51 protein-coding genes (1 of these 51 only partly in view) are annotated in these 56,013 nt (G+C 72.0%); 27 read left to right on the top strand and 24 right to left on the bottom strand.

The annotated features are described in order from the left end of the window. Nucleotides 1-107, top strand: the 3' portion of a protein-coding gene (locus ACWEVP_RS37115) for a thioesterase II family protein (RefSeq protein WP_452067241.1). Its footprint begins 655 nt before the window's first position; 107 of the gene's 762 nt are visible here — the last part of the coding sequence; its start codon lies off the left edge, out of view; the stop codon is at nt 105-107. On the opposite strand, the gene ACWEVP_RS37110 is transcribed toward ACWEVP_RS37115, so the two are convergent. Both ACWEVP_RS37110 and ACWEVP_RS37105 read right to left on the bottom strand, forming a co-directional pair. Beyond that, nucleotides 98-1,114, bottom strand: a complete 1,017-nt coding sequence (locus ACWEVP_RS37110) for a glycoside hydrolase family 19 protein (protein ID WP_452067385.1) — start codon at nt 1,112-1,114, stop codon at nt 98-100. The two genes, ACWEVP_RS37115 and ACWEVP_RS37110, sit on opposite strands and share 10 nt — an antisense overlap. Before the next feature lie 277 nt (nt 1,115-1,391). Continuing rightward, nucleotides 1,392-1,568: a zf-HC2 domain-containing protein gene (locus tag ACWEVP_RS37105; RefSeq protein WP_452067240.1), complete on the bottom strand. Its 177-nt coding sequence runs from the start codon at nt 1,566-1,568 to the stop codon at nt 1,392-1,394. Between the two features lie 318 nt (nt 1,569-1,886). Here ACWEVP_RS37105 and ACWEVP_RS37100 point away from each other — a divergent pair, with 318 nt between their 5' ends. Next, nucleotides 1,887-2,135: a hypothetical protein gene (locus ACWEVP_RS37100; RefSeq protein WP_452067239.1), complete on the top strand. Its 249-nt coding sequence runs from the start codon at nt 1,887-1,889 to the stop codon at nt 2,133-2,135. Between the two features lie 6 nt (nt 2,136-2,141). Here ACWEVP_RS37100 and ACWEVP_RS37095 read toward each other — a convergent pair whose 3' ends face one another. Next, nucleotides 2,142-3,092, bottom strand: coding sequence for an Lrp/AsnC family transcriptional regulator (locus ACWEVP_RS37095; protein WP_452067238.1), 951 nt, complete (start codon nt 3,090-3,092; stop codon nt 2,142-2,144). Nucleotides 3,093-3,202: 110 nt separating this feature from the next. Here ACWEVP_RS37095 and ACWEVP_RS37090 point away from each other — a divergent pair, with 110 nt between their 5' ends. Then, the gene (locus ACWEVP_RS37090; RefSeq protein ID WP_452067237.1) at nt 3,203-4,507 is read left to right on the top strand and encodes an MFS transporter; all 1,305 of its coding nucleotides are present in this window, start codon (nt 3,203-3,205) and stop codon (nt 4,505-4,507) included. Here the strand turns inward: ACWEVP_RS37090 and ACWEVP_RS37085 are convergent. From ACWEVP_RS37085 to ACWEVP_RS37075, 3 genes are read right to left on the bottom strand one after another with little or no spacing between them, the layout of a single operon-like run. Next, nucleotides 4,485-4,892 carry a hypothetical protein gene (locus ACWEVP_RS37085; RefSeq protein WP_452067236.1) on the bottom strand — a complete coding sequence of 136 codons (408 nt, stop codon included), beginning with the start codon at nt 4,890-4,892 and terminating at the stop codon, nt 4,485-4,487. The two genes, ACWEVP_RS37090 and ACWEVP_RS37085, sit on opposite strands and share 23 nt — an antisense overlap. Further along, nucleotides 4,892-5,761 (bottom strand): oxidoreductase, encoded by an 870-nt coding sequence (locus ACWEVP_RS37080; protein ID WP_452067235.1) that lies wholly within the window; start codon nt 5,759-5,761, stop codon nt 4,892-4,894. The genes ACWEVP_RS37085 and ACWEVP_RS37080 overlap by 1 nt, the downstream gene beginning before the upstream one ends. Before the next feature lie 46 nt (nt 5,762-5,807). Beyond that, nucleotides 5,808-6,983 carry a glycoside hydrolase family 3 N-terminal domain-containing protein gene (locus ACWEVP_RS37075; protein ID WP_452067234.1) on the bottom strand — a complete coding sequence of 392 codons (1,176 nt, stop codon included), beginning with the start codon at nt 6,981-6,983 and terminating at the stop codon, nt 5,808-5,810. Between the two features lie 149 nt (nt 6,984-7,132). On the opposite strand from ACWEVP_RS37075, the gene ACWEVP_RS37070 reads away from it, so the two are divergent. Genes ACWEVP_RS37070 through ACWEVP_RS37050 form a run of 5 tightly spaced genes read left to right on the top strand, consistent with a single transcriptional unit; the run spans nt 7,133 to nt 12,052 of the window. Next, nucleotides 7,133-7,711: a response regulator transcription factor gene (locus ACWEVP_RS37070; RefSeq protein WP_452067233.1), complete on the top strand. Its 579-nt coding sequence runs from the start codon at nt 7,133-7,135 to the stop codon at nt 7,709-7,711. Nucleotides 7,712-7,720: 9 nt separating this feature from the next. Beyond that, nucleotides 7,721-8,977, top strand: a complete 1,257-nt coding sequence (locus ACWEVP_RS37065) for an ABC transporter substrate-binding protein (protein ID WP_452067232.1) — start codon at nt 7,721-7,723, stop codon at nt 8,975-8,977. Between the two features lie 5 nt (nt 8,978-8,982). Further along, complete coding sequence (locus ACWEVP_RS37060) at nt 8,983-9,879, top strand: carbohydrate ABC transporter permease (RefSeq protein WP_452067231.1); 897 nt, start codon at nt 8,983-8,985, stop codon at nt 9,877-9,879. After that, nucleotides 9,876-10,691: a carbohydrate ABC transporter permease gene (locus ACWEVP_RS37055; RefSeq protein ID WP_452067230.1), complete on the top strand. Its 816-nt coding sequence runs from the start codon at nt 9,876-9,878 to the stop codon at nt 10,689-10,691. Before ACWEVP_RS37060 ends, ACWEVP_RS37055 begins: the two co-directional genes overlap by 4 nt. Continuing rightward, nucleotides 10,688-12,052 (top strand): GH1 family beta-glucosidase, encoded by a 1,365-nt coding sequence (locus ACWEVP_RS37050; RefSeq protein WP_452067229.1) that lies wholly within the window; start codon nt 10,688-10,690, stop codon nt 12,050-12,052. The genes ACWEVP_RS37055 and ACWEVP_RS37050 overlap by 4 nt, the downstream gene beginning before the upstream one ends. Nucleotides 12,053-12,069: 17 nt before the next feature. Here ACWEVP_RS37050 and ACWEVP_RS37045 read toward each other — a convergent pair whose 3' ends face one another. Both ACWEVP_RS37045 and ACWEVP_RS37040 read right to left on the bottom strand, forming a co-directional pair. Then, nucleotides 12,070-15,690, bottom strand: coding sequence for a BTAD domain-containing putative transcriptional regulator (locus tag ACWEVP_RS37045; protein WP_452067228.1), 3,621 nt, complete (start codon nt 15,688-15,690; stop codon nt 12,070-12,072). Nucleotides 15,691-15,983: 293 nt separating this feature from the next. Beyond that, complete coding sequence (locus tag ACWEVP_RS37040) at nt 15,984-19,184, bottom strand: BTAD domain-containing putative transcriptional regulator (RefSeq protein ID WP_452067227.1); 3,201 nt, start codon at nt 19,182-19,184, stop codon at nt 15,984-15,986. A 227-nt stretch (nt 19,185-19,411) separates the two neighbouring features. Between ACWEVP_RS37040 and ACWEVP_RS37035 the strand changes: the two genes are divergently transcribed. The 4 genes from ACWEVP_RS37035 to ACWEVP_RS37020 are packed head-to-tail and all read left to right on the top strand — an operon-like array spanning nt 19,412 to nt 21,950. Continuing rightward, on the top strand, nt 19,412-19,669 hold the full coding sequence (locus ACWEVP_RS37035; RefSeq protein WP_452067226.1) for a WXG100 family type VII secretion target: 258 nt from the start codon (nt 19,412-19,414) through the stop codon (nt 19,667-19,669). Next, nucleotides 19,666-19,938, top strand: coding sequence for a WXG100 family type VII secretion target (locus ACWEVP_RS37030; protein ID WP_452067225.1), 273 nt, complete (start codon nt 19,666-19,668; stop codon nt 19,936-19,938). Before ACWEVP_RS37035 ends, ACWEVP_RS37030 begins: the two co-directional genes overlap by 4 nt. 35 nt (nt 19,939-19,973) lie before the next feature. Then, entirely contained in the window at nt 19,974-20,576 is a 603-nt protein-coding gene (locus ACWEVP_RS37025) for a helix-turn-helix transcriptional regulator (RefSeq protein WP_372663443.1), read from the top strand. 48 nt (nt 20,577-20,624) lie between these two features. Continuing rightward, nucleotides 20,625-21,950 carry an amidase gene (locus ACWEVP_RS37020; protein ID WP_452067224.1) on the top strand — a complete coding sequence of 442 codons (1,326 nt, stop codon included), beginning with the start codon at nt 20,625-20,627 and terminating at the stop codon, nt 21,948-21,950. Between the two features lie 51 nt (nt 21,951-22,001). Here the strand turns inward: ACWEVP_RS37020 and ACWEVP_RS37015 are convergent, their stop codons facing one another. The 4 genes from ACWEVP_RS37015 to ACWEVP_RS37000 form a co-directional block, all read right to left on the bottom strand. Next, a complete protein-coding gene (locus tag ACWEVP_RS37015) occupies nt 22,002-23,165 on the bottom strand; it encodes a cell division protein DivIVA (protein WP_452067223.1) in 1,164 nt (387 codons plus the stop codon). Nucleotides 23,166-23,270: 105 nt separating this feature from the next. Then, nucleotides 23,271-25,265 carry an SDR family oxidoreductase gene (locus tag ACWEVP_RS37010; protein ID WP_452067222.1) on the bottom strand — a complete coding sequence of 665 codons (1,995 nt, stop codon included), beginning with the start codon at nt 25,263-25,265 and terminating at the stop codon, nt 23,271-23,273. A gap of 101 nt (nt 25,266-25,366) precedes the next feature. Beyond that, the gene (locus ACWEVP_RS37005; RefSeq protein ID WP_452067384.1) at nt 25,367-26,041 is read right to left on the bottom strand and encodes a class F sortase; all 675 of its coding nucleotides are present in this window, start codon (nt 26,039-26,041) and stop codon (nt 25,367-25,369) included. Nucleotides 26,042-26,433: 392 nt separating this feature from the next. Next, nucleotides 26,434-27,897, bottom strand: coding sequence for a hypothetical protein (locus tag ACWEVP_RS37000; protein WP_452067221.1), 1,464 nt, complete (start codon nt 27,895-27,897; stop codon nt 26,434-26,436). A gap of 319 nt (nt 27,898-28,216) precedes the next feature. Here ACWEVP_RS37000 and ACWEVP_RS36995 point away from each other — a divergent pair, with 319 nt between their 5' ends. From ACWEVP_RS36995 to ACWEVP_RS36975, 5 genes are all read left to right on the top strand, one after another. Continuing rightward, a complete protein-coding gene (locus tag ACWEVP_RS36995; RefSeq protein WP_452067220.1) occupies nt 28,217-29,050 on the top strand; it encodes a Bax inhibitor-1/YccA family protein in 834 nt (277 codons plus the stop codon). 155 nt (nt 29,051-29,205) lie between these two features. After that, on the top strand, nt 29,206-29,961 hold the full coding sequence (locus tag ACWEVP_RS36990) for an LppU/SCO3897 family protein (RefSeq protein ID WP_452067219.1): 756 nt from the start codon (nt 29,206-29,208) through the stop codon (nt 29,959-29,961). 134 nt (nt 29,962-30,095) lie between these two features. Next, entirely contained in the window at nt 30,096-31,364 is a 1,269-nt protein-coding gene (locus tag ACWEVP_RS36985; protein ID WP_452067218.1) for a YeeE/YedE family protein, read from the top strand. A 67-nt stretch (nt 31,365-31,431) separates the two neighbouring features. Continuing rightward, entirely contained in the window at nt 31,432-32,964 is a 1,533-nt protein-coding gene (locus tag ACWEVP_RS36980; protein ID WP_452067217.1) for a DHA2 family efflux MFS transporter permease subunit, read from the top strand. A 4-nt stretch (nt 32,965-32,968) separates the two neighbouring features. Then, on the top strand, nt 32,969-33,928 hold the full coding sequence (locus ACWEVP_RS36975) for a GIY-YIG nuclease family protein (RefSeq protein ID WP_452067216.1): 960 nt from the start codon (nt 32,969-32,971) through the stop codon (nt 33,926-33,928). Between the two features lie 60 nt (nt 33,929-33,988). Here ACWEVP_RS36975 and ACWEVP_RS36970 read toward each other — a convergent pair whose 3' ends face one another. Further along, nucleotides 33,989-35,209 carry an acetyl-CoA C-acetyltransferase gene (locus ACWEVP_RS36970; RefSeq protein WP_452067215.1) on the bottom strand — a complete coding sequence of 407 codons (1,221 nt, stop codon included), beginning with the start codon at nt 35,207-35,209 and terminating at the stop codon, nt 33,989-33,991. Nucleotides 35,210-35,325: 116 nt separating this feature from the next. On the opposite strand from ACWEVP_RS36970, the gene ACWEVP_RS36965 reads away from it, so the two are divergent. The 6 genes from ACWEVP_RS36965 to ACWEVP_RS36940 all read left to right on the top strand — a co-directional run bounded on the left by ACWEVP_RS36965 (nt 35,326) and on the right by ACWEVP_RS36940 (nt 42,074). Next, nucleotides 35,326-36,261: a pentapeptide repeat-containing protein gene (locus ACWEVP_RS36965; protein WP_452067214.1), complete on the top strand. Its 936-nt coding sequence runs from the start codon at nt 35,326-35,328 to the stop codon at nt 36,259-36,261. A gap of 333 nt (nt 36,262-36,594) precedes the next feature. Continuing rightward, nucleotides 36,595-37,965: a cystathionine beta-synthase gene (locus tag ACWEVP_RS36960; RefSeq protein ID WP_452067213.1), complete on the top strand. Its 1,371-nt coding sequence runs from the start codon at nt 36,595-36,597 to the stop codon at nt 37,963-37,965. Nucleotides 37,966-38,093: 128 nt separating this feature from the next. Further along, complete coding sequence (locus tag ACWEVP_RS36955) at nt 38,094-39,605, top strand: hypothetical protein (protein ID WP_452067212.1); 1,512 nt, start codon at nt 38,094-38,096, stop codon at nt 39,603-39,605. A gap of 357 nt (nt 39,606-39,962) precedes the next feature. Continuing rightward, the gene (locus ACWEVP_RS36950) at nt 39,963-40,406 is read left to right on the top strand and encodes a hypothetical protein (protein WP_452067211.1); all 444 of its coding nucleotides are present in this window, start codon (nt 39,963-39,965) and stop codon (nt 40,404-40,406) included. Nucleotides 40,407-40,447: 41 nt separating this feature from the next. After that, nucleotides 40,448-40,882, top strand: coding sequence for a hypothetical protein (locus tag ACWEVP_RS36945; protein WP_452067210.1), 435 nt, complete (start codon nt 40,448-40,450; stop codon nt 40,880-40,882). 34 nt (nt 40,883-40,916) lie between these two features. Next, nucleotides 40,917-42,074 (top strand): cystathionine gamma-synthase, encoded by a 1,158-nt coding sequence (locus ACWEVP_RS36940; protein ID WP_452067209.1) that lies wholly within the window; start codon nt 40,917-40,919, stop codon nt 42,072-42,074. Nucleotides 42,075-42,077: 3 nt separating this feature from the next. On the opposite strand, the gene ACWEVP_RS36935 is transcribed toward ACWEVP_RS36940, so the two are convergent. Further along, nucleotides 42,078-42,554 (bottom strand): TIGR03618 family F420-dependent PPOX class oxidoreductase, encoded by a 477-nt coding sequence (locus ACWEVP_RS36935; protein WP_452067208.1) that lies wholly within the window; start codon nt 42,552-42,554, stop codon nt 42,078-42,080. A gap of 81 nt (nt 42,555-42,635) precedes the next feature. Continuing rightward, nucleotides 42,636-42,899, bottom strand: a complete 264-nt coding sequence (locus tag ACWEVP_RS36930; protein ID WP_364453480.1) for a hypothetical protein — start codon at nt 42,897-42,899, stop codon at nt 42,636-42,638. 95 nt (nt 42,900-42,994) lie between these two features. On the opposite strand from ACWEVP_RS36930, the gene ilvA reads away from it, so the two are divergent. After that, a complete protein-coding gene (ilvA, locus tag ACWEVP_RS36925) occupies nt 42,995-44,197 on the top strand; it encodes a threonine ammonia-lyase (RefSeq protein ID WP_452067207.1) in 1,203 nt (400 codons plus the stop codon). Here the strand turns inward: ilvA and ACWEVP_RS36920 are convergent. From ACWEVP_RS36920 to hppD, 6 genes are all read right to left on the bottom strand, one after another. Continuing rightward, nucleotides 44,182-45,027 (bottom strand): ferredoxin, encoded by an 846-nt coding sequence (locus ACWEVP_RS36920; RefSeq protein WP_452067206.1) that lies wholly within the window; start codon nt 45,025-45,027, stop codon nt 44,182-44,184. The genes ilvA and ACWEVP_RS36920 overlap by 16 nt on opposite strands. A 20-nt stretch (nt 45,028-45,047) precedes the next feature. Then, nucleotides 45,048-45,887 carry an immunity 49 family protein gene (locus ACWEVP_RS36915; protein ID WP_452067205.1) on the bottom strand — a complete coding sequence of 280 codons (840 nt, stop codon included), beginning with the start codon at nt 45,885-45,887 and terminating at the stop codon, nt 45,048-45,050. Between the two features lie 5 nt (nt 45,888-45,892). Next, nucleotides 45,893-49,777: a hypothetical protein gene (locus ACWEVP_RS36910; protein WP_452067204.1), complete on the bottom strand. Its 3,885-nt coding sequence runs from the start codon at nt 49,775-49,777 to the stop codon at nt 45,893-45,895. Then, nucleotides 49,777-50,085: a type VII secretion target gene (locus ACWEVP_RS36905; RefSeq protein WP_436393472.1), complete on the bottom strand. Its 309-nt coding sequence runs from the start codon at nt 50,083-50,085 to the stop codon at nt 49,777-49,779. Before ACWEVP_RS36905 ends, ACWEVP_RS36910 begins: the two co-directional genes overlap by 1 nt. A gap of 10 nt (nt 50,086-50,095) precedes the next feature. After that, a complete protein-coding gene (locus tag ACWEVP_RS36900; RefSeq protein WP_452067203.1) occupies nt 50,096-50,653 on the bottom strand; it encodes a YbaB/EbfC family nucleoid-associated protein in 558 nt (185 codons plus the stop codon). Nucleotides 50,654-50,776: 123 nt separating this feature from the next. Then, nucleotides 50,777-51,976 (bottom strand): 4-hydroxyphenylpyruvate dioxygenase, encoded by a 1,200-nt coding sequence (gene hppD, locus ACWEVP_RS36895; protein ID WP_452067202.1) that lies wholly within the window; start codon nt 51,974-51,976, stop codon nt 50,777-50,779. A 109-nt stretch (nt 51,977-52,085) separates the two neighbouring features. Between hppD and ACWEVP_RS36890 the strand changes: the two genes are divergently transcribed. Then, nucleotides 52,086-52,559, top strand: a complete 474-nt coding sequence (locus ACWEVP_RS36890; protein ID WP_160696256.1) for an Lrp/AsnC family transcriptional regulator — start codon at nt 52,086-52,088, stop codon at nt 52,557-52,559. 3 nt (nt 52,560-52,562) lie between these two features. Here ACWEVP_RS36890 and ACWEVP_RS36885 read toward each other — a convergent pair whose 3' ends face one another. From ACWEVP_RS36885 to ACWEVP_RS36875, 3 genes are all read right to left on the bottom strand, one after another. Continuing rightward, nucleotides 52,563-53,366: an MBL fold metallo-hydrolase gene (locus tag ACWEVP_RS36885; protein WP_452067201.1), complete on the bottom strand. Its 804-nt coding sequence runs from the start codon at nt 53,364-53,366 to the stop codon at nt 52,563-52,565. Nucleotides 53,367-53,415: 49 nt separating this feature from the next. After that, complete coding sequence (greA, locus tag ACWEVP_RS36880) at nt 53,416-53,919, bottom strand: transcription elongation factor GreA (RefSeq protein WP_286002088.1); 504 nt, start codon at nt 53,917-53,919, stop codon at nt 53,416-53,418. A gap of 195 nt (nt 53,920-54,114) precedes the next feature. Continuing rightward, entirely contained in the window at nt 54,115-54,558 is a 444-nt protein-coding gene (locus ACWEVP_RS36875; protein WP_452067200.1) for a DUF4307 domain-containing protein, read from the bottom strand. A 136-nt stretch (nt 54,559-54,694) separates the two neighbouring features. Between ACWEVP_RS36875 and mca the strand changes: the two genes are divergently transcribed. Both mca and ACWEVP_RS36865 read left to right on the top strand, forming a co-directional pair. Then, nucleotides 54,695-55,597 (top strand): mycothiol conjugate amidase Mca, encoded by a 903-nt coding sequence (gene mca / locus ACWEVP_RS36870; protein ID WP_452067199.1) that lies wholly within the window; start codon nt 54,695-54,697, stop codon nt 55,595-55,597. Beyond that, nucleotides 55,594-55,920, top strand: coding sequence for a hypothetical protein (locus ACWEVP_RS36865; protein ID WP_452067198.1), 327 nt, complete (start codon nt 55,594-55,596; stop codon nt 55,918-55,920). The genes mca and ACWEVP_RS36865 overlap by 4 nt, the downstream gene beginning before the upstream one ends. Nucleotides 55,921-56,013: the final 93 nt, after the last annotated feature.

Below are 56,013 nucleotides of genomic sequence, written 5' to 3'. Positions count from 1 at the left end.
AAGGTGGGCACTTCTACCTGAACGACCAGCTCACGGCGGTGAGCGGCCTGCTCCGCGAGCGGCTCACCCGGTGGACGGGCGAGCCGCTCGCGTCGGGTCAGCAGTAGAGGTTCGCGCCCGGGTCGACGCCCAGGACGGACGTGATCTGGCGGTACTTGTCGACGCGGCTCTGGACCTGGGCGGGGTTGCCGCCGTTGCACTCGATCGAGCCGTTGATGCTGCGGATGGTCTCGCCGAAGCCGGCGCCGTTCACCATGGCGTTGTGCGGGGTCATGGTGCCCGGGCCGCTCTGGGTGTTCCAGTACCAGAGGCCGGTCTTCCACGCGACGGCCGCGTTCTGCTCGACCTGCCAGGGGTTGCCGAGCAGGTCGATGCCCAGTGCGTCACCCGCCGCCTTGTAGTTGAAGTTCCAGCTCAGCTGGATCGGCCCGCGGCCGTAGTAGGCGGACTGGCCGGCGGGGCAGCCGTAGGGCTGGTTCCAGTCGCAGTAGTGCGGGTAGTTCGCCGTGTTCTGCTCGACGATGTAGACGAGGCCGCCGGTTTCGTGGTCGACGTTCGCGAGGAACGCGGCGGCTTCCTGCTTCTTCACCGTGTCGCTGCCGGTGTTCGCGAAGCCGGGGTAGGCCGACAGTGCCGCGGTGAGGCCGCTGTAGGTGTAGAAGGAGTTGCGGCCGGGGAAGATCTGGTTGAACTGGGCTTCGCTGACGACGAACGCGCCGGGGTTGCCCGGGTCCGTGCCGCCGCCGCAGCTGTAGGGCTCCCAATACCAGGTGCTGATGACGGGGTCGTAGCCCGGGTTGGCGTTCTTGGCGCGGTAGTAGCCGCCGTTGGTGTAGCGCACGATCGCGCCGACGTCGTACCACTGCCCGGCGACCCAGTTCGGGTAGCTGCAGGTGGTCCCGCCGCCGCCGTCGCAGCTGTAGGGCTCCCAGTACCAGGTGCTGATGATCGGGTCGTAGCCCGGGTTGGCGTTCTTGGCGCGGTAGTAGCCGCCGTTGGTGTAGCGCACGACGGCGCCCACGTCGTACCACTGGCCGGCGACCCAGTTGGGCGCGGTGCAGGCGGCGGCCGCGGCCTGCGGGGCCTGGCCGGTGGCGGCGGGCACGCCGAGCACGAGCCCGGCGGCGGCGGCGAATGCGGAGAGGATCGCGGCAAGACGTCTTCTCAAGACTGGCTCACTCCTTCGGCCACGACGGAGTCCGGGCGCGGGGGCGCCCGGTGTCGGAGGGGGTGTGCTCATCCGGCCGAGACGAGGGTGACACCGGTCACTAGAACAGATTGGTCTAGTCCAGTCAAGGATTCTGGCGGGTCGGGCAACGGGTGTGCGCGAACGACTCCGGAGTTGAACCGCGCGTGGCCGCCCGTGCCGGCCGGACCGGGCGTGATCAGTCCTATGTGGACTCGAGGCGGCCCAGGTGGTCGAGCATCGAGCGGACGGCTTCGAACTCCCGGACCTCCTGGCGGCAGTCCGGGCACGCGGCGAGGTGCCGCTCGACCCGCGCCGCGTCGGCGGCCTCGAGCAACCCCAGGCTGTACGCCCCGAGGTCGGTCCGGTCGTACCGGGCCATGGATCGCGTCTCCGTTTCCGCGTCCCGCAAGGGAACGCCCGCACTACCGGACGTCTCCAGAGTCCTGGCCCGTACGCGGCACCGGCGACCTTCCGCCGTTTTCCACCCGATCGGCCGACAACTTGCGGCGGCTAACAGCCCATGTGAGTGACGGTGGTCCGTCACGGTACTCACCGGTCCGGACACGGAAAGCTTTTGTGCCCCGAATTTCCGCGAATCCGCGTCATGGCCCGGCGGCGGGCCCGTCGGTTCTGCGTCGGACCGGAATTTTCCGGCTTCGACCTGGGCGAAGGCGATCCGAAACGAGGAGAGCGAGCGATGACCGTACGGAGCCACCGGGCGGACGACGTCGTGGACGAGGTCGGGGTGTGGCTGGCCGGGGAGTTCGGGGGGCGGCTTCCCGCCGGGGAGATCGACCGCGTCGTCAAGCTGACGCGGCTCGACCTCGAAGGCAGCATCGCGTCGGAGGAGCTCGGGGAGATGCTCCACCGGCTGGGGCGGGCCCGTTTGCAGCGGATCCTGGAGGTGGCCCCGGCCACCCGGGTGCGGATCCCGCAGGCGCGCTGACCGGCGTCAGCGGGACGCGGCGGCCTTGAGGGTGCGGAGCACCGGCGCCGTCTCCAGCGTGTGGACGGCGTCGAGCGCACCCAGCCGGCGCGTCAGGTAGTGGTGCAGCCCGGCCGCGTCCGGGCAGAGCGCGTGCGCGACCAGGTTGGCCGGCCCGGTCGTCGCCGCGACGAGGGCCAGTTCCGGGTGCGTGGCCAGCTCCCGGGCGACGGCGTCGAGGTGCGCGGGCGCGACCGACATCCAGAGCAGCGCGTGGGTCGTCGCGCCCAGCGCGGCGGTGTCGACCTCCAGGTCGAAGAACACCGTGCCACCCGCTTGGAGGTCGGCCAGCCGGCGCGCGACGGTCGCCGCGGACCAGCCGGTGGCCGCCGCCAGCTCGGCCAGGCTCGCCCGGCCGTCGCGCTGCAGCGCCGCCATCAGCGCGGCGTCGTCCCCGGTCAGCGGCTTGCCCTCGCCCGATACGGCTGGGGTCAGCGCGGCGGCCTGCGCGGGGTCGAGGGCGTTCGCGCGCCCGAGCCACGCGGTCGGGCCGCCGAAGTAGCGGTGCAGCAGCTGGTGCGCCGACACCGCGGTGATGCTGGCGGAGCGCGGGACGTCCCGCAGCAGCAGCGAATGGTCGCTCGCGGCCGGCGTGTGCACGTTCACGCAGATCTCCGTGCCGCCCGAGACGAGCTTGACCCACGCCGTGTCGGCGCGCCGGGCCAGCGCGAGCGCGACGTCGCGCGCGGTGTTCGGCGTCGCGGTCAGCCGGACCATCCACTCGGCCTGCCCGGCGCGTTGCGGGTCCGGCAGCCCGACGACGCGAAGCGACGCTTCGGCGCGTAGCCGGCGATAGCGGCGTGCCACTGTCTGCGTCGAGACGCCGAGGACTTCACCGATCTTCGTGAACGGCGCCCGGCCGTCGAGGTGCAGCGCGTGGATCAGCGCGCGGTCGACGTCGTCCAGAGCCGTGGTCATATCCCTCATCAAAGCGCACCGAGTGGAACAAATCAGCAGGCTTGCCCCGGTAAGTGGAAGCGCGGACGACGTCGAGGCGATGGTCGGTGGCGAACGAAAGGGGGCACCTCTTGCCGACCACCACCCGCTACCGGCACCGCTGGGCCGCACTGGCCGTGCTGCTCACGGCCGAAGCCATGAACCTCCTCGACGCGACGATCGTCCAGGTCGCCGGCCCGGTGATCCACGCCGAGCTGCCGGGCCCGGCCGCTGACATCCCGTGGTTCTCCGCGGCCTACACGCTGCCGTTCGCGGTCTTCCTGATCACCGGCGGCCGGCTCGGGGACGTCTTCGGCCGGGCGAAGACGTTCAAGGCCGGCGTGACGGGCTTCGTGCTCGCGTCGCTGGTCTGCGCGGCCGCGCCGGCCGCCGGTCTCCTCATCATGGCCAGAGCGGTGCAAGGCGCGGCCGCGGCGCTCGTCATCCCGCAGACCATCGGGCTCGTCCGCGCACTGTTCGAGGGCGACGAGCGCGCGAAGGCACTCGGGACCATCGGTCCGGTGATGGGCCTGTCCGCGGTCACCGGGCCGCTGCTCGGCGGGCTGCTGACGCACGCCGTGTCGTGGCGCGCCGCCTTCCTGGTCAACGTCCCGCTCGGCCTGGCGGTCCTGCTCGCCGCACGGTTCCTGCGCGAGGACAAGGCCGTGACGCGCCCGAAGCTCGACGTCGCCGGGACGCTGCTCGTCGTCATCGGGACCGGACTCGTCGGGTACGCGCTGATCAGCCCGGGCGCGGCGAACTGGTGGCTGCTCGCCGCCGGCGTCGCCGTGCTCGCCGGGTTCGGGTTCCACCAGCGCCGCACGTCCGCGCCGCTGGTCGAGCCGAGCCTGTTCGCCAACCGCGGGTTCCCGTCGGCGCTGGCCGGGTCGCTGCTGTTCTTCGCGACGATGACCGGGCTGATGCAGGTCGTGCCGATGCAGCTCCAGCTCGGCGAAGGTGCCGACGTCCGCACTGCGGGTCTGACGCTGTTGCCGCTCTCGGCCGGGCTCGCGGTGGCGTCGTGGTTCGCGGGCAGCCGGCTGGTGCCGAGGTTCGGCGCGCGCGTGATGTTCGCCGGACTGGCCCTGCTGCTGACCGGGATCCTCGGCGCCACGGGCGGTGTTCCCGGCGCGCTCGCGGTCTGCGGTCTGGGCATGGGGACGTTCACGGTCCCGTTCTTCAGCGCCGCGCTGGACCGCGTCCGGCCGCACGAGACGGGTTCGGCCGCCGGGCTGCTCAATGCCGTGCAACAGCTCGGCGGGACCCTCGGGGTCGCGCTGCTGGGCGGGCTCTACCTCGGCAGCGGCACGGCGGCCACGGCGTACGGCGTCGCTGCCGTGCTGACCGTGGCCGCCGCCATCGCGGTGATCCCGCTCAGTAGTCGTCGCGGCCGGTGAACTGCTGCTCCAGCAGCTCCGCCGCGCCCGCCACCAGTTCGAGGGGGTCGATGAACTCGTTGATGTCGAGGTTGATCAGCGGCAGCGAGTGGCGCAGCACGAGGTGGTCACCCATCACCGCGAGCCCGCCCACGACGGTCGAGTTGCCGACCTCGGTCAGCACGTCGAGGAGGTCGACCTCGTCGTGGCGGGCGAACGGCGTCGCGATCTGGACCCAGTCCTCGCGCTGGTCGAGGATCTCGCGGGCGATCACCATGATCTGGGCGCGCTGCTCGGTGTCGGGCTCGTCGCCGAAGATCAGCCGGATGCGGATCTCGTCCGGCTCGTCGCGAACGACCCGGTACGCCTGCCTGATGTACGCGACCAGGTCGCCCCACTCGGCCATCAGGCGGCCCCGATCCGGTCGAGGTCGGCCAGCACGTCCGCGGGCAGCTCGAGCGAAGCCGCGGCGAGGTTCTCGCGCAGGTGCTCGAGCGACGACGTCCCGGGGATGAGCAGCATCGACGGCGACCGCTGCAGCAGCCACGCGAGCGCGACCTGCATCGGCGTCGCGCCGACCTTGGCGGCGCAGTCGTCGAGGATGCCCGACTGCAGCGGGCTGAAGCCGCCGAGCGGGAAGTACGGCACGAACGCGATGCCCTCGGCGGCGCACTTGTCGACGAGGTCGTCGTTCTCGCGGTGCGCCAGGTTGTACTGGTTCTGCACGCAGACGACCGGCGCGATCGCCTTGGCCTCGTCGAGCTGCTCCGCGGTGACGTGGCTGACGCCGAGGTGCTTGATCAGCCCCTGCTGCCGCAGCTCGGCGAGCACGCCGAAGGGCTCGGCGAGCGACATCCGCACCGGGTAGCCGCCGGTGTCGTCGCCCAGGCGCAGGTTCACCACGTCGATGGCCTCGACGCCGAGGTTCCGGAGGTTGTCGTGCACGGCCTGCGTCAGCTCGCCGGCCGACAACGCGGGCGGCCACGCCTTGTCGGGCGTCCGCCGCGCGCCGACCTTCGTCACGATCGTCAGCGGCTCCGGGTACGGGTGGAGCGCCTCCTTGATCACCGCGTTCACGGTGTGCGGCCCGTAGTAGTCGCTGGTGTCGATGTGGTTGACGCCGCTTTCGACGGCTTCGCGCAGCACGGCGACCGCGGTGTCGTGGTCGCGCGGCGGTCCCCAGACACCGGGGCCGGCCAGCTGCATCGCCCCGTACCCCATCCGGGTCACCGGGACTTCGCCGCCGAGGCTGAAAGTGCCGCCCAGGTTTGCCATTCCGCTCCTCAGGTAGGTGGCGTTCCGCCGAGGAGTCTAGGGATGATCAGCCGCACGCGCCCTTGCCGCGCAGCACCCGCGTCACCGACTCCTGCACGCGCTCCTTCGGCAGCTCCCCGGTCTGCACGGCCTTGACCAGCCGGTCCAGCACCTCGTTGACCCGGCCGCCGGACGACCACAGCGCCTCGTCAGCCCCGGCCTGCAGTGCCTTCAGCACGGCGTCGGGCAGCGGGTACTGCGCCGTGATCGCCTTCATCGCGCCGAGGTCGTCGGTCACGACGAGGCCGGTGAAGCCGAACTCGGTCCGCAGCAGCCGGTAGGCCGCCGGCGAGATCGACGCCGGGACGCCGCCGGTCAGGTCGGGCACGTCGAGGTGGCCGACCATGACCGCGACCGGACCGTAGTCCGCGATGCCGCGGTAGGGCACCAGGTCGACGGCCCGCAGCTGCGCGAGCGGCGGTGTCACGACCGTGCCCTTGTGCGAGTCGCCCGAGCCGTGGCCGTGGCCGGGGAAGTGCTTGAGCACCGGCTGGACGCCGCCGTCGCGCAGACCGGCCGCGAACGCCGCGGCGTAGGTCTTCACGCGGTTCGGGTCGGGGCTGAAGGACCGGTCGCCGATGACGTCGTCGTCCGGGGCGTCCGTGACGTCGGTGTCCGGCGCGAAGTCGACCGTCACGCCGCGGGCGCGCAGCTGGCGGCCGCGGTCGGCGGCCAGCGCGCGGACCTCGGCGGGGGACTTCGTCGCGGCCAGCTGCCGGGCGGACGGGATGTCGCCGTCGAGGTCGTCGATGCGCTGGACGCGGCCGCCCTCTTCGTCGACCGACACCGCCACCGGCAGCTGGGCCGCGCCCTGGACGGCGTCCAGGGAACGATCTTTCAACAACGCTGTTGCGTTACCGCCGATGAAGATCCCGCCCACCTGGTTGTCGCGCACCAGCGACACCGCGGCACCCGGGTTGTCGCCGGACACGCCCACGACGACCAGCTGCGCGACCTGGCGGCGGACGTCGAGGCCGTTCACCAGCGCCGCGCAGTCCCCGGGCCGGGCCAGTCTCGACGTCGGGGCCGGGGTGGCGGTCCGTGAAGCCGATGACGACGACGGCGGCGGCGGGACCGGCGATCGCGGGATGGCGAGCCCGGCGACGGGCTCCGATCCGCAGCCGGTGACCAGGGAACTCAAGCACAACGCCACCCCCACGGCGGCCAAACTTCGGCGGTTCATCGGTCCCTTCAGACGTCTGCGTGCCCCACGACCGTAGTCGACGGCCCGGCTTCACGATGTGAAGAAGCGGGTGAGGAAGGTTAGAGAATTCGTGAAGGCGGCCTCAGCAGACTGGCACCGCAAGGACACGGACAGTGGGGAGGGGTTCGATGGACCAGGTGCGGGTGGCGGCGTGGGCGTCGGATCCGATCGCGCTCACGGGGCTGATCAACCACCTGAAGTCACGGCCGGAGCTGCTGGTCGTCTCGCGCGCCCGCCGCGCCGAGGCGTCGGTGCTCGTGTTCGCCGTCGGGCAGGTCGACCGCGAGGTGATCAACGCGCTGCGGGGCGCCTCCGCCGAGTCGCCGGCCGCGATCGTGCTGGTCGCCGGGCACGTCGACCCCGGGCACCTGGGCCTGCTGGCCGAGTGCCACGTCTCCGTCGTGCTGCCGCGGACCGCGCTCGACCGGCTCACCTCGAGCGTGCTCGCCGCCGCGCGGGGCCGGACGGCGCCGCTGCGCGACCAGGTCGAGGCCCTGGCCCACGAAGGTGCCGGGGCGGCGCTGACGCCGCGCGAGGTGGATGTGCTTCGCCTGATGGCCGAAGGCTGGGACACTGCGGAGATCGCGGGCAAGCTCTGCTACTCCGAGCGGACCGTGAAGAACGTCATCTACGCCATGACCAACCGGCTCAACCTGCGCAACCGGCCGCACGCGGTCGCCTACGCCGTGCGGGCCGGTGTGATCTGAGGAAGGCCGTTGCGCACGATCGTCCGCCGGACCGCCGTCGCGGTCGCCGCGTTGATCCCGCTCGCCGCCTGCAGCCCGAGTGACGCGGGCGGCCCGACGAAGCTCACCATCGCCACCTTCGGCGAGTTCGGCTACGCGCCCCTGATCGCCGAGTACCAGAAGCTGCACCCGGACATCACGGTCCAGAACCGCGTCACCGACTTCGACACCCACCACAAGGGCCTCGCGACGCAGCTCGCGACCGGCCGTGGCGCGGCCGACGTCGTCGCGATCGAAGAGCAGTACATCCCGCAGTACCGCAAGGCGAAGGACAAGTTCACCGACCTCGCCTCCTTCGGCGCGCGGGACCTGGAAAAGCAGTGGGCGCCGTGGAAGTGGGCGCAGGGCACCGACGGCGCGTTCGTCCTCGGCCTCGGCACCGACATGGGCAGCCTCGCCCTCTGCTACCGGCGGGACCTCTTCCAGGCCGCGGGCCTGCCGACCGACCGCGACGAAGTCGCCAAGCTGATGCCGGACTGGGACGCCTACGCGGCCGCCGCCCAGCGGTTCACCGAGAAGACGCCGGGCGTGAAGTTCGCCGACTCCGCCGGGACCGTCTACACGGCGATGCTCAACCAGTCGCCCGAGAACTACTTCTCCGCCGCCGACGACTCCTTCATCGGCGACCGGAACCCCAGTGTCCGCGCCGCTTTCTACCTCTCCGGCGGCATCGCCGCGAAGGGGCAGACGGCGGCCGCGACGACGTTCACGCAGGCCTGGAACGTGGCGATCAAGCAGGGTTCGTTCGCGACCGTCGCCTGCCCGGCGTGGATGCTCAGCCAGATCAAGGAGGCCGGCGGCGACGCGAACAAGGGCAAGTGGGACGTCACGACCGTGCCGGGCAAGAGCGGCAACCAGGGCGGGTCGTTCCTCACCGTGCCGAAGCAGAGCGCGCACCCGAAGGAGGCGTACGAACTCGCGAAGTGGCTGACCGCGCCGGAGCAGCAGAAGAAGCTCTTCCTCTCCGACGGGATCCTGCCCAGCGAGCCGTCGGTGTACACGGACCCGCAGGTCGTCGCGCACACCGACCCGTACTTCGGGGACGCGCCGACCGGGCGGATCTTCGCCGCGTCGGCCGATCAGCTGCGGCCCAACTACCGCGGTCTGCGTGACGCCGACGTCCGGCCCGAGTTCGGCCGTGCGCTCGGGCGGATCGAAGACAAGACCGACGGCGTCGACCAAGCCTGGGCCGAAGCCGTCCAGCAGGCGCTGGCCGCGCTGAAGTAGCGCGCGTGCTCGCTCGTTTCGACCGCAAGGCGACGCCGCTGCTGCTCGTCGCGCCCTTCTTCGCGCTGTTCCTCGTCTTCGGCGCGTTTCCGCTGCTCTACACGGCGTGGGTGTCGCTGCACGACTGGAACCTCCTGGAGGGCGACCAGGGCTACCGCGGCCTGGCGAACTACGGCGAGCTGCTGACCGACCCGAACTTCTACAACGCGCTGGCCAACACCGTCGGCATCTTCCTGCTCGCCGCCGTCCCGGAGTTCCTGCTGGCCCTGGGCATCGCGGCGCTGCTCGACCGGCCGCTGCGCGGTGCGACCTGGTGGCGCACCGGGATCCTGCTGCCGAACGTCGTGTCCGTGGTGGCCATCGGGCTCGTGTTCGGGCAGCTGTTCAGCCGCGACTACGGCGTCGTCAACGAAGTGCTCGGCTGGTTCGGCGTCGCGCCGGTCAACTGGCAGGCGACGAGGTGGACCTCGCACCTCGCGGTGGCGTCGATGGTGCTTTGGCGCTGGACCGGCTACAACGCGCTGATCTACCTGGCCGCGATGCAGGCGGTCCCCGGCGACCTCTACGAGGCCGCGGCGCTCGACGGCGCTTCGCGGTGGCGGACGTTCTGGTCGATCACGGTGCCGGGCATCCGGCCAGCGATCGCCTTCACCGCGATCGCCGGCACGGTCAGCGGCCTGCAGCTGTTCGCCGAGCCACAGCTGTTCGACGCCGGCGGGTCGGGCGGTACCGGCGGCAACGACCGCCAGTTCCAGACGCTGGCGATGTACCTGTACGAGAAGGGCTTCACGCACTTCGACGCCGGTTACGCGGCCGCGCTGACGTGGGTGCTGTTCGGGGTCTGCGCCGGGTTCGCGCTGGTCAACTACCGGCTGGTGCGCCGGTTCGTGAGGTCGGCGTGAGGCGCCCCGGCGGCTGGGTCTACGTCGTGCTGGTCGGCGTGCTGGGCGCGTCGATCTTCCCGCTGTACTGGTCGTTCGTGGTGTCCACAAGGGACAACGCGGCGATCGGCGAGACGTCCCCGCTGCTGGTGCCCGGTGGCCACCTCTTCGAGAACGTCCGCCGCGTGTTCGACACCGTCGACTTCTGGCTGGCGCTGGGCAACTCGCTGATCGTCGCGAGCACCGTCATGGTGTCCAACGTCGTACTCGCGAGTCTCGCCGGGTTCGCCTTCGCGCGGCTGCGGTTCCCCGGCCGCGACACGCTGTTCCTGCTGGTCGTCGGCTCGGCGATGGTGCCGGCGCAGCTCGGCGTCATCCCGCTGTACCTGGTGGTCGGCGAGCTCGGCTGGTACGGGCGGCTCGAGGCGGTGATCGTGCCGGGGCTGCTCGGCGCGTTCAGCGTGTTCTGGATGCGGCAGGCGTGCGAGAACGCGATCGACCCCGAACTGGTCGACGCGGCGACCGTCGACGGCTGCTCGATCCTGCGCACGTACTGGCACGTGGCCGTCCCGTCGCTGCGCCCGGCGGCCGCGGTGCTGGGCATGCTCACGTTCCTGGCGACCTGGAACGACTACTTCTGGCCGCTGGTCGTCCTCGACCCGAACGAGACACCGACCGTGCAGGTCGCGCTTTCCCAGCTCGCCAGTGGGTACTACACCGACTACGCGCTCATGCTGACGGGTGCGACCGTGGGTGTCCTGCCCGTGGTCGCGCTGTTCCTGCTGCTGGGCCGGCACATCGTCCGGGGGATTCTGAAAGGGGCGCCGGTATGACCTTCCCGACGGGCTTCCTGTGGGGCGCGGCGACCGCGTCCTACCAGGTCGAAGGGGCGGTGACCGCGGACGGGCGCGGACCGTCCGTCTGGGACACCTTTTCGGCTCGCCCGGGCGCGGTCGCCGGCGGCGCGTCCGGCGACGTGGCCTGCGACCACTACCACCGCTTTCCCGAGGACATCGGGCTGCTGGCGGACCTCGGCCTGAACGCGTACCGGTTTTCGGTGGCGTGGCCGCGGGTGATGCCGGACGGGCGGACGCCGTCGCCGGCCGGGCTCGCCTTCTACGACCGGCTGGTGGACGAGCTGCTCGGCCGGAACGTCACACCGGTCCTCACGCTGTACCACTGGGACCTGCCGCAGGCGCTGGAGGACGCCGGTGGCTGGCCCGCGCGCGACACGGCGTACCGGTTCGCGGACTACGCCTCGTACGTGCACGACGCGCTGGGGGACCGCGTCAACCAGTGGACGACGATCAACGAGCCGTTCTGCGCGGCGTTCCTGGGATACGGCAGCGGGGTGCACGCGCCGGGCGTCCAGGACTACGACACGGCACTGGTCGCGGCGCACCACCTCCTGCTGGCGCACGGGCTGGCGACGCGGGCGTTGCGGTCGCGGGCGCGGCCGGGGCACGAGTTCTCGCTGGCGTTGAACTTCGCGCCGGCGCTGGCGGACGGGACGTCGCCGGCGCACGCCGAAGCGGCGCGGAAGTTCGACGGGATCCACAACCGGTTCTTCCTGGACCCGGTGCTGGGCCGGGGCTACCCGCCGGACGTCATGGCCGACGTCGAGCACCACGGCGGCCGGTTCGCGGCATCGGTGCGCGACGGCGACCCGGACACGATCGCCGCGCCGATCGACTGGCTGGGCGTGAACTACTACGCGCCGGCGCGGGTGACCCCGATCGACGACCCGCTGGCGCACGGCAACTGTCCGCTGCCGGCGTTGCGCGGGCTGGACGTGCTCCCGGCCCGGCCGCCGTTGACGGCCTTCGGCTGGGAGCAGGCACCGGAGGTGTTCACCGAACTGCTGGGGTGGCTTTCGGCGCGGTCCGGGTTGCCGTTGGTGGTGGCGGAGAACGGAGCGTCCTTTGTGGACCAGGTGGTCGGCGGCCGCGTGTTCGACGCGGCGCGGGTGAACTACTTCATGGAGCACCTGGGCGCGGTTCATTCCGCCATCAAGGCCGGCGCGGACGTGCGCGGGTACTTCGCGTGGTCACTGCTGGACAACTTCGAGTGGGCGATGGGGTATTCGCAGCGGTTCGGGCTGGTGCACGTGGACTTCGAGACACAGGTCCGGACGGTGAAGGACTCGGGCCGCTTCCTGGGCCGGGTCGCCAAGGCCAACGCGCTCCCGGAGTAGCCGCGCTCGAGCCCGGGCTACGGCCGCTGCCGGAAGGCGTCGGCGACCCCCGAGCGGGACGGGGTCTCCAGCTTGCCCAGCAGCCGGGCCACGTGCGCCTGCACCGTCCGCCGCGGCAACGACAGCTCCGCCGCGATGTCCGGGTTGGACTTGCCGTCCGCGACCAGGCTCGCGATTCGGACCTCGATCGGCGTCAGCGACTCCCACCCGTGGCCCGGCCGGATCGGCGAGAACAGCGCTCCGCGGCGCACGCCCAGCCGGCGCAACCGCGTCTCCGCCCGGCGCAGGTCCCAGCGGGCGCCCAACGCCGTGTACAGCTCGGCCGCCTCCTCGAACGCCGCGTGCGCCGCGTCCAGCCGGCCCGCCCGGGCCAGCAGCACCGCCGCGTCCTCCAGGACCGTCGCCAGCTCCGGGCGGCGGCCGACCGCGCGGAAGTGCTCCGCCGTCGCCAGGACCGCCGCCGGGTCGTCCTCGATCAGCCCCCGGCACCACGACGCCGCCGCGTGGGCGCGCGCCGGGCGCCGCTCCTTCGCCGCCTCCTCCTCGCACACCGCCAGCGCGCGGCGTGCCCGGTCGGCTTCGTCCTGCTCCATCGCCAGCCGCACGTACGCCGGGAGCCATTGGTGGCGCAGCATCATCTGCGCGTACGTCGGGTTCAGGATCGGTTCGAGGATCGCCAGCGCGCGGACCCGGTCGCCGCGCTGCTCGGCGGCGAGGGCGTCCGCCACCAGCAGGAAGTCGAAGCTCTCGCGTTCGGCGCCGGTCGCCGGCGCGTACTCCTCCGCCGCGTCGAGGTGGGCCGCGGCCTGGGCGCGGTCGTCGCGGCGGCCCGCGATCAGCGCCGCGACGCCGTGCAGCAGCAGCGCCGCGGGGCCGGGCTCGCGCAGGCCGTAGAACGTGATCGCCGGGCCGTCCTCGGTGACCGTGTCCAGCTCGACCAGCGCCTCGTCCCAGCGACCCTCCCAGTACCGGTGCACCGCCACGGAAACCTGCAGCCCCACCGGCATCGCGTGCCGCGCCGCGACATCGCCCGCCGCGCGCAGGGCCGCGTCCGCCTCGGCGAGCCGGTCGAGGTTCTGCAGCGTGAAGACGCGGTTGTCGAGCAGGTCGAGGTGCAGGTCGGCCAGCTCGTGCTCGTCGCCGACGGCCTCGATCGCCGCGTCGACGTGCGCCAGCGCCGAATCGTGGTCGCGGCGCACGGAATCCACCAGCCACAGCGACTGCAGCGCGTGCGCCGTCAGGTACCGGTCACCGTCGGCGAACGACTTCGTCTCGTACGCCGCCTTTTCCGCCGCGTCCAAATCGGACAGATCGCCGCGCCGGAAGTTCGCCAGCAGCTGCCGGTGCTTGACCCGCCACAGCTCCGGCACGGCCGGGTCGTCGACCGACGCGGCGAGCGTCGCGACCGCGCCTTCGGTGTCGCCGCGGCGGTGCCGCAGCGCCGCGAGGACGTGCCGCATCTCCTCGGTCGCGTCCGGCTCGGTGGCGACGTCGAGTGCTTGCTGGGCCAGGGTTTCCGGGTTGCGCTCCAGCCGGAACAGCACCTTGACCAGCGCCACGAGCAGGACCTCGCGCCGGTCCCCGGCGCCCGCGGCCAGCGCGCGTTCCAGCAGCTCGACGGCGATCAGCGGCGCGCGGTTGGACACCGCCGCGTGGTGGGCGGCGAGCCAGTCCAGCACCCATTCGTCCACTGTGGCCGGTGCGGCGACCAGCTGCTCGGCGACGCGCTTGACCGGCGCGCCGATGCCGGCGAGCGCCTCCGCGGCCTGCCGGTGCAGCGCGGCCCGCGTCCCGGCCAGCAGCCGGTCGTAAAGCGCCTGGCGCAGCAGGGGATGCCGGAACGCGAGCTGCGTCCCCGTGTCGATCAGGACGTTCGCGGCGACGGCCTCTTCGAGCGGCTCCAGCAGGTCCGACGGCCGCGTGCCGAGCACCGCGGCGATGTCCCCGACGGCGAACTCCATGCCCAGCAACGCGCCCCAGCGCAGGACTTCCTGGGTCCGCGCGGGGAGGAAGTCGAGCCGCCGGTCGACCGCGGCGACCAGCGAACTGGGCGTCTCGAACTCGGCCGGGTCGTCGACGTCGGCCGCCCCGCCGGTCACCTCGACCGCACCGGCGCGCAGCAGGACGTCGACCATCTCCTTGACGTACAACGGGTTTCCGGCGCCACGAGCGGCCAGCTCGCGCAGCCCGGGCCCGGGCGCCGCCCCGAGCTGGTCCTCGATCAGCCGTCCGACGTCGTCGCCGCTCAGCGGCGCCAGGTCGAGCACGACGCCGTCGCGCGCCTGGACGCCACGCCGCAGCTGGGCGAGCTCGGCGCGGTCCGGCGCGGGCCGGGTCGCGGCCACCAGCAGCAGCGGCAGCTGCCGTGTTGCCGCGCACAGGCGGTGCCAGACCAGCACGGACGCCTCGTCGGCCCACTGCAGGTCGTCGACGACCAGCACCTGCGGCGAGTCCGCGCACAGTTCGTCGACCAGGGCCAGCAGCCGGTCGACCGCGCCGAGCACGGGGTCGGCGGGCCCCCAGCTGCGGCGCACCGGGTCGCCCGAGAGCTCTTTCGCCAGGCGCGCGCGCCGCGGGTCGGCCGAATGCGCGTCGATCGCGAGGCATTCCAGCATCACCTGCAGTGGGAAGCGGGTGCTCAGCTCGTCGGCGGCGGCCCAGAGCCGCTGGAAGCCGGGGCCGTCCGGCAGGGTGCTGGTGAGCAGCTCCGACTTGCCGATCCCGGCCTCGCCCTCGATCCAGACGGCCCGGCCGCGCCCGGCCCGGACGTCGGCGACGAGCTCGGCGAGCCGGGCCGTTTCCGCCTCCCGGCCGAAGAGCCGGTGCCCGGTGACCTCGACCGGCGCCGCGGGCGCGTCCAAGGTCGGGTCCTGGGCGAGGATCCGCTGGTGGAGCCGCTGCAGTGCCGGTCCGGGCTCGACGCCGAGCTCGGCGACGAGGGTGGCGCGGGCGTCGCGGAAGACGTCGAGCGCGTCGGCGTGCCGTCCGCTGCGGTAGAGGGCGAGCATGAGCGATTCGCGCAGCGACTCCCGCAGCGGGTGCTCGCCGGCCAGCACGGCCAGTTCGGGTGCGAGGTCGAGGTGGCCGCCGAGGGCGAGCAGGGCCCGGGCGCGCCGCTCGAGGGTGTCGAGGCGCAGTTCGGCGAGGTATTCGCGGTGCCGCTCGGCGAACCCGCCGGGCACGCCGGAGAGCGCTTCCCCTTGCCAGAGCGCGAGCGCGGCGTCGAGCTCGGTGACGGCCGCCCGCGGATCGCCGCGGTCCAGGTGCTGCTGGGCCTGGTCGCGGTGGCGTTCGAAGACGGCGGCGTCGAGCGCGTCTTCGCCGAGCAGCAGCGAGTACCCGGCCGGGTCCGAGACGAGGACGCTGGCCGCCGACCAGCGCGACCGGTCGGGTTCGAGCGCGCGCCGCAGCCCGGAGACGTAGGTGTGGACGCTGCCCTCGACGCTCGCGGGCGCGGAGTCGCCCCAGACGCCGGCGATCAGCTCGGCGCGCGGGACGGGCCGTCCGGCGTTGACCGCGAGCACGGCGAAGATCGCGCGCTGACGAGCGGGGCCCAGGCCGATCTCGGCCGCCCCGCGCCAGGCACGCAGCGGGCCCAGCAAGCCCACCCGCAGCCCGGTCTCCGCTTCCCCTGGCATGTCGTGCGTCCCCTCTGGGACTTCGCGTCCCAGACCCCATCCCCCAGGGACAACTACTCCGGCGAGCTTACTGACGTGGCAACCCCCGATCGGGTTGCCCGGGGCGGGGCGGGGTCGGTTTTGCGAGGGCCGGGTATCGATCACCCGGCCGGTATGCGGCGCCGGCGGCAAGACCTTTGCGACCGCGCCGCGCTTGCCTGCGGGCGGGTCGGTTTCGCGAGGGCCGGGTATCGATCACCCCACCGGCCTGCCGGGCGCCGCACCGTTGCGGGCGAGTCGCTGCCCGGCCGGGCTCACTCGCCGGCGACCGCGCGGGTCCGCGCCGCGCCCGCCCGCCGGATCCCGAACGGCTGCATCCGGCTCTCCGCGCGCCGCACGTCCCACACCGCGCCCATCCCCGTGTACGCCGTCAGCGCCGTCCGGAACGCGGTCCGGGCCTCGGCGAGCGAGCCGGACTCCGCCAGCAGGATCGCCGCGTCCTCGGTCGCCTTCGCCTGTTTCAGCAGCCGGCCGGCCGCGCGGTAGTGCGCGGCCGCCGTCAGCACCGGTTCCGGATCGCCCGCGACGAGCCCGCGGCAGTGCGCGGCCGCCGCCGCGTGGGCGGGCGGGACCTCGCCGTCGGCCGACAGCAGGCGCACCGCTTCCTGCGCGCGATCGGGCATCCCCAGCAGGAGCGCGAGCCGGACCACGTCCGGCAGCCACTGGTGGCGCGCGGCCGGCGGGTAGTTCTCCTCCAGCAGCGGCAGCAGCGCCGCCAGTGCCGCCTCGGGTCTGCCGTCCTGCTCGGCCAGCAGCGCACGCGCCGCAAGCAGGAAGTCGCCGCCGTCGGGCTCGAGCCCCGGCGGCCACTGCCGGCGGCCCGCCGCGTCGAGGTGCGTCCTGGCCACGGCCGGCTCGCCGCGGTGCCCGGCGATCAGCGCGCCGACGCCGTGCACCAGCAGCGCCGAACCCGGGCTGCGCAGGACGTACGACGCCGTTTCCGCGCCGTCGCGGATCACCGCGTCCAGCTCGCCGAGGGCCTCGGGCCAGCGGCCCAGCCAGTAGTAGTGGACCGCGCCCGCCAGGTGCATCTCGCCCGGCACCGCGCGGGTCGCGGCGATCCGGCGGGCGGCCTGCAGGGGTTCGGCGGCTTCGTCGAGGCTGTCGAGCGTCGGCACCGACAGCGCCGCGTCGTCCAGCGGGTGCAGCCCGGCCGGGGCCAGGACCGTCTCTTCGCCGAGCCGTTCCAGCGTGGCCAGCAGCGACTCGTGCCGCCCGCGCCACATCTCCGGGACGTCGGCGTCGTCGAGGGTCCGCTTCAGCTCGGCCGTCGCCTCGGCGAAGTCGCCGCGGCGGTAGTAGACGTAGGCGAGGATCCAGCGCATTTCCGCCGCGCGCCTGCTGTCGGACGTCCGCGCGACGACCGAACGCGCTTCGGCCTCGGGTTCCCGGCCGAGCCAGAACAGCAGCCGCGCGAGTGTCGCGGTCAGCGTCTCCCGCGCGTCCGGCGGCAGCGCGCCCTGCGTGACGGCGTGGCGCAGCAGGTCCACGGCGACGCGCGGGGTTTCGGTGGCGACCGCGCCGATGTTGTCCAGCAGCCACGTCGTCACCCACGGGTCGACCTGCGCGGGCGCGGCGGCGAGCTGCTCGGCGACGCGGGCGGCGGGAGCGCGCGCGGCCGCGAACGCCTCGGCCAGCTGCCGGTGCAGCGCGACGCGCATCGCCGCCGGCGTCTTTTCGTAGAGCACGCGCCGCAGCAAGGGGTGCCGGAACGCCAGCCGGTCGCCCGACTCGACGAGCACGCCCGAGGTGATCGCCTCGTCGACCGCGCCGACCAGCGCGGTCGGCGGCCGTTCGGTGGCGACGGCGATGTCCGACAGCGAGAACTCCCGGCCCAGCAGCGCGGCCCAGCGCAGCGTGTCCCGCGTGCCGCTGGAGAGGAAGCTCAGGTACAGCGTGATCCGCGACCCCAGCGGTGCCGGGATGGTCTGGCAGGAGTTGCCGTCCAGGTGCGCGTGGACGCCGTCGAGCACGATCATCGACTGCGCCAGCAGCGTCTCGACGATTTCCTTGGTGTAGCGCGGGTTTCCCGACCCGTAGGACACCAGCGTCCGCAGGCCGGGCCCGGGTGGCGCGCCGACCAGCTCGGTGGCCAGTTCGTGGGTCTCGGCCTCGGCCAGCGGCGGCAGCGTGACCACGGATGTGACATCGTTGTCGAGTTCGGCTCGCAGCTCGTCGAGCGCGGCCGGTCGCGGCACCGGCCGGCACGCGCCCACCAGCAGCAACGGCAGTTCCCGCGTCTCCCGGCTCAGGTACCGCCAGACGCGCAGGGTGGTGTCGTCGGCCCAGTGCAGGTCGTCGACCACGAGCACCAGCGGGGCCTCCGCGCACAGCTCGCGGACCAGCCCGAGCAGGCCGTCGACGGGGTCTTCGTCCGACCGCTCGGCGAGCCGGGCGGCCAGGCCCGCGCGGCGTTCGTCGGTCGCTCGCGGGTGCACGCCCAGCGCGTCGAGCAGCGGCCGCAGCGCGAACCGCTGGTCCAGCGCGTCCGCCGCGGCGAACGCGGGCCTGAGGTCGTGGGCCACGGCGAGCAGTTCGGCCAGCAGCGCCGTCCGGCCGCTGCCCGGTTCGCCTTCCAGCCACAGCGAATGGCCGATGCCCGCGGCGACGTCAGCGACGGCTTCGCGCAGCCGGGCCAGCTCCGCCTCCCGGCCGACGAAGACGTCGGCGCGCTCGGGCATCGCCGTGACCGGCGACCGCGGCACGCGCACCGGCGGCGGCGGTTTCGGCGCCGGCTTGTCCCGCAGCTCGTCGTGGAGCCGCCGCAACGCGGGCCCCGGCTCGGTGCCCGAGGATTCGACGAGCCGGTCGCGGACGTCGGTGTAGACCGCGATCGCCTCGGTCCGCCGGTCGGAGCGGGCCAGCGCGCGCATGAGCAGGCCGCGCAGCGTCTCGCGGAACGGGTGCTCGCGGGTCAGCGCGGTCAGTTCGGCGATGAGCTCGGCGTGCCCGCCCGACTCCAGGACGATCTCGGCGCGGCGCTCGATCGTCGCGAGCCGCACCTCGGCCAGCCGCGCGCGCTGGGCGGCGGCGAACGGCCCGGGCAGGCCGGAGAGCGGGACGCCGTGCCAGAGGTCGAGGGCCTCGTCGAGGATTTCGCGCGCTCCGCGCAGGTCGCCGGCCGACTGCTTGCGCTGGGCCGCCTCGCGCAGGGCTTCGAAGCGGTGGACGTCGATCGCGGCGGCGTCCAGGCGCAGCGAGTAGCCGGACCCGATCGACGCGAGCAGCTGCGGGCCTTCGCCCTTGGCACGGTCGGGCTCGAGCGCGCGGCGCAGCCCGGAGACGTAGGTGTAGATGGAGCCCTGCGCGCTCTGCGGCGGCGCCTCGCCCCAGACGGCGTCGATCAGCTCCTCGCGCGAGACCGTGCGGTTCGGGTTCATCGCCAGTACCGCGAGAACCGTCCTACGGTGCGCGGAGCCGAGGTCGAGCTCCGTTTCCCCTTGCCAGGCTTTCACCGGGCCGAGCATTCGGAGTCTCGGTGCGGAGCCGTCCGCAGCCGACATCGGTCTCCCTTCGTGCGCTGACGAACCGTCACGCGCCGGATGCCTGACGTGAGCATACGCGGCCGCCGTGAACCGGCAGGCAAGGATGGCGGACATTCGGGCAACGGCGCACGGGCGGGGTTCCGCCGGGCCGCGGCGTGCGCGACGCTCGGGGGCGCCGAGACCTCGAGGAGCCCGAAATGGCCACAGCCGAGCCGACGGAGGACATGAAGCGGGCGGCCGCCCGCTTCGCCTGCGCGGTCGACGCGGCCGGCGCCCACCTCCGTGACGTCGCCAGCGAGATGGCGCTGGTGCAGGCGTCCTGGCGCGGGGACGCCTCCGTGCGGTTCGGCCAGGCGATGAGCGACTGGGAGCAGGAGTTCGACGTGATCCTCTCGAGGCTGGCGCGGCTGCTCGAAACGACCGGCGGCCGGGTCCCGCGGCAGCGGCGGCCATGAGCAGGCACGAGCTCGACGTCCGCTTCGCCGATCTGGTGCTCGACCGGATGGGCACGATCACCGGTGAGCTGGGCGACCTGCTCGCCGAGCTGGAGTCCACTGTGGAGCCGGAGCTGGCCGGCTGGACCGGCGAGGCGCGCGAGGAGTACCTGCGCGCGAAGCGCGAGTGGGCGCGGGCGGCCGAGCGGATGCCGGGGTGCCTGGAGCGGGCGCGGGAGGCGTTCGGCGAGCTGGCGGGCTCCGTCTTCACGCGCGTGAAGACGGAATAGGGACGGCGTGAAGACGGGCCGTCCACACTGCGACCATGAAGCCCGTCGAAGTGACCGTCCTCGCCTCGGACCCGATCACGCACGCCGGCGCGGTGAGCCTCCTGGAAAGCCATCCGGACGTCCGGATCACCGATCTGGTGCCCGACGTGCTGCTGGTGATGGAGGAGCACGTCACCGAGGCCGTGCTGGGCGAGATCCGGGCGGCGAAGGCGTCGCACGTCGTGCTGGTGGTCGAGCACTTCCGCGAGAGCGACCTGATGTCGGTGCTGGAGAGCGGCGTGGTGGCGATCCTGCCGCGCCGCGAGACGGGCGGCGCCGAGCTGGTGACGGCGGTGCTCGCCGCGGGCGACGGCACGGCGAACCTGCCGCCGCGGCTGCAGGGGGCACTGCTTTCGCAGGTCCAGCGGATGCGCAAGGACGTGCTGGAGCCGAACGGGCTCACGCTGTCCGGGCTCGCGGCGCGCGAGTGCGACGTGCTGCGGCTGGTCGCCGAGGGCTTCGGGACCGAGGAGATCGCGGCGAAGCTGTGCTACTCGGAGCGGACCGTGAAGAACGTTCTCTACGGCTTGATGACGCGGTGCGGCCTCAACAATCGCGCGCACGCCGTCGCCTACGCGCTGCGGGCCGGCGCTATCTGAGACGTTTTCTTTGCCACTGTCACCTTTTCGTGGGCTAGGGTCGCGATCATGGTGTCGACCGCCGCTGAAATCGCGGCTTCCGTGCGGGCCGGGCAGCTCGACCCGGTCCAGGTGACCAAGGAGGCCCTCGACCGGATCGCGGCGGCGGACGGCGTGGTCGGCGCCTTCCGGCGGGTGCGCTCGGCCGAGGCGCTCGAGGAAGCCGCGGCGCTGGCCGCGCGGCCCGATCTGGCCTCGTTGCCGCTGGCCGGGGTGCCGGTCGCGGTCAAGGACGTCACGGAGATCGCGGGCGAGTACGCGTCGCACGGTTCGCTGGCGGGGCCGTCCACGCCCTTCGAGGCGGACGGCGTGATCGCGGCCCGCCTGCGGGCGGCGGGCGCGGTGCTCGTCGGGCTGACGCGGGTGCCGGAGCTGTGCGTCTGGCCGATGAGCGACACCCCGGACGGCATCGCCCGCAACCCGTGGGACCCGACGTACGCCTCGGGCGGTTCGTCCGGCGGCAGCGCGGCGGCGGTGGCGGCGGGCCTGGTCCCGCTGGCCCACGGCACGGACGGCATGGGCTCGGTCCGCCTCCCGGCGGCGATGTGCGGGCTGGTGGGGTTGAAGCCGGGCGCGGGCGAGCTGTCGGAGGGCGGCTGGTTCGGCATGTCGGTGCACGGCCCGCTGGCGACGACCGTCGAGGACGCGGCGCTGTTGTATTCGGTGCTGGCCGGCGACCCTTCGCTGGCGTCGGTGCCTTCGCCGTCCGCCGTGCGCATCGGGCTGTCGACGACGGTGCCGCTGCTGCGCACCCCGGTGCCGCGCGAGCTGGTGGCGGCGGTTTCGCGGGCGGCGGGCCTGCTGGCGTCGGCGGGGCACGCGGTGACGCCGTCCGCGCCCCGCTACCCGGCGACGATGGTCCTGGGCATGACGGCCCGCTGGCTGGCGGGCCCGGCCGCGCAGGCGAAGGACTTCGACTTCGGCCGGTTCCAGCGCCGGACGCGCATGCACGTCCAGGCCGGCCGGCTCCTGTCCCGGGCCGGGTTGATCCGCTCGCGCACGCGGGACCGGTGGGTCGCGCGGGCCGAGGAGTACTTCGCTTCGCACGACGTCCTGATGACGCCCACGTTGTCGCACTGGCCGGTCAAGGCGGGCCGCTGGCACGAGAAGCGGTGGTTGACGAACGTGCTGCCGTCGACGCGCCTGGCGGGGTTCACGGGGCAGTGGAACTTCGCGGGCTACCCGGCGATCACGGTCCCGGTGGGGCGGTCGGTGAAGTCGGGGCTGCCGACCTCGGTCCAGCTGGTGGGGCGGCCGGGGGAGGAGTCCTTGCTGCTGGGCCTGGCGGCCCAGCTGGAGGCGGCGAACCCGTGGCCGCGGACGGCCCGCTCCTGACACACCGAAGGCCGCCTCGAAGCACTCGAGGCGGCCTTCGGTGTCGAAGACTCAGGAACCCGGCTTGCTCGCCGCCGGGGACAGCGGCTTGGCGCCGTTGCCGTTCCCGTTCGCCGGCTTGGTCGCCGGACCGTTCGAGTTGGCCGGCTTCGGCGCCGGCTTGGGGGCCTGGGCCGCGGGCTTCGCCGCCGCCGACTTCGGCGCCGACACCGGGATCGACGGCTGGACCACCGGCACCACCGGGGCCGACGGCGTCGTCGCGGAGTCCGGGGACTCCGAGTCGCCGCCCACCAGCTTCGACGCCTGCGGGATCACCGCCTCCTCCGGCAGCGTCGCCAGCTGTGTCTCGCTGCGGTTGAGGATGTCCTCCGCCATCGCCAGGCTCTTGCGCGCCTGCTCGCGGATCTCCGCCAGGCGCTCGACCTTGCGGTTCGCCGCCGTCGTGCGCTGGGCCGCCTGGGTGGTCGCCTCGTCGAGCCGGCGCCGGGCCTCCGCCGTGGCCTCGTCCAGCCGCCGCTTGGCTTCGGCCGTCGCCTCCGCGAGCCGGCGCTCGGCCTGGTTCTTGCTCGCCGTGCGCTGGTCCGCGACGTGCTTCTCCAGCGCCGCCTTCTGGGCCGCCTGGGACGCCTCGAACTCGCGCTCGAGCTTCCGCCGCTTCCGCTCCGCCTCGTTGTCCAGCAGCTCGCGCCGCTGGGCCGCCTCGACGGTCAGCCGCTGCACCTCGGCGCGGGTCTCGGCGAGCGCGTTCTCGTGCTCCGAGTGCAGCAGGTCGGCCTGCTTGTCCAGCTCCGCGACCAGCTTCGTGTACCGCTCACGCAGCTTCGTCGACGCTTCGGTCGAGCCCGCCCACGTCTTCTCCGCGGCGGCCTCGGCGCGCTTGATGATCTCGTCCGCGCGGGCCTGCGCGAGCGTGACCGTCCGCTGCATCCGCTCGTCGAGGTCCTCGAGGCGCTCCGGCGGCTTCTTCAGCTCCTCGATGCGCGCTTCGAGCGCCGCTACCTGCGACCGGACCGTTTCGGCCTCGCGGGTCGCCGCGGCGGCCTGCGCCACGGCGGCGTCGCGCTCGCTGAGCACGCGGCGCAGCTGGGCTTCGACGTGGTCCAGGTACTGCCGGACCTCGTTGCGGTCGAAGCCGTGCCAAGCCTGTGTGTACTCGCGGCGAAGGGGGAGAAGGCCGTTGAGGGCGGTTGCGGCGGGGTCGCGCTCAGGAACCATGGGCCCGACCGTACCCGGGGACCGTCCGCTTCCGCCGTCCGGCTTAACGAATCACCAACACGTGTCGCCGTGTCGCCGGAACGGCCCCACCCACGAAACGCTCAGTTACCAGTGGAAGCCCCGCGAAAGCCGGGCCAGCGCCATCGCCGCGCGCGAGAGGTGTTTCTCGCCACGCCCGATCTTCAGCTCGCCCGAACCGCCCGCCGCGGTCGAATCCGGGAAGATCCGGAAACCCTGGTACGCGACGGCGTCGGTGAGGCCCGGCGTGAGCGTGTAGGCCAGCCCGATCGCCTGCCCCGCCGGGGTGCCGATGTGTTTGGGCCGCTCGACCAGCGCCTTCATCACCATGTCCGCGGCCTGCTCCGGCGACTTCGTCGGGAACGCGTCGTAGATCTTGGTCGGGCGGATCATGGGCGTGCGCACCAGCGGCATGTGGATCGTGGTGAACGTGATCCCGTCGCCGTGCGTCTCGGTCGCCGCGATCCGCGAGAAGTAGTCCAGCGCCGCCTTCGACGCCGCGTACGCCGAGAAGCGCGGCGCGATGCCCTGGACGCCGATCGACGACACGTTCACGATGTGCCCGAACTTGCGCTCCGACATGTGCGGCAGCACCGCGAGGATCAGCCGGACCGCGCCGAAGTAGTTGATGGCCATCGCGCGCTCGTAGTCGTGCATCCGGTCGTACGACAGCTTGATCGAGCGGCGGATCGACCGGCCGGCGTTGTTGACCAGCATGTCGATCCGGCCGTGCTCGGCCAGCATCGCGTCGACGGCCTTGTGCACCGAGTCCTCGTCGGTCAGGTCGGCCGGGTACACCGACGCCGTGCCGCCGGCGGCGACGATCTCGTCGCGGACCTCTTCCAGCTCGTGCTGGCGGCGCGCTACGAGCAGCGGGACCCCGCCCGCCGCGGCGACCTTCAGCGCCGTCGCGCGCCCGATGCCCGACGACGCGCCGGTGATGATCACGCGGCGGCCGTCCAGCTCGCCGCGCGGGCCGTGCTTGCGCGCGCGGAACGGGTCGAGGTGCTCGCGCCAGAAGCGCCACAGCGTCGGCGCGTACTCCTCCAGCCGCGGCACCTCCACGCTGCCGGCGAGCGCCTTGCGCGTCTCGGCCGAGGAGAACACCGACGGGAACGCCATCGTCTCCAGCAGCACCGGCGGGATGCCGAAGCGCTCCATCACGGCGTCGCGGGCGATGGTGACGCCGGGGATGTGCTCGGTCAGCTTGACCAGCCCGACGATCCGCTTGGAAAGCCCTTCCCCGAGCTGCGCCGTGATCGTCGGCGCGCCCGCGGCCTTCGCGAAGGCGTTGTAGACCGAGACGACCGGCTGCGGCTCGGGGTTGACCAGGTGGAACGCGTGGCCGTCGAGCCCGGGCTTGACGACCAGCTCCAGCAGGGCCTTGGCGACGTAGTCGACCGGCACGATGTTGGTGTCGCCGAGGTCCGGGCCGACGATCGGCAGCACGTCGGGCAGCCCGGCCAGCCGGTTGATCGCCGGGAAGAGGTAGTACGGGCCGTCGATCTTGTCCATTTCGCCGGTCTCGGAGTGCCCGACGACGACGGCGGGCCGGTACACCCGCCACGGCACCTGGTCCTGCTCGCGGACGATCTTCTCGGCCTCGAACTTGGTCCGGTGGTACGGCGTGACGAGCCGCTGCCCGGCGTCGAACATCTCCTCGGTGAAGACGCCTTCGTGGTCGCCCGCGACGGCCACCGAGGAGACGTGGTGCAGGCAGCCGGCGCGCAGGTCGGCGGCGAGGTCGACGACCGCGCGCGTACCGTCCACATTGGCCTTGACGCTCGCTTCGTCGTCGGCGGTGAGGTCGTAGAGCGCGGCCAGGTGGACGACGTGGTCGACGCCGCCGCGCAGCTTTTCGCGGTCCGCTTCGGACACGCCGAGCAGCGGCTCGCCGAGGTCGCCGGTGACGAGCGTGACGCGGTCGGAGTGCGGCCACTGGTCGACCAGTGCGGCCAGCTTGGCCTTGCTCGACGCGCGGACCACCAGCGCGACGCGGTCGTCGTCGGGACGGGAGAGCAGCAGCCGGGTGAACTGGCGCCCGATCAGTCCGGTCGCCCCGGTCACCAAGAACGTCGCCATCGTCTTCACACCTCTCACCGCGCTCGCCTGACCCTGGGCATTCTGCTGCATGGCGACGCCACTGACCACCGTGCCGAAACGTGATGTTACCCACGAGTAACTTATTCGGGGTCCGCGACGACGACGCGGTTCTCCTCGTAGCCGTCCGAGCCGCCGACCCAGCGGCCACCGCACGTCACCAGCACGACGCGGTGCGGGCCGGACTGGCCGAAGAGGTCGTCGGCGCGGGCGGGCAGGTCGTCCTTGTGCACGGTGACCAGCTGCGAGATCCGGTAGCGCCAGGTCTTTCCCGCACTGTCCACAATGGTCACTTCGCCGCCGATCCGCGCGGACCACAGCTCGGCGAACGGGCCGGTGGCGCCCCGCCAGTTGACGTGCCCGGCGAAGACGCTCGCTCCACCGGCGGCGTCCAGTTCGGCGCCCCACCAGGTCGCCTGGCGCAGGTCGGCGGGGATCGGGAGCTCCCCGCCGGGGCCGAGGTCCTTGCGGACGAGGGACGCCGTGCCGCCGGCGGGGAGCCGGACGGTGCCGGGCCGCTGAGGCGGTGGCGGTGGTGGGGCGGAGGTCCGCGCGGCCGCGGGGGCGGCACTGGTGGTCGCCGGCGCGGGCGGCGGCGGTGCGGGTGTGGCGGGGGCCGGACGGGCCGCCGGAGCGGCGGCACCGGCGGCGGGCAGCGCGGTCCCGGCCACGACGGCTACGGGTGGCGAGGTGACCACGGTGCCACCGAATTGGACGGCGAGGACGGTGGCCACGCCGAGCGCGAAGCCGGCGAGCAGCCGCCCGCGCTTGGGTTTCCGGGGCGCCCATTCGCCGCCGGGATCCGCCTCGCCCCAGCCGGCCCAGGTGTCGTCCGTGGTCCAGCCGGCGGCCGCCGCGGGTTGGCCGGCGGTCCTGTCGGTTGTGCGGCCTGCGTGGTCGCTCGCCGGCCAAGCCGGGCCGGCTCCGGCGTGGCCGCTGTTGCCGGTCGTGCCCGGGGCCGGTTCGGCCCTGCGGCCGGCTGGGCCTGAGGTCGCTCCGGCCCGGTCGCCGGTCGGCCCGGCCGGGCTCGGCTCGAACCAGCCGCCCGTGCCGCTCGCCCGCCGGCCGGTGCTCGGAGCTCCGCCGGGCCGGTAGAGCGTCCCGTCGTCTTCCGGCGACCAGCCCTCTCCCTTGGTGCGTGCCATCTCGCCTACCTGCGCGAGGCCCGCCGCGCGGCGAAGGCGGCCAGCCCGGCGCCCACCAGCACCAGCACCCCGAGCCCCGTCAGCCCCGCCGCCGAGTAGCTCGTCTCGACCGCGCCCCGCGCCTGGACGACCGGCGCGTCACCCGCCGGGATCGCGCGCGGCACCTCGTTCGGCTTGTTCACCACCGTCAACGCCAGCGTCTCGCCCGGCTTCACCGTTCCGCACGCCGACGGCGGGTTCTTCGGGTCGTACGCGTTCGTGTAGCCCGGCGGTGGCCCGGCCTCCACGACGCAGATCTCCTGCGGCGCTCGCAGACCGTCGACCGTCACGCCGCCCGTCGTCCCGTCCGTCGTGACGACCACCGGCTTGCCGTCGGCGCCGGTGAGCGGCTTGCCGTCCTGGCCGAGCGCGGCCGTCGTCTTGTCCTTGCCCGTGATCCGCAGGACCGCGCCGCCGACGCCCTTGCCGGTGTTCGCGTCCGTCTTGGTCACCTGGACCTTGCCCGGCTTCGCGACGCTGACCACGCCCTGCGCCGTCAGCTCCTTCTCACCGCCGGTCGAGACGACGCGCTGCTTCTCGGTGTCGACCGGCACCCGCACGTAGGGCCGGTCGGCCGGCGCGGCCAGCGACGCCACCAGCTTCGGCTGCTCGCCGGTCGGGGTCAGCTTGACCTTCACGGTCCCGTCCGCGCCCGTGTCGAGCGTGACGTCCTTCGCCGCGGCCTGCGGGCTCGCGTTCCCCGCGGCCGGTTCCCCGCCGCCGAGGGTCGCGGCGGTCGCCACCAGCTTCACCGGGACGCCGGGAACGCCCTTGCCCTTGGCGTTCTTCACCGTGACGGTCCATTCGGCGGGCTCGCCGGGGTACTGCGGCTCCTTCGGCGTGGTCACCGACGCCGTCCACGGGCCGCGGTTCGCCTCGGCCTCGGTCCGCAACCGGTCGATCGCCGCCACGGCGTCCGGGTGCTCCCGCAGCTGCTGCAGGTGGAACGGCGCGTCGTAGCCGATCTTGTCGTAGGTCAGCGCCGGGTCGAGGTCCGCGGGCGTGCGCGGGGCCGCCGTCCACGAGTGCAGCAGGTGCGCCAGCGCGGCGGCCTCGTCCGGCTTCTTGGTGTCGCCGTAGCGCAGGAGCAGGTACGAGATGCTCGCCGCCTGGTCGGCCGGGAGCTTCGTGCCCCACTTTGTCAGCAGTTGGTCGCCCGGCCGGTACTTCTCGTCGGAGTCCGGCGCCTTGAGCTGGAAGCTCACGCAGAAGACCTGCTGCCCGCCGACGATGTAGGAGCCCAGCCAGTTGCCGGTGTGCGGCAGCGGCGTCATCTTCTGCGGGTCCTTGGTGCGGTAGCCGATGCCCTCCTGCTTCGCGGCCGAGGCGACCGGAGCCGCGACGGTCACGGAGAGCGCGCCCAGCAGGGCCGCGGCGACCAGGCCGGTGAGTGCGCGGACGCCCGCGCGGGGACGTGTCGACCACCTCATGGTGTGCAGGCTCCTTCGTCGGACGCGGTTCGGTAGCGCCGCGTCTCCGCAGGTCACGTGATTGATCAAGTCCCCGACGCGCGCACGGTGAGCATCCGGGCACGCCAGGTGAGGGTCACTCGGAAGGGGCGGGGGTGTCTACCGCTCTTCGGGTGGCTGTCGCCGAACGGTCGTGATCTCCGTCGCATACGGTGTCCACCGAGGCCAGGAGCCCGCCGTCGAGTAAAGTCGTCTTTACTCGACGGGAACCGCTCGCTCCCGGCGGTCGTTGAACCCGATGCAGCGTCGATCCACGAAGCAGCAGATCCAGGAGGATCAGGTGCGTTCCAGTAGCAACCCGGCGTTCCGCAACCTGCCGCACGGCGGAACGCAGACTTACGGCCAGTACGGGCCCCCGGTGGGCTTCAACCAGCCCCAGGGTGGCGTGCCCGGGTACGGCCCCGGGCAGACCCGGTCCGGTGAGGGCGACCGCCCGATGACGGTCGACGACGTCGTCGTCAAGACCGGCATGAGCCTGGGCGTCGCGCTGCTCGCCGGCATCGTCACCGGCATCTGGGCCCAGAGTCAGCTCGCCGAGACCGGCAGGCTGTCCGGCGCCCTGATCGGCGCCATGCTCGGCGGCCTCGTCGTCGGGCTCGTCATCTCCCTCGTGATCATCTTCCGGCAGAAGCCGAGCGGCCCGCTGACGCTGGTCTACTCGGCGGCCGAAGGGCTCTTCCTCGGCGCGCTCAGCGGCGTGTTCGAGGTCGTCTACCCGGGCATCGCGCTGCAGGCGATCATCGGCACCGCCGGTGTCTTCATCGGCATGCTGGTCGTCTACAAGACCGGCGCGGTCAAGGTGACGCCGAAGCTGACCAAGTGGATCGTCGGTGCCGTCGTCGGCGTCGCGATCCTGATGCTGTTCAACCTGATCAGCTCGCTGTTCTTCGGCTTCAACCCGCTGCGCGACGGCGGCCCGCTCGCCATCGTGTTCAGCATCGTCTGCATCGGCATCGCGGCGTTCAGCTTCCTGCTCGACTTCGACCAGGCCGACCGGATGATCCGCGAGGGCATGCCGTCGAAGTGGGCCTGGTACACCGCGTTCGGTCTGATGACGACGCTGGTGTGGCTGTACCTGGAGATCCTGCGGCTGCTGTCGTACCTCCGCGAGTAATCTGGCGCACCGTCTCGCAGTGAAGGCGCTCCGTAATCGGCGGGGCGCCTTTTCTGTGGGTAATTCGTGCATTCGGGGACCCCGCTGCGGGCCGTGCTCACCCTGCGTGTTGGATGTGCCGGTCGGTTCTTCATTTCACATGTGTGAGGTGCACAGTGAGCGTTCCCCCTCCGGCCCCCGGGGGCCAGCAGCCGGTGGGTCAGCCCGATCCCTACGGGCCGCCTCCGGGCGGTCAGCCGCAGCAGTACGGCCAGCAGGGCCAGTTCGGCGCCGCGCCGGGCACCCCGCCGCAGGGCGGCCAGTACGGCCCGCCGCCCGGCCAGTACCCGCCGCCGCCCGGTCAGCCCGGCCAGTTCCAGGGCGGCCAGTTCCCGCCCGCGCCGCCGGTGCCCAAGAAGTCGAAGACCGGCGCCATCATCAAGTTCGGCGTCCTCGGCGTCGTCGTGATCGTGGCCATCGTCGTCGGGATCGTGTCGTTCAACAGCTCGCCGGCCAGCTCCAACGTCGGTGACTGCCTGTCGATCACCGAGTTCACCCGTGGCGGCGACGACCCGGCGAAGGCCGACTGCGGCGACCCGAAGGCGAACGTCAAGATCGCCGCGAAGCTCGACAAGGCGAGCGACGAATGCCCCGGCGGTTCCGAGTCCGGCTACGACACGTACTCGGTCAGCGGCCGCAGCTCGTACAAGCTGTGCCTGATGATCAACGCCAAGCAGGGCGACTGCCTGGCGAACTTCTCGTCGCAGACCAAGGGCTACCAGAAGGTCGCGTGCACCGACCCGAGCAAGGACGCCGAGCTCGTGAAGGTCGTCGAAGGCCAGGCGAGCGAGAGCGTCTGCGAGGGCACCGAAGCCACCCGCGTCGCGATCTACCCGCAGCCGGCGACGACGATGTGCGTCAAGACGAACTAGCCGGCCTCGTCGAAAGGCCTCCTCGCGCGCTTCGCGAGGAGGCCTTCTTCGTTTCCCACACTGTGCGACGAGCTGCGGAAAATCGATCACCGGACCTAACTTGAGTCGTCCTGCCCGCCGAGCCTGGAGTACTGGTGGCGACGACCGAATCCCCTGCCGGTGAAAAGAAGTTCCTCGACTTCCCCACCTCCTGCGCCGCGCCCGTGCCGAAGCCGGAGGAGCCCGTCCGCGTGGTCCCGCTGGCCGTGGCGGGCGTTCTCGCGGCCGGCCTGACCTGGTACGTCTGGGCCGGCCACGGCGCCAAGTCCGGCGTCCTGCTGCTGCTCGGCCTGGGCCTCGGGCTCGCGCTGTTCCACTCGCGCTTCGGCTTCACCTCGGCGTGGCGGCAGCTGATCGCCGTCGGCAACGGCCAGGGCCTGCGCGCCCACACGCTGCTGCTCGGCACCGCCGCCACGGTGATCGCGCTGATCGCGGGCACCGGCACCGGGCTGTTCGGCAGCAAGCCGGCGCCGACGGCCAGCCCGCTCGGGCTCGCCCTCTTCGTCGGCGCGACGCTGTTCGCGATCGGCATGCAGCTCGGCGGCGCGTGCGCGTCCGGCACGCTCTTCGCGGTCGGGTCCGGGCAGTCGACGATCGTGCTGACACTCGGCGGGTTCATCACCGGGTCCGTGCTCTACACCTGGGCGTACCCGCTGCTGAACGGCTGGCCGGCCTTCCCCGGCGTGCTGCTGGCCGACCACGTCGGCTGGTTCGGCTCGTGGGCGATCACGATCGCCGTGCTGGCCGGGATCGTGCTGGTCACCCGCGCAGTGCAGCGCCGCCGCACGCCGCCGCCGGTGGACGTCGTGCCGACCGCGCACGGCCTCGCGCGGATCTTCCGCGGCTCCTGGCCGGTCCTCGTCGGCGCGGTCGTGCTGGGCGTGCTGGCCGGCGCGGTGTTCCTGGTGTCCGGCGGGATCTGGGGTGTGACGAGCGCGTTCTCCTTGTGGGGCGCCAAGATCCTGCAGGTGTTCGGGCTGCACCCGGAGTCGTGGGAGTTCTGGCGGCAGAAAGCCAACGCGACGTCGCTGGCCGGGCCGATCTGGACGGACAAGAACAGCCTGACCGACATCGGGATCATGATCGGCGCGGCGGTGGCCGCCGCGGCCGCGGGCGCGTGGAAGATCCACAGCTCGATCCCGTGGCGCACCGCGGTGGCCGCGCTCCTCGGCGGCGTCCTGATGGGCGTCGGCGCGCGGATGGCGGGCGGCTGCAACATCGGCGCGTACCTCGGCGGGATCTCGACCGGCAGCCTGCACGGCTGGCTGTGGGGCGTGTTCGCGCTCGGCGGCACGTGGGTGGGGCTGAAGCTGCGGCCGCTGTTCGGGCTGGCGAACCCGGTGCCGACCGACAGCATCTGCTGACGGGCTTTTTGTCGGAGGCCCCCGGTATCGTCGCGGACGAATCGACGAAACTGGGGGAAATCTCCTGATGGCTACGCAAAGAACCGGCTCGGCGCCGAACGGTGACGCGCTCGACGCCGGTGTCCTGAAAGTGGCGTCCGTGGTGGTGCTCGGCGCCATCATGGCGATCCTGGACACCACGGTCGTCAACGTCGCGCTGCAGAAGCTGACGATCGAGTTCTCGACCTCGTTCGACGTCATCCAGTGGGTCGCCACCGGCTACCTGCTGGCGCTGGCCACCGTGATCCCGGTCACCGGCTGGGCGTCCGACCGCTTCGGCACCAAGCGGCTCTACATGCTCGCGATCGTGCTGTTCCTGGCGGGCTCGATGCTCGCGGGCGCGGCGTGGAACATCGAAACGCTGATCGTCTTCCGCGTCCTGCAGGGCTTCGGCGGCGGCATGCTGATGCCGTGCGGGATGACGATCCTGACCCGCACGGCGGGCCCGCAGCGGCTCGGCCGGGTGATGGCGGTGCTGGGCGTGCCGATGCTGCTCGGCCCGATCGGCGGCCCGATCCTCGGCGGCTGGCTGGTCGACGCGGTGAGCTGGCGCTGGATCTTCTTCATCAACGTCCCGATCGGCGTCGTCACGCTGCTGCTGGCTTGGCGGCTGCTGCCGAAGGACGAGCCCGAGACGGCGTCGCGCTTCGACTTCCTGGGCATGCTGATGGTGTCGCCGGGGCTGGCGGCGCTGATCTTCGGCGTCTCGAAGATCCCGTCGGCCGGCGGGGTCGGCGCCGTCGAGGTGTGGCTGCCGGCGCTGGCCGGGCTGGCGCTGCTGGTGGCGTTCGTCCTGCGCGCGCTGCGCGTGGCGAACCCCCTGGTGGACCTGCGGCTGTTCAAGAACCGGTCGTTCACGGTGGCGATGGTGACGATGTCGCTGTTCTTCGTCGCGTTCCTCGGCGGGATGATGCTGCTGCCGACGTACTTCCTGCTGGTGCGCGGCGAGACGACGCTGCACGCCGGGCTCTTGCTGGCCCCGCAGGGCATCGGCGCGATGATCACGATGCCGATCACCGGCAGGCTGGCCGACAAGGTCGGCGCGCGCAGGATCGTGCTGCCGGGCATGGTGCTGATCATCGGCGCGATGGCGGTGCTGACCCAGGTCACGGCGACCACGCCGTACTGGACGCTGCTGTCGGCGCTGTTCGTGATGGGCCTGGGCATGGGCTGCACGATGATGCCGATCACGACGTCGGCGCTGCAGACGCTGCAGCCGAAGGACATGGCCCGCGCCTCGACGGCGACGAACATCGTCCAGCAGACGGCGGGCGCGATCGGCTCGGCGGTGATGGCCACGATCCTGGCGGCGCTGCTGGCGGGCAAGTTCGGCGTCCCGACGGCCCAGGGCCAGCTGGCGGCGACGGCGGCGATCCTGAACCCCCAGTCCCACGCGGCGGCGACGGGCTTGGCGGCGGACGCCTTCTCGACGACGTTCGTGTGGTCACTGGTGCTGGTGGTGCTGTGCGTGGTCCCGGCGCTGTTCCTGCCGAAGACCAAGCCGGCGGCGCCGGCCCCCTCGGAAGGCGACGAGGTGGCCCCGCCGGCGATGGTCCACTGAGCCGGTGGCGAAGACCGTGAAACCGTGGTCGTTCGGGTTTGTCTACGTGCTGCGCAACCCGCGTGATCCGGGCGTGGTGAAGATCGGGTTCACCGACCGGCTCGCGGAAGACCGGGCCAAGGAGCTGTCGGGCTCCGGCTTGCCCGAACCCTTCACGGTCGAATTCCGGGCGGCGACGTGCCGTCCGCGGGAATTGGAGCGGTTCGCGCACGACGCGCTCGCCGAGTTCCGGCTCAACCCGCGCCGCGAGTTCTTCGAGGTTCCCGTCGAAGTCGCCATCGAGACGATCCGCGAAGGACTTACGCTGGTGGACGGGATCGATGCGTGGGCGTCGGACGAGGTTCACACCGTCGGCGCGGGCGACCGGATGACGCTCGCCACGAAGGCCGGTGAGATCTTCGTGGTGCTGGCCATGTTGGATCCCTTGCTGTCGAGACCGTTCCATCCGCACGACTTCTGGCAAGCGCACGCCGACGGCGACAGCCTCGAACTGATGGGCACGGACAACGTCGGCGCTGTCGCGGGACTCAGTGACGACGATCAGGGCGCCACTGAGGACCCGGTCCCGTTTCTCGACCGGGCCGGGACCGCCCCGGCGGGAGTGATCAACGGCCGCGAACGTCTCCGTCCGGGGGACAGGCTGTTGTGGCTGGCGGTCGATCCGACAGGGGAAAACGCGGTGACTGCCATGTTCGAGATGATTGATCACTGCCAGGTCGTCAGCCGGACGTGGGACTTGAAGTTCGCCCCGAATGGCTTCCCGCTGTTACTGAACATCCCGATGTTCGAGAAGCTCCCGCCGGTCGCGGTCCGCCGCACCCGCGCAGCCTTGGCGATGCCGCCTCTTCGACCCCCGGCGCCGAGGCTTCTCGATTCGGAAGATGAGGTGCCCGTCGCCGGGGATCCGCAGCCCCCCGAGTACTGGCTCCCTCAGCTGAAGCGAGGGGAGCGCGGCGGCAGCTGACCCGGAACGCGAGAAGGCCGCCACCGGAACCCCGGTGGCGGCCTTCTCCGCGTCACAGCGTCAGGAGAGGCGCTCGATGACCAGCGCCATGCCCTGGCCGCCGCCGACGCACATCGTCTCGAGGCCGAACTGCTTGTCGTGGTGCTGCAGGGAGTTGATCAGCGTCGACGTGATGCGCGCGCCCGTCATGCCGAACGGGTGGCCCACCGCGATCGCGCCGCCGTTGACGTTCAGGCGGTCCAGGTCGATGCCCAGGTCGCGGTACGACGGGATCACCTGCGCCGCGAACGCCTCGTTGATCTCCACCAGGTCGATGTCGCCGATCGACAGGCCCGCCCGCGACAGCGCCTGCTTGGACGCCTCCACCGGCCCGTAGCCCATGATCTCCGGCGACAGGCCCGTCACGCCCGTCGACACGATGCGGGCCAGCGGCGTCAGGCCCAGCTCGCGCGCCTTCGTGTCGGACATGATCACCAGCGCCGCCGCGCCGTCGTTGAGCGCGCAGCAGTTGCCCGCCGTCACGCGGCCGTCCGGGCGGAACACCGGCTTCAGACCCGAAACGCCCTCGAGGGTCACACCCGCGCGCGGGCCGTCGTCCTTCGAGACGACCGTGCCGTCCGGGAGCGTCACCGGGGTGATGTCCTTGGCCCAGAAGCCGTCCGCGATGGCCTTCTCGGCCAGGTTCTGCGAGCGGACGCCGAACTCGTCCATCTCCTCGCGCGTGACGCCCTTCAGTCGCGCCAGGTTCTCCGCGGTCTGGCCCATCGCGATGTAGACGTCCGGCACCAGGCCGTCGCCGCGCGGGTCCGTCCAGCTGTCGGTGCCCGACTCGGCCGTCGCCGCGGTGCGCTTCTCCGCGTCGGCGAACAGCGGGTTGTGCGTGTCCGGCCACGAGTCCGAGCTGCCCTTGGCGAACCGCGAGACGGTCTCGACGCCGGCCGAGATGAAGACGTCGCCCTCGCCGGCCTTGATCGCGTGGAACGCCATCCGGGTGGTCTGCAGGCTGGACGAGCAGTAGCGCGTGATGGTGCAGCCGGGCAGGTGGTCGTAGCCCAGCTCGACGGCGACCGCGCGGCCCATGTTGAACCCGGACTCGCCGCCCGGCAGGCCGCAGCCCAGCATCAGGTCGTCGATGTCGGCGGGGTCGAGCTGCGGCACCTTGGCCAGTGCCGCCTGGACCATCTGCACGGTCAGGTCGTCGGGCCGCATGCCGACCAGCGAGCCCTTCCCGGCGCGGCCGATCGGCGAACGAGCGGTGGAGACGATGACGGCTTCAGGCATGACGTGACACATCCTCGTATCGCGAGCTAAGCGGTTGCTCATCAGTGTGCCGTGAACCACGTCCCCGGCAAAGCCGAACGCGACCAACGCAACAGCGGGCTGGCAGGATCACCCGGGTGGGGACCGAGACGCGGGTGCTGCGGACGAGGACGATCCTGCTGTGGGGCGCCGGGCTGCTGGTGGTCGCCGCCGTCGCGGCCACCCTCCTGCTGACCCTGCTGGGCGGCGGCCGCCCGGAGGACTCCGCCCGGCTGGACGCCCTCAAGACCGCCGCCAACATCGTCGTCGGCACCGGGGGCGCCGCCGCCCTGCTGCTCGCCGCGCGGCGGCAGCGGTCGGCCGAGCTCGACCTCGCGCAGAAGGACCACGACGCCACCGAGCGGCGGATCACCGAGATCTACGGCAAGGCCGCCGACCAGCTCGGCAGCGACAAGGCGCCGGTCCGCCTCGCCGGGCTGTACTCGCTCGAACGGCTCGCCGGCGGGTACCCCGAACACCGGCAGACGATCGTCAACGTCCTCTGCGCCTACCTGCGGATGCCGTTCGAAAACCGCACCGAGGACGCGGAGGAGCTGCAGGTCCGCAAGACCGCGCAGCGCATCCTCATGCTGCACTTGCGCCCCGGCAAGCCCGAGCAGCCGAACGGCGACTACTGGCCGGACATCGACCTCGACTTCTCCGGGGCGCGGCTGGTCGGGCTGACTCTCACGCACTGCGCGATCCGGTCGATCACCTGCTACGGCGCCACGTTCTCCGAGCTGACGTCCTTCCGCGGCAGCAGATTCCGCAGCAAAGCCGACTTCAACCAGGCGATGTTCAAAAACCGCGTCGATTTTCGCGGGGCCGAATTCGGTGCCGGGTGCGAGACGTTCAACGGCGCCGTTTTCGCAGGTCCGGCCGATTTCGGGACGAAGTCCGCCGCCCGGCTCGCCGGTGCCGAGGCCGAACCGGGGTTCCCCCGCACCTGGCCGGAAGGCTGGGAAGAACGCAGTGGCGCGGGCAGATCACAATTGACACGAAAGGACGAACCGGGGCAACCGGCGCGCCGATAGAATCGTCGCACCGATGACAGGGTCGCCAATTCCGACACGGGAGGTGAACTGGCGATGATGACCGGACGGGCCGCCTCCACGGCGTGCCGGACTCCTCGGATGGGGTGCCGCACCACGGTCGACGCCGGGCGGGACCTCCGGGACGGGACGACGGCTCAGCGTGCAGCGGCCCTCGGGCCGGTACCGGTGTAGACGAGCGGCTTGGTGGCCGCCCGCGGTCTTCGCCGGATGGCCCGACCTCGCTGACGCGGACCCGGCGAGCCCGACGCGCACCCGGAGACCGCCGGCGCACGAGTGGACAACTCCACCGGTGCGCCGTTTAGGCTGGCGCTCGTGGAGTACGCAGAGCACATCGCAGACCTCGTGGGCAACACCCCGCTGGTCAAGCTGAACTCGTTGACCAAGGGGCTCAAGCCGCTCGTGCTGGCCAAGGTCGAGTACCTGAACCCGGGTGGCTCGGTCAAGGACCGCATCGCGCTGCGCATGATCGAAGCGGCGGAGCGCTCCGGCGAGCTGCGCCCCGGCGGCACGATCGTGGAACCGACGTCCGGCAACACCGGCGTCGGCCTGGCCATGGTCGCCCAGCGCAAGGGCTACCAGTGCGTGTTCGTCTGCCCGGACAAGGTCAGCGAGGACAAGCGCAACGTGCTCAAGGCGTACGGCGCCCGCGTCGTCGTGTGCCCGACGGCGGTCGCGCCCGAGCACCCGGACTCCTACTACAACGTCTCCGACCGCCTGGTCCGCGAGATCGACGGCGCCTGGAAGCCCAACCAGTACGCCAACCCGCAGAACCCCGAGAGCCACTACCTCTCCACCGGCCCGGAGCTGTGGAAGCAGACCGACGGCAAGATCACGCACTTCGTCGCGGGCGTCGGCACCGGCGGCACCATCTCGGGCACCGGCAAGTACCTCAAGGAGGTCAGCGACGGCCGCGTGCAGGTGGTCGGCGCCGACCCGGAGGGTTCGGTCTACTCCGGCGGCAGCGGCCGGCCGTACCTGGTCGAAGGCGTCGGCGAGGACTTCTGGCCGGACACCTACGACCGCGATATCGCCGACGAGATCATCCCGGTCTCCGACGCCGACTCCTTCCAGGTCACCCGGCGGCTCGCGCTCGAAGAAGGCCTGCTCGTCGGCGGCTCCTGCGGGATGGCCGTCGCCGCCGCGCTGAAGCTCGCCGAGCGGCTCACCGAGGACGACGTCGTGGTCGTGCTGCTGCCCGACGGCGGCCGCGGATACCTGACGAAGGTCTTCAACGACACCTGGATGTCCTCCTACGGCTTCCTGCCGCCCGACTCCTCGGGCGCGACGGTCGCCGACGTGCTCACGAAGAAGAGCGGGCACCTGCCGGCCCTGGTGCACACGCACCCGAACGAGACCGTCGCCGAAGCCATCGCGATCCTGTCGGAGTTCGACGTCAGCCAGATGCCCGTGGTCAGCGCGGAGCCGCCGGTGATGGCCGCCGAGGTCGTCGGCGCGGTCAACGAGCGCGACCTGCTCGACGCGCTGTTCACCGGCAAGGCGCAGCTGGCCGACCGGCTCGAGGGGCACATGTCGCCGCCGCTGCCCACGATCGGCGGCGGCGAGCAGGTCGGCGCCGCGATGACGGCGCTCGAGGGCGCCGACGGGGCGCTCGTGCTGATCGACGGCAAGCCCGCCGGGGTCGTCACCCGGCACGACCTCCTGGGCTTCCTGGCCGGGCGCTGAACAACAGCTGAGAAGGGTCTTAATCGGTCGACCCGGCAGGGGCGTTACGAGCGCCTCGCCGGGTGATCCGATAGCGTGAGCGCGAGTACAAAACTTTCGCGTCCTCGTCAAGGGGGTTCAAGACCCACATGAGTGCACCGCAGCCACCGAACCAGCCGTGGGGTGGCGGCCAGCCACCTCAAGGCCCGCCGAGTGGCCCCCAGCCGCAGCAGGACCCGTTCGGCAGCCCGGAACCGACCCAGGTCGTCCAGCCCGCCCAGCCCCAGGGCGGCTCCCCGTTCGGGGAGACGCCGGAGCCGACGCAGGTCGTCCAGCCTGCTCAGCCGGGTGAGGGCGGGGCGGGCGCGACCCAGGCGATGCCCCCGGTCGACGCGAACGCGACCCAGATGGTGAACCCGGTCGGCGGCGGCGACGCCCCGGTCGCGGACTCCACGCAGCTGGTGCCCCCGGGCTCCCAGCCGCCGCCGGCGATCCCGTACACCCCGCCGCCGAGCGCGGCCGACAACCCGGCCGCGGCGTTCGGCCAGCAGCCGGGCGGCTACGGCCAGCCCGGTCAGCAGGGGCAGCACGGTCAGCCGGGCGGGTTCGGGCAGCAGCCCGGCGGGTACGGCCAGCCGGGCCAGCCGCCGCAGGGCTTCGGCGGTCCCGGCTTCGGCGGCCCCCAGCAGCCCGGCTTCGGCGGTCAGCCGCCGCAGTTCGGCGGCCCGTCGGCCGCGGGCAACGGCCTCTTCGGCTACATCGCCGGTGGCGTGGTCGCCCTGCTGGCCCTGGTCGCGCTCATCATCTCGTTCAGCTACATGGGCGACGCGAGCGACTACTCGAAGATCTTCGACCTCGCCCCGGACCAGGCGGCGATCGACAAGGTCCTCGACGCGGCCGGCATCGTCGGCCCGGGCACCCTCTGGTTCTACGTGATCATGCTCCTGCTGGGGGCGCTGATCTCCCTCGCCGGTGGCGTCGGGCTGGCGCTCGTGGGCAAGCTCGGCGGGATCAAGAAGTTCGTCCCGATCGCGATCGTCGCGGGCGGCGCGCTGCTCACGCTCTTCGCGCTCCTGATCAAGATCGGCATGACGCCGAACGCCGAGACGCTCGCGCAGGCCTCGGCGTCGGAGAAGGACACGTTCGGCATCGGGCTGCCGCCGCTGATCCTCGGCATCCTCATCCTCATCGTGGGCGTGCTCGGGCTCATCCCGGCGACGCAGCAGTTCGTCGGCCTCGGTGACGGCGCCGCCGCGCCGGGTGGCCCGCAGGGCTTCGGCGGGCCGCAGGGCTTCGGCGGTCAGCAGCAGCCGGGCGGGTTCGGTCAGCCGGGCCAGCCGGGCGGGTTCGGGCAGCAGCAGGGTGGCTACGGCCAGCCGCCCCAGCAGCAGGGCTACGGCCAGCCTCCGGGCTACGGCCAGCCGGGCGGGCCCAACCCGTCCAGCGGCGGGTTCCCGCAGCCGTCGAGCGGGGGCTTCCCGCAGCCGGGCCAGCCGCCGCAGCCGGGCGGGTACGGCCAGCCGGGTCAGCCGCCGCAGGGCTACCCGCAGCAGCCGGGTCAGCCGCCGCAGGGCTGGGGCCAGCCGCCGGGGCAGCAGGGTCCGCCGAGCGGCGGGTTCGGCCAGCCGGGCCAGCCCGGCCAGCCGCCGCAGCAGTGGTGAACTAGTACACCTTCTCGTGCCCCGGAGCCTTTTCGGCTCCGGGGCACGCTGCATTTATAGCCGAATTCGCAATTGTCCGAAGAGGACCAATACGCGATACGTCAACTGTCGGTGATCGCGTGACAGCATTTCTGCCACTACCGCAGGAAAATGATCTTGTGTTCCGCCGTCCGGCCGAATTCCGTTCTCTTTCGGAGTCATTTCCCCCTTTGCCCACTAGGGTGAACGCCGTAGTCCCGCGCTGGAGCTGATGGGGGAGTTGTGACCGGTCCGCACGGATACCCGGTGGCACATTCACGTTCGCGTTCATCGACTAGGCCGTCCGGCGTAACGGCGATTCTCGCCGGGCTTCTCGGATTGGCCGCCGCGGTCGCCGCCGGATACGTGCCGGTCAAGATCTACCTCGACATGCCCGCCGAATTCAGTCTCGGCGCGCTGCCGGGCTGGGTGCTGATCGACCTGGCCGGCTACCTCGGCGCCGGGCTGGTGCTCCTGCTGGGCGCCTTGGTGACGTTCTTCCGCGCGACGGCGGGCGCGGTCCTGCTCGGCGCCGGTGCCCTGCTGGCCATCGGGGCGCTGCTGACCGAGCCGCTCTCGGTGGGCGTCCCGCTGGCCCGCTTCGCCGACGCGATGTTCACCCACGGCGGCTTCGCGATGGTCGACCGGGTGGGCCTCGCCGCGCTGGCCGTGCTGGTGCTGGTCCTGGCGTTCGTGCCGCCGACGTTGCGCTACCTGCGCTACCGCACGCCGACGCTGGGGATGTGGGCGAGCCAGGAGGCCTACTCGACCCGGAGCTGGTGACCCGCGCCGGTCACCCCCGGTGATCGGTATCCTCGGCAGCCGTGACCGGAACCGAAGGCCGCACGGCGCGCGCCGCCGCCCTGCTCGCCCTGCTCGGCGGGGTGGTCTACCTGGCCGGGCTCGCCCTGGACGTCGTCTCGCTGCTGCGGTTCCCGGAAGACGCCGGGCGCGTCGCGATCCACGCGGCCGTCGACGCGGTGCTGGCGTCGGCGCTGCTGCCCGGTGGTGTCCTGCTCCTGCGGCGGCAGGACGCGGGCCGGATCGGCTGCATCGCCGGGAGCTCGGCCGCGCTGCTCGCGACGGTGACGTCGGCGGCTCTCGCGGCCGCCGGGGTCACCTTCGGCGGCCCCGGCGACCTGGCGATGGGCGGGCTGACCGCGCTGGCCCTGGTCGTCCCGCCCGCGCTGGTCACCCTGGCGCTCGCCGCGTCCGCCCCGGCCGCCCGCTGGTGCACCCCTGAGATCCATCCCACCTGACGGGAATGTCCGGCCCCCGCCGTACGCTCTACCCATGGTGGACGACTACTCCGTACTGGGATTCGAGACTCGCGCGATCCACGCCGGTCAGAAGCCCGACCCCCGCACCGGCGCCGTGATCGTGCCGATCTACCAGACCTCGACCTACGCGCAGGACGGCGTGGGCGGGACCCGTGAGGGCGACTACGAGTACTCGCGCACCGCGAACCCGACCCGCTCGGCGCTGGAGGAGGCGCTGGCCTCGCTGGAAGGCGGCCGGCACGCGCTGGCCTTCGCGTCCGGCATGGCGGCCTCCGACGTGGTGCTGCGCAGTACCCTGCGCCCCGGTGACCACCTCGTGCTCGGCAACGACGCGTACGGCGGCACGTTCCGCCTGATCGACAAGGTGCTCAGCCTGTGGGGTGTCGAGCACACCGTCGCGAACCTGGCCGACCTCGACGACGTGCGCGCCGCCATCCGCCCCGAGACCAAGCTGATCTGGTGCGAGACGCCGACCAACCCGCTGCTCGGCATCGCCGACATCGCGGCGCTGGCCGGGGTCGCGCACGACGCCGGCGCCCGCCTGGTGGTCGACAACACCTTCGCGACGCCGTACCTCCAGAACCCGCTGTCGCTGGGCGCGGACATCGTCCTGCACTCGACGACGAAGTACCTCGGCGGCCACTCCGACGTCGTCGGCGGCGCGGTCATCACGAACGAGGACGAGCTGCGCGAGCAGTTCTTCTTCCTGCGCAACTCCGCGGGAGCGGTGCCGGGGCCGTTCGACGCGTGGCTGACCCTGCGCGGCATCAAGACCCTCGCCCTGCGCATGGAGCGGCACAGCGACAACGCCGAGCTGATCGTCCAGGCGCTGGTCAAGCACCCCAAGGTGGCGAAGGTCTACTACCCGGGCCTGCCGGAGCACCCGGGCCACGAGACGGCCGCCAAGCAGATGCGCCGCTTCGGCGGGATGGTGTCGTTCAGCCACGCCGACGGCGAGGCGGCGGCCCTGGAGGTGGCGTCCCGCACGAAGCTGTTCATCCTGGCCGAGTCCCTGGGCGGCATCGAGTCGCTGATCGAGCACCCGGGCAAGATGACCCACGCGAGCACGGCCGGCTCGACGCTGCAGGTCCCGGCGGACCTGCTGCGCCTGTCGGTCGGCATCGAAGACGGCCGCGACCTGGTGGCCGACCTGCTGGCCGCACTGGGCTGACCCTCAAGCACCGACGTCGAGACCGCCGCCGTAGAGGCGCTCCACCCGGAGCGTGATCAGCACGCGGCGGTCTTCGACCATGTTGCGCAGGAACACGGCTTCCTCTTCGGGATCGGTGAACGGCGCCTGCATCGCGAGCAGCGCCCGCCCGGTCGCGTCTCCCGGCTCGGTGCTCACGGGCGAGACCTCGGCCACGCCTTCCGCGACGGCGAAGGCCAGGTGGTCGTCGCTGCCGACGTACAGCGACGCGTGCGGGTCGCGAGCCAGCTGGCGGACCTTCGCGCGGCCCGCCGTCGAGCCGATCCGCACGACGCGCTCCCCGGGGTCCCACGCGTAGGCGACGGTCGACAAGTGCGGGAAGCCGGCGCGGTTGACCGTCGCCAGCGCGCCGAAACTGTGGCTGCCGAGCAGCTCGGTCAGCGCGTCTTCGGTGGGCTTCGCGGGTCCCGGGCCGCGGCCCGGTTCGTAAACGGTGGTCACCCGGTGATCATCGGGGACCGGCGGGTCCCGCGGAAGAAGGCACTTTCCTGTTCCCGGGGCACATCGGGGTAACCCGCCAGGTCAGGGGTTGTAGTTCCCGTGCACGACGCCGCCGGACTTCGGGGTGCCCGCGGCCGGGAGGTTCGCGCCGTCCACGCAGCCGCCGACCAGCTCGACGTGGCTGTCGTGGCGGATGTACTGGGCCGGGGACGCGCAGGAGGCGCTGTCCACCGTGATGTACGCGGCTCCGGTGAGCGCGGCGGCCGACGCGAGGCCGATCACGAGCGGGACCAGCCCGGCGGACCGGGTGGCGCGAGCCCGTCGAGCGTCGTTCCCCCGTGCCATGGTTGCTCCCTGTTTACCGTGCGTTGACACGCACCAGGGTACCCGGCCACCCGCCCTGTCAACCTGTGGAGTTCCTGAGTGGCATAGTCCGGGCCATGGAACTCGTCACCATCGAGCGGATCCAGGCCGCCCGGGAACTCCTAAAAGGAGTGACCAGGGTGACGCCGATGGAGCACGCGCGCGACCTGCGCAAGCTCCACGGCGGTCCGGTGCACCTGAAGTGCGAAAACCTGCAGCGCACGGGGTCGTTCAAGATCCGCGGCGCCTACACCCGCATCCACGGCCTCGGCGCCGCCGAGCGCGAACGCGGCGTCGTCGCGGCCAGCGCCGGCAACCACGCGCAGGGCGTCGCGCTCGCGTCGTCGCTGCTGGGGGCCAAGTCCACCGTCTTCATGCCGCTGCGGGCCCCGCTGCCGAAGCTCGCCGCGACCCGCGGGTACGGCGCCGACGTCCACCTCCACGGCGCGCTGCTGGAGGAGACCCTCGCCGCCGCGATCGAGTTCGGCGAACGGACCGGCGCGGTGTTCATCCACCCCTTCGACCACGCGGACGTCATCGCCGGCCAGGGCACCGTCGGCCTCGAGATCCTCGAGCAGGTGCCGGGCGTGAAGACGATCCTGGTCGCCACCGGCGGCGGCGGGCTGGTCGGCGGGGTCGCGTCGGCGGTGAAGGCGGTGCGCCCGGACGTCCGCGTCGTCGGCGTCCAGGCCGAGGAGGCCGCCGCGTACCCGCCGTCGCTGGCCCAGGGCGCGCCCGTCCGGCTGGGCTCGACCTCGACGATGGCCGACGGCATCGCGGTCGGCGAACCGGGCCGGGTCAGCTTCGCGCACGTCGCGTCGCTGGTGGACGACGTCGTGACGGTGTCCGAGGAGTCCCTGTCCCGCGCGGTGCTGCTCTGCCTGGAACGCCGGAAGCTGGTGGTCGAGCCGGCCGGCGCGGCGACCGTCGCGGCCCTGCTGCAGCACCCCGGGATCTTCGAGCCCCCGGTGGTGGCGATCCTTTCGGGCGGCAACGTCGACCCGGTGCTGCTCCTGCAGATCATCCAGCACGGCATGACCGCGGGCGGCCGCTACCTGCGCCTGCACCTGCGCGTCCCGGACCGCCCGGGCTCGCTGGTGGGCGTGCTGTCGTGCGTGAGCGAGCTGGGCGCGAACGTCCTCGACGTCGAGCACTCGCGGATCTCCGGCAGCCTCGACCTCGGCGAGGCCGACATCGTGCTGGCGCTCGAAACCCGCGGTCCCGAGCACTGCAAGGACCTCGAGATCGCGTTGACGAACGCGGGCTACACGGTGGTCTGAGGCTCTTCTCCGGTGATCGCGGCGAGGGCCAGGTCCTTGGCCGGCTCGGGTACTTCCGTCGGTGCGGTGAAGCGGCGGGCCCGGATGTGGGCGACCAGGTCCGGGTCCGGCGGCACGCCGTGCTCACGCAGGTAGTACGCGACCGCGCCGGGCCACGCCCAGGCGCCGTCGGTGCGGAAGTTCATCGGCACCGCGTCCGCGCGGTCCGGCGCGAACGCGTCCGGGCCGTTGCTGCGCGAGGCCAGGATGACCGGCGCCGCGTCGAGGTACGCGAGCACCCGTTCGATCTCCGCCGGGACCAGCTGCGGGCGGCGGATGAGCGGGCGGCCCGACGCGTCGAGGCCGTCGTAGATCCGCGGTGTGCGCACCTCGCCGTCGGCGGCCGGCGGGGTCAGGCCGGCGCGCTCGCGCAGCCAGGCCGGGATGTGCTCATCGGCGCGCGGGAAGAACCGCAGCTCGTCGGCGAACCCGATCGGCGGCGGCTGCTGCCGGAACGGCGGTTCGAGGTCGGGCCGCACGAAGTCGACGTCGGGCGGCTGCGCCGGTTCGAACACGAAGATCGCGCCCAGCCACGTGCCGACGCCGGGCTGGTACATGCCCGACCGCAGCACCCCGAGCAGCCGCACCGCTTCCGGGTGCGGCTGTCCGGGCCGGGGCAGGCCGTCCGGCCCGGTCACCAGCAGGTCGGCTTCGACGTGCCGCCCGGCCGCGCGGTACTCCACGCGCAGCTGCCGCCACCCCGGCGGCACCTGCGACATCAGCACCGCCCCGATCTGGCGGACGATCTCCTGCTGCTGGTCCGGGCGCAGCGGCCCCGGCGGCTGGGTCATTCCGTTCCTCTCCTCGCCGTCTACGCCGGCGGCCGGTCGCCCAGCAGGAAGTTCGTGGGCAGGTACCCGGATTCGACGTCGACCTCCAGGCCGGCCGAACGCGCCAGCACAGCCACCGCGAGCGGGGCGAGGGCGAGGAAGCCGGCGGGGTCGTCGACGAGCTCTTCGTCGCTCGTCCAGAAGCTGCGGTGCTGTTCGAGCGCCCTGGTCAAGGAGGTGGTGAACTTCTCCTGGTCCCGGCGGAGCACGTAGTAGAACATCTCGATCGGCGGGTAGACGAGCTGCAGCAGGGTCCGCCGCGGCGTGTTCCGGACGGCGTCCGGGTCGGTGCCGTCCATCACCGCGCCGAACAGCTCCGCCGGGATCTCGCGGCGGGTCAGGAAGTTCCGCACGCTCTCGAGCCAAGGGCCCATGTACGCGTCGTACTCGCCGGACGCCAGCGGCAGGTCGAGCGGAACCGAACAGAGCCGCTGAACGAGGTCGTCGTTGCGGTCGACCACGGCCAGCCAGGTCGCGGTGAGCCAGGTGCCGGCGTCCGCCGTCGAGGTGGGGCCGGTGGCGGCGATGCGCATCGGCCGGGTGACGACGGCTTCGACCTCGCCCTCGCCGGTGGCCGCCGCGAAGATCGCCGTGCCCGCTTCGGCCGCCGTCCGCAGGTCGCGCCAGGTTTCCGGGTCGGCGGCGGCGGGATCGACCACGCTGCGGTACTGCGTGAGCGTCATCGCCCGGCGGAGCACGTTGTTCAGCGCGCTCGGATCGGTTTCGACGTAGTCGATGTAGAAGCCGATCTTCCGGGACAGGGAGTCGACCTGCTTGCGGGCGACGTCCTGGTCAATGGGGTGCCTCGACACGGTGGTCATCGATCTCATTCCGCCGGTGGTGCCGGTAGTGGCGACTGGTAGCCGTAACCGTTGTACGGCTTGTAATCGTAGCCAGTGTTGACGTGCGTGCTGCCCGACTCGTCGACCCGCGCGCGGACCTCCACGTAGTCGAGCCGGTGCTCCAGCTTGGCCCGCTCCAGCGCGTCCGCGAGGTCCGGATCCGTCTTTTCCATCCGCCGGACGAGGTAGTCGAAGTACTCGGGGTGGCCCTGCTGGAAGGTCCGGTCCCGGACGCGGTCGTAGTGGGTGCTCGGCTGCCCGCCGGGCCCCTTCGCCTCGTGGACGATGTAGTGCGGCTCGCCGCCGTTCTTGTAGTCGACCTCCCAGATGTGGTCGAAGTTGCCGGCGCCGGGCTTGCCCCCGTCGATCGGGTGCCGTGGCGTGATCTCGGCCCGCACGTTGCCGTCCGCGTCGACGATCTGGTAGCGGTGGCTGCCCTCCGGCGCGTCCGGGTGCGGCCGGACGTCGAAGTCCTCGCCGGGGAAGGACGCGGAGAAGTCCCGGTGCAGCCGGTCGCGCAGGGCGTGCCCGGACGCCTCTTCGCCGAGCCGTTCGGAGGCGTCGTTCCTCGCGTTGTGCTTGTCGACCCAGTCGTCGGCGTCCTTCGGCGTGTCGTGGTACTCGTCCTGGGCCACCTGGCGGTCGTGGACACGGTCGTCGATGCGGTCGTAGTCGGTTTCGCGCCAGTTCCGGGTGTCGGGCACCTCCCCGGGCTCGTGCTGGCCGGGAGCCTGGTCGTGCCCGGTCGCCGGTTCGTGCCCCTCCGGGGTCACTTCGTGCTCCGGCGTCCGCTGCGGCGGGTGCGTCGAGGAGCGGGATTCGTCGAAGCCGAGCGACTCCGCCGGCGGCCGGTCGCTCTTGAACCGCGGTTGCCCGTCGACGAGGTCGAGCTGGGGTGGCGGCGGGATGACGTTCGCGTGGCGGTGGTTGATGACCAGCTCTTCGCCGTGCTCGGTCGGCCGCCGGTAGTAGTGCTTCTTGATGTACTCCGGGTCGGCGATGTTCTCGCGGGGCGTGCGCCCGTCCGGACCGGGGCGGTCCTGCCAGCCCGGCTCTTCGCCGCGGGCGCGCGCGGTGTCGGCCGACGCCGCCCGGTCGTGGGTGCCGGGGGCGAACCCGTCGTCGCCCGCCCGGTGCGTCGAGCCGTCCGGCTGGTGGGCGTTCCACTCGCCGTCCGGCGGGATCCGCGGCCGCATCCGGCCGTCCGGGCCGATTTCGTAGTCGGAGGAGAAGACGCGGCCGTTCGAGTCGGTCCAGGCGGGCCGGGTGGGGGCGAGGACTTCGGTGTCGAGCTCGCGCGAAAGCCGGTGCGCGAAGTCGTTGGAGCTCGCGTCGCAGCCGATCAGCCGGATCGGGCGGCCGTCGTAGTCGCCGTTGCGGCGCAGGACGTCCGCGAACTCTTCGGGGGTGTAGAGCCGGTCGCCGATGCGGGCGTGGCCGTCGGGCGTGACGTGCACGTCGACGGTGTAGCGGCCGTCCGGGTCGGGGTGCACGCGGTGCGGCAGGTCGCCCATGTCCGGGTCGCCGGCGTGGTACGAGCTGCCGGAGGGGGTGCTTTCGGAGTGGCGGGCGTTGACCTCGTCCGGCGTGAGCGGCTCGTGGTGCGGTGCGCCGCCGTCGCCCTCGTGGTGGCCGGAGGTGTTCTCGTGCGGGGTGTTCTCGTGCGGGGTGTTTTCGTGCGGGTGGCCGGGGGCGCCGCCGTCGGGGCTGTGCGGGCCGCCGGGGCGGTTGCCGGGCGCGTGGGTGTCGGGGCCGTGGGTGCCGGGCCCGAAGCCGCGGGCCGCCGGGGCGGGCGCGTCCGGGGTGCGCGGCCGGCCGCCGGGCAGGTCACCGCCGGTGCGGGGCCGGCCGGGGGCGTCGACGTGCGGGCTGTGCGCGCCGGGGCTGCCCGGGGTGCCGGTCCAGCCGCCGCCGGTGCGCGGCGAGCCACCGCCGAGCCCGCCGCCGCCGGGACCGCCCCCGGGCGGCATGCCACCGCCGCCGCCCATCATCGGAGCGCCGCCCTGCGACGGGACGGCGGCACCGTCGCCACCGCGGGGGGAGGGGAGGGTGCCGGGATCCCCGGTCCGCGGAGCGGCGGGCGCAGTACCACTGGCCGAGGTGGTGCCATCGGCCCGCGGCGGCGCGGCATTGCTGGGGGAATCGGTCCCGGCGTGCGAGGGGGTGCTGTCGCCGCCACGGGCAGGTGAAGGACTGCTGTCCCCACCCCGCGACGGAGTGCTGTCTCCGGTGTGGGAGGGCGCGCTGTCGCTTCCGCGGGTGGGTGAGGGAGTGCTGTCGCTGGCCCGCGATGGGGTGCTGTCCCCGGTGTGCGACGGGGTGCTGTCGCTTCCGCGGGTGGGCGAGGGAGTGTTGTCGCTGGCCCGCGATGGTGTGTTGTCGCCGGTGTGGGAGGGGGTGCTGTCGCTTCCGCGGGTGTGCGAGGGCGTGCTGTCGCCACCTCGGGTCGGCGAGGGACTGTTGTCGCCGGCCCGCGATGGGGTGCTGTCCCCGGTGTGGGAAGGGCTGTTGTCGCCGGTGTGCGACGGCGTGCTGTCGCCACCTCGGGTCGGTGAAGGACCGCTGTCGCCGGTGTGCGAAGGGGCGCTGTCGCTGCCCCGGGTCGGCGAAGGACTGCTGTCGCCCGAAGGCGATCGCGTCGGCGAAGAGCTTGAATCGCCCGAGCGCGAAGGGGAATCGTCCCCGGTGTGGGACGGCGCCCCGTCTCCGTCGCCCGTGTGCGACGGCGAGCTGTCCCCGTCCGGTGACCCCGATCCCTCCCGGCTCGAACTCCGGCGGGACCCGGGGTCGGTGTTCGTCGGGTCGGAACTCGGCGAATCCCCACGGCCATCGCCCGAGCCGGTCGACGAATCCTCGCCGCCGTGCGAGGAATCCCCGTCGCCGGAATGCGAGGAATCCCCCTCGCCGCCGTGGGAACCGTCGGAACCGTCCCCGCCCGAGGATCCCTCACCTTCGCCGGAATGCGCACCGTCCCCACCGTGGGCGCGGGTGTGCACCCCGCCGCCCTCCTTGGGGATCTTGTGGACGAACCCGCCCTCCTTGACCTTCAACCCGTCCAGGCCGCTGACCTTGCCCAGCACCTTGCCGAACACCTTCGCGATCTTCTCGAAGACATCGACCAGCTTGGACAGCAGCGGCGACACCTTGCGAATGGTGTCGGTCAGCTTCTTGAGCAGCTCCCCGATCTTCTTGCCCCACTTGGCGATCGCCGCCGAGGCCTGCGCCACCACCACCGGCGTGCCGAAGCCGAGGGAGAAGACCTCCTCCATCACCCACGCGATCAGCTTGCCGACCAGGTCCGCGATCAGCTGCCGCACCGTCTCGCGGACGAACGACACGACCTGGCCCATGATCATCGTGACCGTGCTGATCGCGCCGGCGACCGTCGCCGCGCCCGAAAGCGCTTCGCTGTGCTCGGCGGCGAACTTGCGGTAGGCGTCGGCGCCCGCGCCCGTCCAGCCCGTCGTGCCGTTCTTGACCGCGTTGTCGAAGTCGGTCTTGCGCTCGCCCAGCGCCTTCGAGACGTTGCCCCAGGTGTCGGCGTAGGACTGGATCACCGGCGGGTTGCCCGCCACCGAATCCAGCATGTCCTTCAGCGGCTGGACGTGTTCCATCAGGAACGAGGCCACCGACGACATCAGGTAGCCGAACGGGTCGATCGCCGCGCCGGCGATCTCCCCGGCCAGCGACAGCATCCCCAGGCCGCCGGAAACCCAGTCGCCGTCCTTGATGCCGTTGAACGCGTCCATCGACGACTCGGCGATGCCGATACCGCCGGCCCAGCCGTAGTCACCGTTGCCCGCGGTGAAGGCGCCCGGCCCGTCCGGGTCCTTCTTCGCGTCGACGACGAGCGGGTTCCCCTCCGGCATCACGCACCGCCCGCGGACTTGTTCAGGTCGTCGGCGACGCCGGATTCGTACTTGTGGTACGCCGCCGCGGCTTCACGGACCTTGCCCGACACCGCCGTCATCGCCTGCACGGCGTCCTTGAGCGCGTCGATCCCGTACTGCTCGACCGGGTCCAGCATCATCCGGAACGGCTGGCAGAGGATGCCGTACGCGTCGGTCGGCATGCTGACCTGGTTCGCCGCGTCGACGGCCTGCTGCAGCCCGTCCCCGATGGCGTCGAGCTGGTGGGCGTGCGCCGTCAGGTCGGTGCTGAGTTCCACATCCGTCATCGGTTCCCCCTCAGGAAAGGATCGGTCCGCCGAAGTCGTCGTCATCGTCGGTGTCGGCCGGACGCCGGCGCCGCGGCGGCTGCGGCGGGGCGGGCGGCGCCGGTGGCTGCGGCGGGGTGCGCGGCTGCTGCTCGTCGGTCTCCTCCGGCAGGAACCGGCGGACGCGGTCGGGCTCCGGGAACGCGGGCTCGGGCTCCGGCGGCGGCTGCGGGAACGTGCTCTGCGCCTCGCGGACGATCTCCGCCGCGGCCTGGTCACCCGTGCCGGTGGTCTCGCTCATCGCCTGCTGCAGCAGTTCGGGGATCCGGGCCTGCGCGCGCTGGACGAGCTGCATCACCTGGGCCGACACCTCGGCCATCCGCTTGTTCGTGGCGGTTTCCGCGATGACGAGGTTCTTCAGCAGGCCGCGCGAATCGACGGTCACCTGGACCGTGCCGTCCTTCGACCGCTCGGTGACCGACTGGCCCTGCACGCGATCGGCCAGCGCCTGGTACCGGGCGGCGTTCTCCTCGAGCCGCTTGGTCCAGTTGTCGATCATCGCGTCGCTGGCGTCGATGCTGTCCGGCATCACGGCCCCTTCTCTCTGCTTCCCCACCTTGACGGATCCGGGACGCCGTCGGTTCCCGATTCACGTCAAAGGCCACCATAGGGGACCCGGAGGTTCCCGATGGTGGCCTTTGACCGAGATGTGTCAGAGGTTGCCGCGGCGCTCCTGTTCGCGCTCGATGGCCTCGAACAGCGCCTTGAAGTTGCCCTTGCCGAAGCCGAGCGAGCCGTGGCGCTCGATCAGCTCGTAGAAGACGGTCGGGCGGTCGCCGATCGGCTTCGTGAAGATCTGCAGCAGGTAGCCGTCCTCGTCGCGGTCGACCAGGATGCTGTGCTCCTTGAGCGTCTCGATCGGCACGCGGACGTTGCCGATCCGGGCGCGCAGCTCCGGGTCGTCGTAGTAGGAGTCCGGGGTGTCGAGGAACTCGACGCCGGCGGCGCGCATCGCGGTGACCGTCGCGATGATGTCGTTGGTGGCCAGCGCGATGTGCTGGCAGCCGGCACCGTCGTAGAACTCGAGGTACTCGTCGATCTGCGACTTCTTCTTCGCGACGGCCGGCTCGTTCAGCGGGAACTTGACCCGGTGGTTGCCGTTCGACACGACCTTGCTCATCAGCGCCGAGTACTCGGTCGCGATGTCGTCGCCGACGAACTCCGCCATGTTCACGAAGCCCATGACGCGGTGGTACCAGTCGACCCAGTAGTCCATCTTGCCGAGCTCGACGTTGCCGACGCAGTGGTCGACGGCCTGGAACAGCCGCTTCGGCGCGCCCTCGGGCCGCTTGATCGTGCTCTCGCGCGGCTCGTAGCCGGGCAGGTAGACGCCGGTGTAGCGCGACCGGTCGACCAGGGAGTGGCGGGTCTCGCCGTAGGTCGCGATGGCCGCCATGCGGACCGTGCCGTGCTCGTCGGAGACGTCGTGCGGCTCCTCGAGGATGGTCGCGCCCTGCGTGCGGGCGTGCTCGACGCACTTGTCGACGTCGGTGGTCTCCAGCGCCAGGTCGATGACACCGTCGCCGTGCTTGCGGTGGTGGTCCAGCAGCGGCGAGTCCGGCTTCACGCCGCCGGTGATGACGAACCGGGCCGAGCCGGACTTCAGCACGTAGGACTTGCGCTCGAAGTCGCCGGTCTCGGGGCCCGAGTACGCGACGAGCTGCATCCCGAACGCGATCTGGTAGTACCAGGCGGTCTGGGTGGCGTTGCCGGCGATGAACACCACCGCGTCCATGGCCTTGACCGGGAACGGGTCGGTCGAGGCGTCGTGGTCCACGAGCCCGACGAGCTGACGCAGCTGGTCGTAGCTGACGTCGTCGAGCGCACCCTGGGGTTCGGCAGTCTGGGTCATACCCCGAAGGATCATCCCTTCGAGGCAAGATGCGCAATGGTCTCTGTTTTAGCTGGACACTCTGACCAGTGACTGCCGGGTACGGGCTGTCATCATGGACAATCTGTGCATGCCGGAGAACCTGGATGCGCTGGATGCGCGACTGCTGCTGTTGCTCACCGACTCCCCGCGCCTCGGCGTGCTGGAGTGCGCGCGGCGGCTGGGGGTCGCGCGCGGCACGGTCCAGGCGCGCCTCGACCGGCTGACCGAGCGCGGCATCCTCGGCGGCTTCCCGCCGGAACTGGACCTGGCGGCGATGGGCTACGGCCTGACGGCGTTCGCGTGGCTGGAGATCGCCCAGGGCCGCCGCGCGGAGGTCACGGAAGCGCTTTCGGCGATCGACGAGGTGTGCGAGGTCCACGCGACGACCGGCCAGGGCGACCTGTTCGTCCGGATGGTCGCGCGCGGCAACGACGACCTGCAGCGGGTGATCGACGAGGTGGTCGGGGTCCCGGACGTGCTGCGGACGTCGACGTCGATCGCGTTGTCGACGCCGGTGCCGCCGCGGGTCCGCCCGCTGCTGGAGCGGACCGCGCGGGGCTGAGGCTCAGACGACCTGGGCCAGGTAGCGCTTGGCCGAGCGCTGGACGACCTCGAAGCCGTCGGTCCGCACGATCGCGTCCCACCAGGCGCCGTAGATCGCTTCGAAGCGATATCCGGCCAGCAGCTCCGCCGCCCGGCGGACCACCTCCGGCCGTTCCGGGATCAGGTTCGGGTAGCTGTACATGAAGCCGACGTGAGTCCGGTCGGGGATGACCTGCACGATGTCGCCGGAGAGCAGCGCGCCCTGCCCGTCTTCGCCGTCCGGCCAGTGCAGGACCGTGCCGCCGATGAAGTGCACGCCGAGGTTGATCAGGCGCAGGTCCTCGGCGATGTCGAGGGTGGTGCCCGACCACAGCTTGACCGCCGGGTCGGGCCGGCCGATCCACTGCTGGTCGCCTTCGTGCAGGTAGATCGGCACGTCGAACGCGTGCGCCCACTCGACCATCGTCGTGTAGTAGTGCGGGTGGCTGATCGCGATGCCGGTGATGCCCCCGAGGTCGCGCACCTGCTGGACGAGGGCGTCGTCGAGGTAGGCGGCGCAGTCCCAGAGGAAGTTCCCGGACCGCGCCTGGACCAGCAGCGCGCGTTCGCCGATCGCGAACCCGGGGGTCGAGCCGACGCCGATGATGCCCGGCCCCTGCTCTTCGATCCGCGGCGTGTACGTGCCGCTTTCGCGGAGCGCGGAAAGGTTCGTCCACCGCTGCCCGGACTGCGGGACGTACTGGCGTTCGTCCTCGCAGATCGGGCAGTCGTCGCGGGCCACGGCGTACTGCATGCCGCACGCCTGGCAGATCGGTTCGGTGCTCACGGTGCTGTCCTCCCAGAATGTGGATCCTGGGAGGACACGCTAGCCGCGATTACTTGCCGTCGGAGTAAGGAACAGCCTTGACGAGGGTGACCTTCTGCAGCTTGCCGTTGGGCAGCTCGTACTCGCGGGACTCGCCCTCCTTGGCGCCGAGCAGGGCCTTGCCCAGCGGCGACTCCGGGGAGTACACGTCGAGCTCGCCTTCGGCGCCCTCTTCGCGGGTGGCCAGGAGGAACTTCTCGTCCTCGTCGTCGCCCTCGTAGCGGACGGTGAGGACCTTGCCCGGGCCGGCGGTGCCGTCGTTCGCGGGCGCCTCGCCGACCTTGGCCGAGCGCAGCAGCTCCTGCAGGTGCCGGATGCGCGCCTCGGCCTGGCCCTGTTCCTCACGGGCGGCGTGGTAGCCGCCGTTCTCCTTGAGGTCGCCCTCTTCGCGGCTGTCGTTGATGCGCGCGGCGATGACCGGACGATTCTCGATCATTTCGTCGAGCTCGTGCTTGAGCCGGTCGTAGGCATCCTGGGTCAGCCAGGTCACCTTGGTGTCGCTCACGGTCACCATCTCCTCGTCGGGCCTGCCAGGCTTGCGTGTTCAAGCCGGCCCACACGGGCGTAGGTGCCCGCGTGGCTGAGATAAAGGAAAAACACGGCCCGTCGCGGGCCGTGCTGAACGGTCAGAGTATCACGGCGCGACAGGTCGACGCCCGTTAAATCCGCATGCCGTGGGCGTTGGGCGCGCGGTTCACCCCGTTGGCCGCTATGGGGTTGACAAATACTGTGGTACCTCGTATGAGCAGCCGTACACGTCGGCGGTCACCGGTTCCCCGATGCTCTTGATCGTCGTACTCATCCTGCTGTACTTCGCGCCGGCGGGGATCAGGAGCTCTTTGCGGCCGCTCTCCGCGCCGGTCTTGTCGCGGACCCGGACGATGCACACGCCCGGCCTGCTGTTGTCGTCCCGCGTCACGTTGATGGTGATTTCCATCGCGTTGCCCGGTTTCTCGCTGAACGCGACCCGCTCGGCGTCGATCGGCGCGGACCCGAGGTTGACGTACGCGACCCACGCGATCACGCCGCTGACCAGCAGGGCGATCGCCAGGAAGAGCCACCGGCGCCAGCGCCGGGGCGCCTTCGCGCGGCTGGTGCCGTACCGGCCCTCGGGCAGCGCGGGGGCTGCCGTTTCCGCCGGTCCGCCTGCCAACGCGGGGCCTCCTGCTCGTTCTTGTCGTACCCGTGGGGACAATGGTGGGGCGGGTACGGCTTCGAGTATCCGCCCGCTGGGTGGGCGGCCCGCAGGTGGGTCGCGGAATACGGGTAGAGAAGGAGTCGTTCGCAGCATGGTGGACCAGGAGACGAAGCCGCGCTTGCGCATGATGGCCGTGCACGCACACCCGGACGACGAGTCGAGCAAGGGCGCCGCCACGATGGCGCGCTACGCCGCCGAAGGGCACGAGGTGCTCGTCGTCACGTGCACCGGGGGTGAAGCGGGCAGCATCCTCAACCCGGCGATGGACCGGCCCGAGGTGCTCGCGAACATGTCCGAGATCCGCCGGGAGGAGATGGCCCGGGCGGCCAAGATCCTCGGCGTGAGCCAGCGCTGGCTGGGCTTCGTCGACTCCGGCCTGCCGGAGGGCGACCCGCTGCCGCCGGTGCCCGAGGGCTCGTTCGCGGTCGTGCCGCTCGAGGAGTCGACCGAGGCGCTGGTGCGCGTGATCCGCGAGTTCCGCCCGCACGTCATCACGACGTACGACGAGAACGGCGGCTACCCGCACCCCGACCACATCCGCACGCACGAGGTGACGATGGCGGCGTGGGACGCGGCGCCGGACCCGGAGCGCTTCCCCGACGCCGGCGAGCCGTGGCAGCCGCTGAAGCTGTACTACATGCACGGCTTCTCGAAGGCCCGGATGATCGCCTTCGACGCGGCGCTGAAGGAGGCCGGGCTCGAGTCGCCGTACACCGAGTGGCTGGCCAAGTGGGACCCGGATCGCGCCGATGTGATGGAGCGGGTGACGACCCGCGTCGAGTGCGGTGAATACTTCGAGACGCGGGACGAGGCGCTCAAGGCGCACGCCACGCAGATCGACCCGAACAGCCGCTGGTTCTTCGTCCCGTTGGAGATCCAGCGCGAGACTTGGCCGACGGAGGAGTACGAGCTGGTCAAGTCCCAGGTCGACAGCACGTTGCCGGAGGACGACCTGTTCGCCGGCATCGGAGTCGAGGAGAAGGTGAACACATGAGTCTGACGCTGCCGGCCGGCGTGGCGCTTCCGGTGACCGCGTCGGCCCTGGTCTTGACGCAGCAGCCGGGTGACGGCGACAACGGCGGGCAGGGGGAGGACTTCGGCAAGTCCTCCCCGGTCGGCTTCCTGGTGCTGATCCTGTTCCTCATCGCGGTGGCGTTCCTGGTCCGGTCGATGACTAAGCACTTGAAGCGGGTTCCGGCCAGCTTCGACGAGCCTCCCGCGGAGGCCGCGCCCGAGGCTGAGGCTCCGGAGAAGGCCGAGGAACCGGAGCCGGAGAAGAAGCAGCCGAATGGCACCTCGTCGGGCAAAGCCGACTGAGATCTTCCCTGGTTGCGGCAACCCCGAAGCCTGATTGTGACTACGGCCGGCGGCACCGCGTCAAGGCGGGAAAGATGCCTTGACCCGGTGCCC

The organism is Amycolatopsis sp. NPDC003865, assembly GCF_053605345.1.
This window is presented reverse-complemented; position numbering and strand designations above follow the sequence as displayed.

Excerpts from the sequence above, each read along its gene's own strand:
- ACWEVP_RS36970 (WP_452067215.1), bottom strand. The coding sequence starts at position 35,209 with ATGCCTGAAGCCGTCATCGTCTCCACCGCTCGTTCGCCGATCGGCCGC.
- ACWEVP_RS36940 (WP_452067209.1), top strand. The coding sequence starts at position 40,917 with ATGGTGGACGACTACTCCGTACTGGGATTCGAGACTCGCGCGATCCAC.
- ACWEVP_RS37000 (WP_452067221.1), bottom strand. The coding sequence starts at position 27,897 with ATGAGGTGGTCGACACGTCCCCGCGCGGGCGTCCGCGCACTCACCGGC.
- hppD (WP_452067202.1), bottom strand. The coding sequence starts at position 51,976 with ATGACCCAGACTGCCGAACCCCAGGGTGCGCTCGACGACGTCAGCTAC.
- ACWEVP_RS37075 (WP_452067234.1), bottom strand. The coding sequence starts at position 6,983 with ATGAACCGCCGAAGTTTGGCCGCCGTGGGGGTGGCGTTGTGCTTGAGT.
- ACWEVP_RS36905 (WP_436393472.1), bottom strand. The coding sequence starts at position 50,085 with ATGACGGATGTGGAACTCAGCACCGACCTGACGGCGCACGCCCACCAG.
- mca (WP_452067199.1), top strand. The coding sequence starts at position 54,695 with ATGGTGGACCAGGAGACGAAGCCGCGCTTGCGCATGATGGCCGTGCAC.
- ACWEVP_RS37025 (WP_372663443.1), top strand. The coding sequence starts at position 19,974 with ATGAAGCCCGTCGAAGTGACCGTCCTCGCCTCGGACCCGATCACGCAC.
- ACWEVP_RS37085 (WP_452067236.1), bottom strand. The coding sequence starts at position 4,892 with ATGGCCGAGTGGGGCGACCTGGTCGCGTACATCAGGCAGGCGTACCGG.
- ACWEVP_RS36865 (WP_452067198.1), top strand. The coding sequence starts at position 55,594 with ATGAGTCTGACGCTGCCGGCCGGCGTGGCGCTTCCGGTGACCGCGTCG.
- ACWEVP_RS37080 (WP_452067235.1), bottom strand. The coding sequence starts at position 5,761 with ATGGCAAACCTGGGCGGCACTTTCAGCCTCGGCGGCGAAGTCCCGGTG.
- ACWEVP_RS37095 (WP_452067238.1), bottom strand. The coding sequence starts at position 3,092 with ATGACCACGGCTCTGGACGACGTCGACCGCGCGCTGATCCACGCGCTG.
- greA (WP_286002088.1), bottom strand. The coding sequence starts at position 53,919 with ATGGTGACCGTGAGCGACACCAAGGTGACCTGGCTGACCCAGGATGCC.
- ACWEVP_RS36910 (WP_452067204.1), bottom strand. The coding sequence starts at position 49,777 with ATGCCGGAGGGGAACCCGCTCGTCGTCGACGCGAAGAAGGACCCGGAC.
- ACWEVP_RS37050 (WP_452067229.1), top strand. The coding sequence starts at position 10,688 with ATGACCTTCCCGACGGGCTTCCTGTGGGGCGCGGCGACCGCGTCCTAC.
- ACWEVP_RS36955 (WP_452067212.1), top strand. The coding sequence starts at position 38,094 with ATGAGTGCACCGCAGCCACCGAACCAGCCGTGGGGTGGCGGCCAGCCA.
- ACWEVP_RS37020 (WP_452067224.1), top strand. The coding sequence starts at position 20,625 with ATGGTGTCGACCGCCGCTGAAATCGCGGCTTCCGTGCGGGCCGGGCAG.
- ACWEVP_RS37010 (WP_452067222.1), bottom strand. The coding sequence starts at position 25,265 with ATGGCGACGTTCTTGGTGACCGGGGCGACCGGACTGATCGGGCGCCAG.
- ACWEVP_RS37070 (WP_452067233.1), top strand. The coding sequence starts at position 7,133 with ATGGACCAGGTGCGGGTGGCGGCGTGGGCGTCGGATCCGATCGCGCTC.
- ACWEVP_RS37100 (WP_452067239.1), top strand. The coding sequence starts at position 1,887 with ATGACCGTACGGAGCCACCGGGCGGACGACGTCGTGGACGAGGTCGGG.
- ACWEVP_RS37015 (WP_452067223.1), bottom strand. The coding sequence starts at position 23,165 with ATGGTTCCTGAGCGCGACCCCGCCGCAACCGCCCTCAACGGCCTTCTC.
- ACWEVP_RS37035 (WP_452067226.1), top strand. The coding sequence starts at position 19,412 with ATGGCCACAGCCGAGCCGACGGAGGACATGAAGCGGGCGGCCGCCCGC.
- ACWEVP_RS36920 (WP_452067206.1), bottom strand. The coding sequence starts at position 45,027 with ATGACCCAGCCGCCGGGGCCGCTGCGCCCGGACCAGCAGCAGGAGATC.
- ACWEVP_RS37045 (WP_452067228.1), bottom strand. The coding sequence starts at position 15,690 with ATGCCAGGGGAAGCGGAGACCGGGCTGCGGGTGGGCTTGCTGGGCCCG.
- ACWEVP_RS36930 (WP_364453480.1), bottom strand. The coding sequence starts at position 42,899 with ATGGCACGGGGGAACGACGCTCGACGGGCTCGCGCCACCCGGTCCGCC.
- ACWEVP_RS36915 (WP_452067205.1), bottom strand. The coding sequence starts at position 45,887 with ATGACCACCGTGTCGAGGCACCCCATTGACCAGGACGTCGCCCGCAAG.
- ACWEVP_RS36900 (WP_452067203.1), bottom strand. The coding sequence starts at position 50,653 with ATGCCGGACAGCATCGACGCCAGCGACGCGATGATCGACAACTGGACC.
- ACWEVP_RS37105 (WP_452067240.1), bottom strand. The coding sequence starts at position 1,568 with ATGGCCCGGTACGACCGGACCGACCTCGGGGCGTACAGCCTGGGGTTG.
- ACWEVP_RS36980 (WP_452067217.1), top strand. The coding sequence starts at position 31,432 with ATGGCTACGCAAAGAACCGGCTCGGCGCCGAACGGTGACGCGCTCGAC.
- ilvA (WP_452067207.1), top strand. The coding sequence starts at position 42,995 with ATGGAACTCGTCACCATCGAGCGGATCCAGGCCGCCCGGGAACTCCTA.
- ACWEVP_RS37030 (WP_452067225.1), top strand. The coding sequence starts at position 19,666 with ATGAGCAGGCACGAGCTCGACGTCCGCTTCGCCGATCTGGTGCTCGAC.
- ACWEVP_RS36890 (WP_160696256.1), top strand. The coding sequence starts at position 52,086 with ATGCCGGAGAACCTGGATGCGCTGGATGCGCGACTGCTGCTGTTGCTC.